The sequence below is a fragment of the Pseudonocardia sp. 73-21 genome, assembly GCF_001899645.1.
In the GTDB taxonomy this organism is placed as follows: Bacteria; Actinomycetota; Actinomycetes; order Mycobacteriales; family Pseudonocardiaceae; genus Pseudonocardia.
In genome coordinates, this window is record NZ_MKVV01000091.1 from 112,088 (window position 1) to 166,640 (window position 54,553).

Genomic DNA, 54,553 nt, shown 5'->3' on the forward strand with positions numbered 1-54,553 from the left:
CTCGTGGCCCGGGTGCTGCGCACCGACTCCCGCGCCGGCGGTGGCGGGCTGGTGGCGGTGCCCGTGCACGCGCGGCTGGAGCTGGCCGGGGTGCTGGTCGTCGCCGGTGAGATCACGACGTCGGCCGCCCGCGAGGCCGCGTTCTGGGTGGGGGAGGCGCTGGAGCGGGCGCGGCTGGAGTCGTCGTCCGACGTCGCCGAGCAGGCCGAGCTGCGGGCGCTGCGCGCCGAGATCTCCCCGCACTTCGTCTACAACAGCCTCACGGTGATCGCGTCGTTCGTGCGGTCCGACCCGGAGCGCGCCCGGGAGCTGATGCTCGACTTCGCCCAGTACACCCGCCACAGCCTGGCGCGGCACGGCGACTACACGACGGTGGCGGGGGAGTTCGCGGCCATCGAGGCCTACCTGGCGCTGGCGCGCGCGGTGCTGGGCGACCGGTTGCGCGTGCAGGTCCGCATCGCGCCGGAGATACTGCCCGTCGCCCTGCCGTACCTGGCGTTGCAGCCGCTGGTGGAGAACGCCGTGCGCCACGGCGTGGAGCTGGCGGGCACCACCGGCACCGTCATGGTGGCCGGCCAGGCCGAGGGGAGCGAGTGCGTGATCACCGTCGAGGACGACGGGCCCGGGATGGACCCCACCTACGCCGCCGCCGTGCTGGCCGGCAGGGGGAACCCGGGCAGCCTCGGGCTGGTCAACGTCGACCGCCGGCTGCGCACGGTCTTCGGCCCGGCGTACGGGCTCGTCGTCGAGACGGCGGTGGGCGCGGGCACCAGGGTCGTGCTGCGCGTGCCGCGGTTCCAGCCCGGGGTGGTGGTGGGGTGAAGGTCCTGGCCGTCGACGACGTCGCCCCCGCCCTGGACGAGCTGCACCGGCTGCTGCAGGAGTCGCCCGGGGTCGACGAGGTGTCCACCGCGGGCGACGCGCTCACCGCGCTCAAGCTGCTGCAGGCCCACACGTTCGACGTCGTGTTCCTCGACGTCTCGATGCCCGCCATGGACGGCATGGAGCTCGCCGCGCTCGTGGCCCGGATGACCGACCCGCCGGTGATCGTGTTCGTCACGGCCTTCGAGGAGCACGCCGCATCCGCGTACGACGTGGGGGCGCTCGACTACCTGCTCAAACCGGTCAGCGCCGATCGCCTCGCCGCGGCGCTGGACCGGGTCCGCCGTTTCGCCGGCCACAGCGCCCCCACCGTCGACGCGCTGGCGGCGGTGCCCGTGGAGCTCGGCGGCCGCACGCGGTTCGTCCGCCGCGACGAGGTGCGCTACGTCGAGGCCCAGGGCGACTACGTGCGGCTGCACACCCCGTCGGGGGCACACCTGGTCCGCATCCCGATCTCGCGGCTGGAGGAGCACTGGCGACCCGCGGGGTTCGTCCGCGTGCACCGCAGCTACCTGCTCGCCGTGGCGGGCGTGCGCGAGCTGCGCAGCGACATCGCGGGCGGCCTGCTCGCCCACACCGACGTCGGCGACGTCCCGGTCAGCCGCCGCCACGGCCGGGAGCTGCGGGAACTGCTGCTGGAGGCCGCCACCCGCGGCGCGTTCGACGGGGGCAGGCGGTGACGCGGAACCGCCGGGTGGCCGTGGCCAGCCCGCAGACGCGGCTGGACATGAGCAGACGCCGCAGCGGTGTCCGCGTCGCGATGCCGCACCTCGCGCCCGCCGACCTGGAACGCGCCCGCCGCACCCACCGCCTGCAGTTGCGCCGGGCCGTCGCCACGCTGGCCCTGCTCGCGCTGCTGATCATCGGACTGCCCGCCGTGCTGGCCGCGTTCCCGGTGCTCGACGACGTGAGGGTGGCCGGGATCCCCGTGGGGTGGATCGCCGTCGCCGTCGTGCCGTACGCGTTCCTCGTCGTGCTCGCCGGGTGGCAGCTGCGCCGGGCGGAACGGGCGGAGGACAGTTGATCGCCGGCGCGATCCTGCTGGTCGTCGTCGTCACGATGGTCATCGGTGCGCGTGGCGTGGCCGCCATGCGCACCACGTCGGACTTCCTGGTCGCCTCCCGCCGCATCTCCCCGACGCTGAACGCGGCGGCCGTGTCGGGGGAGTACCTGTCGGCGGCGTCGTTCCTCGGCGTGGCCGGGCTGATGGTCAAGGACGGGGTCGGTGCGCTCTGGTACCCGGTGGGGTTCGCGGCCGGCTACATCGCGATGCTGACGCTCGTGGCCGCGCCGATGCGGCGCACCGGCGCCCTCACGGTGCCGGACTTCGCCGAGGCGCGGCTCGGGTCGCCCGCGCTGCGCAAGCTCTCGGCGCTGGTGGTGCTGGTGATCGCCACGCTCTACGTCGTGCCGCAGTTCAAGGCGGCCGGCATGGTGCTGACGGCGGTGGCCGGCACGCCGTACTGGGTGGGCGTGGTGGTGGCGGGCGCGGCGGTCAGCGTCACGCTCGCGCTCGGCGGGATGCGCGCCGCCACCTACGTGCAGGCGTTCCAGTTCGGGCTGAAGATGCTGCTGTTCGTCGCGCCCGCGATCTGGCTGCTGCTCCAGGTCGGTGCCGACACCCGCCGCGGCGCGCTGTCGCCCGTCGAGTTCACGCGCTTCAGCCACGTCACGCCGGTGGAGTTCCAGCTCGACACCCAGCTGACGATCACCGAGCCCACCCCGGTGGCGATCGGGGGTGGCCCGGAGCAGGTGCTCGCGCCCGGCACCTACCCCGTCGAGGCCGGGGCCACGTGGACGTTCCCGACCGGCAGCTCCGTGCCCGAGGTCGCCGGTGCCCAGCGACCCGGCGGCGAGACGTGGGCCCGCCCGCTGCTCGACCCCGGCGGCGCCGGACACCCGGTGCTCGCCACGTGGTCGGTGCTGATCGCCACCGTGCTCGGCACCATGGGCCTGCCGCACATCATCGTGCGCTTCCACACCAGCTCCGACGGCCGCGGCGCGCGGCGCACCGCCGCGATCACGGTGGGTCTGCTCAGCGTGTTCTACCTGTTCCCGGCGGTGTACGGGCTGCTCGGGGCGGTGCTGCTGCCCGAGCTCTACCTCTCCGGCGCCACCGACACGGTCGTGGTGGCCCTGCCCGCGCGCGTCGACGGCGGGTGGGCCGGGTTCCTCGTCACCGCGCTGCTGTCCGCGGGCGCCTTCGCCGCGTTCCTCGCCACCTCGCTGGGGCTGCTGCTCGCCCTGTCGGGCGCGGTGTCGCACGACCTGCTGCCCGGCACCACGCTGCGGCGGCTTCGGCTCACCACGCTGGGCACCGCGGCGATCGTCGTGGCGCTGGCGCTGCCCGCCGTGCACCTCGACGTCGGCGTGCTGGTCACCTCGGGGTTCGCCGTCGCCGCGTCGACGTTCTGCCCGCTGCTGGTGCTCGGGATCTGGTGGGCCCGGCTCACCGCCCGCGGCGCCGTCGTCGGCATGGTGGTGGGGCTCGTGGCGTCGGCGGGGTCGATCGCCATCGACCTCTTCGCCGGCACCCCGCCCGGCCTGGTGTCGATCCTGTTCGGCCAGCCGGCCCTGTGGTCGGTGCCGTTGGCCTTCGCCACGATGGTGCTGGTCTCGCTGCGCGGCAGGCCGCCCGCGTGGGCCCCCGCGGCCATGTTGCGGTTGCATCTCGACGAACGCCGGCCCTGACCGTTCGACCGGTTTTCCGACCGTTCGTCGACCGCCGGTCGTCCACCCCGACGGTGTGTCGTGCGCCGCTTCCGCCGCCTCCGCGGACCGCCTTTCCTGGGCTCCCGCTCTGTGCAAGGAGGCACCCGTGAGCACCACCGAATCCCCACCGCCGGAGTCGACCGAAGCCCGGACGGAGCTGCACGACTGGGACGCCGTCCAGTCGTCGCCGGAGTTCCAGCGGCTGCGCAGCAGGCTGCGCAACTTCGTGTTCCCCGTGACGGGGCTGTTCCTGGTCTGGTACCTGCTCTACGTCCTGCTCGCCAGCTACGCGCCCGGGTTCATGTCGGTCAAGGTCCTCGGCAACATCAACATCGGGTTGATCTTCGGCTTGCTGCAGATCGTGTCGACATTCGCGATCACCACCTGGTACGTCCGGTGGGCCGACCGCACGATCGACCCGCTGTCGCAGGAGCTGCGTGACGAGATGGGAGACGGCAAGTGACGCTGGCCGCGGGCATCGAGGGAAGCAACCCCATCCTCAACATCGTGATCTTCGGCGTCTTCGTCGCCATCACGCTGGGCATCGTGATCTACGTCAGCCGGCGCCGGACGGCGGGTGCGGCCGACTTCTACACCGCGGGCGGCGGGTTCTCCGGCCCCCAGAACGGCATCGCGATCTCCGGCGACTACCTGTCGGCGGCCTCGTTCCTCGGCATCGCCGGGGCCATCGCGCTCAACGGCTACGACGGCTTCCTCTACTCCATCGGCTTCCTGGTGGCGTGGCTCGTGGCCCTGCTGCTCGTGGCGGAGCTGCTGCGCAACACCGGCAAGTTCACGATGGGTGACGTCCTCGCGTTCCGCATGCGCCAGCGGCCCGTCCGCGCGGCCGCGGCGACGTCGACGCTCGCCGTCTCGTTCTTCTACCTGCTCGCCCAGATGGCGGGAGCGGGCGGGCTCGTGGCCCTGCTCCTCGACATCTCCGACAAGACCCAGCAGGGCATCGTCATCGCGGTCGTCGGCGTCGTGATGATCGCCTACGTGCTCATCGGCGGCATGCGCGGCACCACCTGGGTACAGATCATCAAGGCGGTGCTGCTCATCGCGGGCGCCGCGGTCATGACGGTCTGGGTGATGGCGCTCTACGGGTTCAACTTCTCGGCCCTGCTCGGGGACGCGGTCGCCAAGGGCGGCGCCGCGGGTGAGGCCCTGCTCAACCCGGGCAAGCAGTACGGCAAGACCGGCGTCAGCAAGCTGGACTTCGTCTCCCTGGGCCTGGCCCTGGTGCTCGGCACCGCCGGCCTGCCGCACATCCTGATGCGCTTCTACACCGTGCCCACGGCCAAGGAGGCCCGCCGCTCGGTGGTCTGGGCGATCTGGCTGATCGGCCTGTTCTACCTGTTCACGCTGGTGCTCGGCTACGGAGCCGGCGCGCTGGTCGGCCCGGACGCGATCAAGAAGGCGCCCGGTGGGGCGAACTCCGCGGCTCCGCTGCTGGCCTACCAGCTCGGCGGCACGCTGCTGCTGGGCATCATCGCGGCGGTGGCGTTCGCGACGATCCTGGCGGTGGTCGCCGGCCTGACGATCACGGCGTCGGCGTCGTTCGCGCACGACATCTACCTCAACGTGATCAAGAAGGGCGAGCCGGGCGCGGCGAACGAGGAGGTCAAGGTCGCCCGCATCACGGCCGTCGTGATCGGCATCGTCGCCATCGTGGGCGGGATCCTGGCCAACGGCCAGAACATCGCGTTCCTCGTGGCGCTCGCGTTCGCCGTGGCCGCGTCGGCCAACCTGCCGACGATCCTCTACTCGCTGTTCTGGAAGCGGTTCAACACCCAGGGCGCGCTGTGGAGCATCTACGGCGGTCTCGCCATCACGATCGTGCTGATCGTGTTCTCGCCGGTGGTGTCGGGCAAGCCCGTCGACGCCGCGACGGGCAAGAGCGCGTCGATGCTGCAGGGCGTGGACTTCCACTGGTTCCCGCTCGACAACCCGGGCCTCGTGTCGATCCCGCTGTCGTTCCTGCTCGGCTACCTCGGCACCGTCCTGAGCAAGGAGAAGCCTCCGGCCGGGAAGTTCGCCGAGATGGAGGTCCGCTCGCTCACGGGTGTCGGGGTGGAGAAGGCGGTCAGCCACTGAGTGCGTGGGGGTCCGGCCGGTCGGCGGGGGCCGGCCGGCCCCCCATCTCTCACATGTCCAGCCCGCCGTTGACGGAGATGACGGAACCGGTGATGTAGCCGGCCTCGTCGTCCACCAGGAACTGCACGGTGCGGGCGATCTCGCTGGCCTGGCCCAGGCGGCCGACCGGCACGCCCTTGAGGAGCTTCTCCAGCACCTCCGGCGGGATCGCCGCCACCATCTCGGTCTCGATGTAGCCGGGGGCCACGCAGTTGACGGTGACGCCCTTGCGGGCCACCTCCTGCGCGAGGCTCTTGCTGAACCCGATCAGACCCGCCTTCGACGAGGCGTAGTTGGCCTGGCCCACCGAGCCGGTCTGCCCGATCACCGAGGAGATGTTGACGATCCGGCCGAAGCCGTTGCCGGTCATGTGGTCGAGCACGGCCTTGGTCATGTAGAACGCGCCGGAGAGGTTGATCCGCAGCACCGCGTGCCAGTCCTCGACCGTCATCTTGCGGACGGTCTTGTCGACGGTGATGCCGGCGTTGTTCACCAGGTAGTCGACGCGGCCGCGCTGCTCGAGCACCTCGGTGACGACACGCTGGCAGTCGGCGGGCTCGCCCACGTTGCCCTGGTGGATCGAGACCGACGCGCCCTCGGCGCCCAGCTTGCCGGCCAGCTCCTCGGCGGCCTTGGAGTTCGAGCTGTAGCCGGCGGCGACGTGCACGCCCGCCCTCGCGAGGGTGGTGGTGATGGCGGCACCGATGCCGCGGGCCCCGCCGGTGACGATGGCGACGCGCTGCTCGGGGTGGGTGTCGGTGATCGCGGTCAAGAGTCCTCCTATTCGCCGAACGCGACGCGGACGTCGTCGCTCGTGGTGGTGGGCCGGACGGTGGTGCGGTGGCTGGTGGGCGTCGGGAGCACGACCTCGGGCGCCACGATCGACGGGTCCACGGTCAGCACGGCGTAGCCGCCGACCGCACCCGCACCGAAGCCCGGTGCGAACACCTTCGTGGGGCCGGTGATGGCCTTGTCGCGCACCGCGTCGAAGATCGCGATGGGGATGGACGCCGCTGAGACGTTGCCCATCGTCTCGATGTTGAAGTAGAGCTGGTCGTGCGACAGCCCGGCCTTGTCGGCGAGCTGCAGGATCATCGTCTTGTTGGCCTGGTGCGGGACGATGAGGTCGATGGACCCGAGCAGGTCGAGGTCGGTGAGCTCGGCGAGCATCTGGTCGAGGTAACGCGAGACCAGGGCCTTGACCTCGGGCCCGTAGACGGTGATGTCGTTGTCGAACTCGGGGTTGGGCCAGATGATCGAGTTGACCTGGCTCGCGGGCCCGCTGGCGTAGGTCTGCAGGATCTCGACGTCGCCGGCCTCGCCCGCGGGTGCCGGTGCCACCACCATCGCGGCCGCACCGTCCCCGAAGATCATCCGCGAGGTGCGGACGGCGCCGATCTTGTCGGAGAACTTCTCGACGCAGACCAGCAGCACCGGCCGGTCCACCTCCTGCAGCTGCCGCACGGCCTCGGCCAGGCCGTAGGGCAGCCCCGCGCAGGCGGCGACGATGTCGGCCGAGCAGTGCGTCTGCAGCATGCCGAGCTCGCCCGACAGCCAGGTGGACAGCGACGGGATGAGCCGCTCGCTCGTGCAGGTGGCCACGAGCACCGCGCCGATCTCGTCGGCCGTGCGCCCGGCGTGCTCCAGCGCGGCGACGGCGGCCTCCAGCGCCAGGTCACCGATCTCGTGCTCGGTGTAGCGGCGCTGGTCGATGCCGGTCTTGGTGCGGATTTCCTCGGCGCTCATCGGCGACCAGGAGAAGCTCGCGTTGCGCACGACGTCGTCGTTGGAGCACACGTGCTCGCCGCGCACCACCGCCAGCGACTCGATCCTCGGCTGCACGCGGAACGCCTCGTGCACCTTCACCGGGGGATAGGGCCGCACCGGCGGCCGGGCCGGCGCGGGCGACCGGGACGACCGCACCGGTGTGGCCCCCGACTTCACGCGGTCGATGAATGCCGCCACGTCACGGGTGCGCGGATGAAGGGCGATCACGAAATCGTCGTCGCCGATCGCCTGGGCCGGCCGCAGTTCGGTGCGGGACCGGTCCCAGGGGTACTGGTTGTGCAGCACCATCGCCCACCGGGTCAGTGCTTCGAGCTCGGGCACCGATTCGTCGACGTCCAGGATCTCCTGGTGGCTGAATACCGGATAGTCCGGGTCGTGGTCGGGCACGACGAAGGTGAGCAATTCACCCTGGGCGACGAATTCGGCCACCGTCGGCTTGATCGCCGGCAGTTCGGAGGCGTGGTGGAGCTTGTTGCGGAACAGGTCGAAGAGCAGCGCGAAGACCCGGTCCTCCGCCCCACCCTCCCAGGTGGGGGCGAGCTCGCGGTAGGCGCGCTCCACGGCGGCCACCTTCTTCTCACCGTCCACCCAGGGCGTGAGCACGGGCAGGAAGACGTCCTCGCGGTGGCGGGGCAGATCCCGCCAGCGCGTGGGGCGCTTGTCGAACATCGTCATGGGGTACCGGTTGACCCAGAACAGGTTCTGCCCGAGGTCGCGCAGCAGCGCGAACCTGCTCGGATAGGCGCCCGCCTCCACCCGGGTCAGAAGGTCCGTACCGGTAGGGGCTTTCGCCTCGAAATCGCGGCCGATCACCGCGGTGAACTGATCGAGGGTGTCGAGGACGGAGAAATCGAGCTCGCCGAGGAAATTTGCCGGGAAGACCAGGTGGCCGTGTGCGTTGAGGACGAACGGCTTCATGCCAGTGAACATAGTGGCTGGACGCCGTGATCGTAATGTGAGCGTGGTTTCCCGCTACCGGCGAGTTCTACTACGGAGTTCTACTACGGAGTTCTACTGCGGAGTTCTACTGATGAGTTCTACTCGTCGGTTCTATTTCTGGTGGAACCGGTCCGCGATCTCGGGGACGTCCTGCCACCACAGCCGCGGGGGCTCGTCGGGCTCGGCGGCGGCGACCGCGTCGAGCTCGACGTCGATCTCGGCCGCGCGGACCTCGTCCTCCTTCGTCATGCGCGACAGCACGATGCCGATGAACGGCAGACCCGCGACGTCGCCGCCGATCCACAGCACGCCGGCACCGAGCGTCTGGTCGGTGCGCAGGCTCGGTCCCCAGTCGCGCGTCAGGGCGCCGTAGAAGCCGGCGGCGACGAGCGGTCCGAGCCACAGGACCACGCCGAGCGCCGCGTCGCCGATCATCTCGACCACCGTGATCCAGATCGTGACGCCGTACGGATCGGTGCGGGGGGTGGGATCGAGCCGGAAACGAGTCCAGAAATAGCCGAAACCGACGAGAGCCAGTACGAATCCGCTCACGGCCGAGGCCACGGAACTGCGCAGGGTGAGCTCGTAGAGCGGGCTGAGATAGAGCACCATCATCGGGACGACGAGCAGGACGGTGATGACGAGCGGGAAGGTCACGAAACGGGCGAAGGGGCTGCGCAGCACCCGGCCCAGCGGGGCCCGGACGCGGGCCGGCAGCAGGTCGCGCAGCAGCAGGATCGGGGCCCCGAGGGCCAGCAGCAGCGGCACGACCATGAGCAGGACGATGTTCTGCACCGCGCGCACCCAGAACAGGGTGTCGTCGTAGACACCGAGGAATGAGCAGCCGACCAGCAGGATCGTGGCGATCCCGGCGGTCCAGCACGCGATGCGCACCCGGGGCCACGGACGTCCGGCCCGCCGGGTGCGCGCGACGGCCGCGGCGTAGGCGCCACCCAGGACGACCGCGGTCGCCAGTACGCCGGGCTCGGCCCGCCACGCGGTGAACACGCGGAGCGTGGTGAGCGGAGTGGTCATGGCGAGCGTGAGCACAGGACGAACGGTACGCGTGCCCATTCCCCCGCTGAAATGGGCGATGTGCCGCTTCATTGCCCGTACAGGCGATTCCGGGATTCAACCCGGGTCGCATTACTGTCGGTGCATGGCCATTCTGGATCACCACGACGAGCCGACCGAGGTGCCGACGATCCGGCGCCGTCGTCGCGGACCGTGGATCGCGCTGGCCCTCGTCGTGGCGGTCGTGCTCGCCGGAACGGGTGGCGTCGTCCTCGACGCGCTGCGCGTCCCGGGGTCGGACGGCCTCGCGGCGAAGCTGGCGGAGTGGGGACGCGACCACGGGTTCGGGCCCGTCGTCACCTGGCTCGAGCAGATCCAGTACGAGAGCGACAAGCCCGCGGTGGGCGGCGTCCCGCAGGGCGGCATCCCGACGGCCGGCGGCGTGGCGCCGGGGGTCGGCGGGTCGGAGCGGCTGCCCTCGGTGGCCATGCCCCCGCTCGCCGGCGGCGCCCAGCTGCCCGGGGAGGGCGTGTGGCAGACCGTCGTCACCGTGAAGGGGCGCCCGGCGGTGCAGGTGGCGTCGGTGCGCCCGGACGCCCAGCACACGTCGTTCGTGGTGGGCGTCATGCGGATGGACCCGACGCTGGTGCGCGGCCAGCTGCACCCGGGCACGCTCGATCCCGGCGGGTCCTGGAGGACGTCCACGTCGCTGGTCGGCGCCCAGCAGGCCGACGTCGTGGCGGCTTTCAACGGCGGCTTCCGCCTCACCGACCCCAGCCATCCCGGCTACTACGCCGAGGGACGCCCGGTGAAACCGCTGGTGGACGGCGTGGCGAGCCTGGTCCTGCGGGCGGACGGCACCGCCGACGTCGGCGCCTGGAACCGGGAGGTGCGCATGGCGCCGGGAGTGGTGAGCGTGCGACAGAACCTGCTCCCGCTCGTCGACGGCGGGCAGGTCAACCCCACGTGCGCCACCGGCGGCACGAAGGAGTGGGGTTCCACCATCGGGCAGGCCGCCTACGTCCACCGCTCCGGGTTCGGGGTGACGGCCACGGGCGTCGAGGTCTACGTCGGCGGACCGGCGCTGTCGGTGTGCACGCTGGGCCGGATCCTGCAGGACGCGGGCGTGGTGCGCGGCATGGAACTCGACATCAACCCGAACTGGGTCAGCGGCACCTACTTCCACGACCGGCCCGGCGCCGCGCCGCAGGGGTTCCGGCTGTTCCCGGCCGAGAAGGTGGACCCGGCGCACTACCTCACGCCGACGAGCCGCGACTGGTTCGCCTGGTACGCCCGCTAGGAGCGCCCTGAAGAACTCGGGCCTACTGCGCTACGGCCGGATTCTTCAGCACCCTCCTTGGCCCGGTCAGGCCGGCCCTGGGCCCTAGGGCACGGGTACGGGCGCCGGCAGGGGCTTGTGGGCGTGGCGGGACAGCACGGTGAGGCCCGCCGCGGTGAGGGCGAGCCCGACGACACCGAGCACCGCCTCCAGCGGCGTGGCGCGCACGACCTCGCCCAGCAGGACCACGCCGAGCACCGACGCCGAGAGCGGGTCCACCAGCGTGCAGGTGGCGAGGGGGGCGCCCAGGCCGCCGTCGCGGTAGGCCATCTGGATCAGCACCATGCCCGCGACGGCGGCGGCCGCGCACGTCAGGGCGGCGAGCACCCACGGACCCGACCCGGCGACGAGCAGCCGGGCCATGGCCGAGGCCAGCCCGAACAGGATGGCCGACGCCGCCGCCCGCAGCACGGAGCCCGCGCGGTGGCCGAAGAACGAGCTGACCAGGACCATCAGGCCGACGACCAGCGCGCAGCCGCCGACGGCCATGCCCAGCGCGGCGTCGGACACCTCCGGTGGCCGGGCGTGGTGCGGGGCCAGCGACAGGATGGCCAGCAGCCCGAGCGCGACGGCGCCCGCCGCGGCCCACTCCCCGCGCGTGACGGTGCGCCCGACGAGCCACGCGCCCAGCGGCAGCGCCAGCACGAGCGCGGACACCCCGAGCGGTTGCACGAGCGTCAACGGGCCGAAGCGCAGGGCGACGAGGTGCAGCAGCGCGCCGACGACGGTGGCCGACACCGCGACCCACCAGCGGGACCGCCGGACCAGCCGACCGAACAGTGCGAGCCCGCTGATCTCGGCGTCCGACGCGTGCCGCGACGCCTCGCGCTGCTGCAGGACGGCGGCCACGGCGTAGCAACCGGCCGAGGCGAGGGCGACGCCGATCGCCACAGCGGGATGTTGCACGGCTCCACGGTAGAGGGTCGCCGATCCGCGTTGTAGGCGACGTGGCCACAGGGGGCGCACAAGAACCGCACAGGGACACGACAGGACAGCCCCCATCGTGGACCCGGGCTGGTTCATCGCACTCGTCGAGCTGTGGCCCGCGGCGGACCGCCCCTACATCGGCGGTTCCACGACCAACTCCCTGCTGGAGCTGGCGCTGGGCTACAACGGCATCGGCCGGCTGTTCGGCGGTTCCGGCAACGGCGGCGGGGGCGGCGGCTTCGGCGGCGGGACCAACGGCGGCTTCGGGGGCGCCACCGGCATCCTCCGGCTGGTCACCTCCGAGATGGGGCTGGAGGTCTCCTGGCTGCTGCCGGCTGCACTGATCGCGCTGGTGGCGGGGCTGTGGATCGCGCGACGGTCCGCCCGCACCGACCGGCTGCGTGCGTCGATGCTGCTGTGGGGCGGCTGGACGCTGGTCACCGGGCTCGTGTTCAGCTTCATGAGCGGCACGATCCACCCGTACTACACGGTGGCGCTGGCGCCCGGGATCGCGGCGCTGGTGGCGATCGGCGGGGCCGAGCTGTGGAGGCGTGGGGCGACGATCTGGCTCGCCCTGATGGTGGCGGCCACCGGGGCCTGGAGCTTCGTGCTGCTGGCGTCCTCGACGGAGACGTTCGCCTGGGTGCGCTGGGTGTTCGCACCCGTCACCGCCGTCGCGGTGGTCGGGATCCTGGTCGGGGCCCGGCGGCTGGCGCGGGCCACCGTCGTCACCGCGCTGGTGGCGGCCATCGCCGGCACGGCCGCCTACGGCGTGGCCACCGCGGCCGGCGCGCACACCGGCAGCATCCCGGGCGTCGGGACGGTGGCGAGCGGCATGGGCGGCGGAGGTGGGAGCGGCGGCACGGGGACCCCGCCCGGCGGAGGCGAGCGTCCCTCCCCGCCCGCCGGAGCGACCTTCGGCGGCGGCATGGGGGGCGGCGGCGCGACCACCAGCACCGAGCTGACCGCGCTGCTCAAGGCCACCGACAACACCTGGACGGCGGCGGTCGGCACGTCGCAGAGCGCGGCGTCGCTCGAGCTGGCCACCGGCACTTCGCTGATGTCGCTGGGCGGCTGGAGCGGCTCGGACCCGGCGGTGACGCTGGAGCAGTTCCAGGCCGACGTCGCCTCCGGTGCGATCCACTACTACATCGGCGGCGGCCAGGAGGGCGGCCCCGGTGGGAGCAGCGACAGCACGTCCTCGCAGATCGCGACGTGGGTGGCGGCGAACTACACGGCCACCACCGTGGGCGGCCAGACCGTCTACGACCTGACGAGCTGACCCCCGGAGACGACGGGCCGCGACCCGACCCGGTCGCGGCCCGCCGTCATGCCGGGAGGCCGTCGCCGGCGAAGCTGCGGCACGGGTGCACGTCGTAGACGAACACCCCGGCCACGACGCCCGGGTCGCCGTCCATGATCCGGGCCGTCTCGGCGGGGTCGGTGGTGAAGATCCCGATGCCGCAGACCTCGGTGTCGTCGGTGACCGGGCAGACCACGGCCAGGACGCCGTCGGCGCGCAGCTCGAAGTTCCGGCGACCGTGCTCCCAGACGATCGCGTCGGCACCGGGCTGGTCGCGGCGCGGCCCGGTGCGCAGGATGACGGTGGTGTAGGCGCGGGCGGTGGGCATGAGCGCCCGCATCTCGTCGTCGGTCACGGTGGTCATCGGGGTCCTCGATTCGATCCACACGCGTGGTGACGCGTGCACCCGGTGCGGCGGAGGCTGTGCATCGTGACACCTTTCCCGGCCGGCCACACCGGTGAGGCCGCTCGCCACCGCCGCAGCGGGGCCTGGGACGGTCGGCTGCTCGACGGCTACGTGGACGCCGCGCCGCCGGACCGGTTCGCGGTGGTGGACGGGTCGGTCCGGCTCACCTACCGCGAGCTGCTCGACCGGGTCGCCCGGGCGGTGGCGGGCCTGCGCCGGCTCGGTGTCGGGCGGGGTGACGTGGTGTCGTCGCAGCTGCCGAACTGGTGGGAGGCGCTGGTGCTGCATCGCGAGGCAGAAGTACCCCGTGCACCTGCTGCTGGTGGACGAGCTCCCGAGGACGCCGACGGGCAAGGTGCAGAAGTTCCGCCTCCGCGAGCTCGCCGCCGAGGGCGTCTAGAGGGTGGTCCAGATGCCGCCGTCCACCGGGAGGATCACGCCCGTGATCCACGCCCCGGCCCGGCTCGACAGGTAGACCGCGGCCCCGGCCATGTCCTCGGCCCGGCCGATGCGGCCGAGCGGCGAGCTGGCGGCCATCTCGTCACCCGCCTCCTCGAGCAGCGCGGCCATCATCTTCGTCGGGAACGGGCCCGGCGCGATGGCGTTGACGGTGATCCCCCGCGGGCCGAGCTTCTTCGCCAGCACGCGCGTCATCTGGTGCACGCCGGCCTTGCTGGCGGTGTAGCTGAAGTTGTCGAACTCCGGGACGCGCATGCCGTCGATGCTGCCGACGTTGATCACGCGGGCCGGGTCGTCGGTGGTGGCGGCGGCCTCCAGCAGCGGGAGGAACGCGCGGGTGAGGAAGAACGGGCTCTTGAGGTTGAGGTCCAGCACCTTGTCCCAGCCCGACGCCGGGAAGTCCTCGATCGGCGCACCCCAGGCGGCGCCCGCGTTGTTGACGAGGATGTGCACGCCGCCCGGCTCGCGCTCGCCCAGCTCGGCCGCCAGCCGCACGCACTCCTGCTCCTGGGACAGGTCGGCGGCGATCGCCTCCACCTTCCCGAACGTCCCGAGCTCGGCGACCGCGGCGTCGGCGGGCCGACGCGAGGTGACGTAGACGGTGGCGCCGGCCTGCAGCAGGCCGGCCGCGATCATCTGGCCGATGCCGCGGGCGCCGCCCGTGACGACGGCGACCTTGCCGCTGAGGTCGAACAGGTCCATGGGAAGAGCCTTTCGTGTGGGGTCAGCCGAACGGTCCGCCGGCGACGGAGAGCACCCGGCCGGAGACGAACCCGGAGCGCTCGTCGGCGGAGAAGAACACGGGGTGCGCGATGTGCTCGGTGGTACCCGCGCGGTCGACCGGGATCGCGGTGACGCGCACGGCCGCCATCGCGTCGAGGTCCACGCCGCGGCGCTCGGCGACCTGCGCGACGGCCGCCGAGCCCGCCTCCTCGACGGCGGCCCCGATACCGCGCGCCGCCCCGGCGACGATCGCGGTGCTCATCGCAGCTCCGCTGCCGCTCGTTGCGCCAACAGGAACTTCCGCGGTCGTCCGCTGGGGGTGACCGGGATGTCGGCGGCGTCGATGGTCAGCACGTGGCGGGGCACCTTGAACCGCGCCAGTCGCCCGGCGCACCAGCTGATCAGCTGGGCCGGGTCGACGTCGCCGCGACCGACGATCCACGCCACCCCGACCTCGCCCATCCGGTCGTCGCTCAGCGGCACCACGTGCGCCTGCGCGACCGAGGGGTGACCGGTGAGGACGTCCTCCACCTCCTTGGGCATCACCTGCTCGCCGCCGCAGCGGTAGCACTCCTTCACCCGGCCGACGAGCGTCAGGTACCCGTCGGTGTCGATCCGGCCGAGATCGCCGGTGCGGATCCAGCCGGGCCCGTCGGAGAACGCGAGGGCGGTCTCGTCCGGCTTGTCGTAGTACCCGGCCGTGACGCCGGGGCCGCTCGCGAGCAGCTCGCCGATCTCTCCGGGGGCGACGTCGGCCCGGGTCACGACGTCGACCACGCGGTAGTCGACGAGGTGCTTCCCACCCCCGGCGACGCCCACGTCGCGCAGCCGGCCGTTGGTGGTGAGGCGCTTCTCCGGCGGGTCGTCGGGGCGGGTCACCGTGCTCGACGCCGTCACCTCGCTCATGCCGTACCCGGTGGTCAGCTCGACGCCGGCCCACTCGGTGTGGATCCGGTCCCACAGGCCGGTGGGGGAGATGCCGCCCGAGGAGATCGCGCTGGTCAGCGTGGTGGGACCGGCCCCGATCTGCGCAGCGGCGTCGAGCACCGCCAGTGTCATCGTCGGGATGAACAGGGCGTCGTCGGCGCGGTGGCGCGCGATCGCCTCCAGCGTGGCGGTGGGGGAGAACGCCGGCTGCGGGATGATCGCGCCGCCCACGAACAGCGCCGCCAGCAGACCCTCGACGTAGCCGTAGACGTGGTACATCGGCAGCGAGAACGTGATCCGCCGCCCGTCCTGGAACGCCCGGCCGTACGCGCTGCCGTAGGCGGTGCGCAGCAGCATGTCGTGGGTGAGCAGCACGCCCTTGGGCTCGCCGGTGGTGCCGGAGGTGTAGAGGATGTCGGCGACGTCGTCCGGGCCCGTGGGCACGTCCGCCACGGGGCTGCCGGTCAGCGTCGCCAGGTCGTCCCGGACGATCACCGTACGCAGCTCCCCGAGCGAGGAGCGCAGCTCGTCGAGGAACGACAGGTAGTCGAGGTCGCGGAACCGGTCCATCGTGATCAGCGCGACCGCGTTCGACTGGCGCAGCACGTAACCCAGCTCGTCGCGCCGGTTGAGGACGTTCACCGGCACGCACACGCAGCCGGCCCGGGAGATCCCGAACCTGGCGGCCACGAACTCCACGTAGTTGGCCATCACCAGCGCGACGTGCTCGCGGGGCCGCACCCCGGCCGCCGCCAGCCCGCCGGCGATGCGCACCGACCACTCCCGGATCTCGCGGTAGGTCCAGGTGCGCTCGTCGGTGACCACCAGCGGCCGGTCCGGGAACTCGGCGGCGACGAGGTCGAGCACCTGGTCGAGCCGCCGGGGCACCCAGACGGGGAACCGGGCCTCGAGGGCGGCCTGCCGCTCCGCGACGGGTGCCAGGAAAGCCACTTTGCTGTCGTGTGGTGGCCGCAAAGTGGCTTTGCTGTCATCCGGTGCGGCCACCTCAGCCACCTTTCGACGCCTTGTAGGCCTCCCAGTACGTGCGGTGGTGCGAGAACGGCTCGTCGCGGTCCTCCACCGCCGCTCGTACGCCCTTCTCCTTCTGGATCCGCTCGAAGTCCTGCATGGCCGGCCCGGCGATGGCCATCGCGTCGGCGTCGTTGGCGGCGGCGATGGCCGAGGCGATGCCCATGGCGTCCCACCAGCGGTTGGTGGACTCCTTGTGCGCGTAGAGCATCTCCAGCGGCACGTGGGAGATGCGCTCGGCGTAGGCGCGGGCGACGGCCTCCACCTCGTCGGCGGGGACGGCCCGGTTGGCCAGGCCGAGCTCGGCGGCCTCGACGCCGGTCATCGAGTCGCCGCTGAACAGCCACTCCTTGGTCTTGCGCATGCCCAGGTGGATCGGCCACATGCCGAACACGTGGATCTCGCCCATGGTGCGGGCCTCGGGCTGGCCGAAGGTCGCGTCCTCGGCGGTGAACACGATGTCGAGCACGCCGGCGAGGTCGAGCCCGCCCGCCACGCACGCACCCTTGACGACGCCGATCGTGGCCTGGCGGATGCGCCACAGCCGCATCCAGCGCTCGCGCGACTCGTGGAACTCACGGCGGGAGAAGATCGGGTTGCGCCGGTGCGGGCGCGCGTCCTCGGGCCGCGACGGCTCGCCGGTGCCCCAGAGGTAGCCCCACTCGGTGAGGTCGTAGCCGGTGCAGAAGTTCTTGCCGTTGCTCTTGACGATCAGCACGCGCGTGTCGTCGTCGGAGTCGAGGTCGTCGAGCACCAGATCGAGCTCGTCGCGCAACTTGCGGCACAGCGCGTTGCCACGATCCGGCCGGTTCAGGGTGAGGGTCGCGATCCGACCCTCCTTCTCGTAGATGAGGTGCTCGAGGTCCACGTCGTCCTCTTCCGTCGGCTGCGCCTCACCCTAGACACGGACGGCGATGTCATCAACAGCTACGTTGATACGCGGCGGCGTGGGAAGCGGTCGGCGAGGAAGCCCAGCGGTACCGCGAGGAGCCAGGAGTACTTCGCCCAGGTCGGGTCGATGAACGCCAGCGGGATGGACGGCAGGAACGCGACGGCCGCGGAGAGGGAGCCGGTGATCGCCTCCCGGGCGTGGGCGTCGGAGTGGACCTCCGGGTCGACGAGCTTCCGGTGGAACGTCGCGTACCACCACAGGGCGGCCGCGGCGACGCTCGTCGCGATGATCGTGACGGCGTAGAGCACCGTCGCGGCCGTGCCGCCGTCGGTGCCGCCGAGGACGGACGTCGGGAACGGCATGAACGCGATGCAGAACAGGAACGCGAGGTTGAGCACGAGCAGGCCCCGGTCGGAGCGGACGAGGGCGCGGACGTTGTCGTGGTGCACCAGCCAGTAGCGCCCGATCACCGCGAAGCTCAACGCGAAGGTGAGCCCGCGCGGGGCCAGCGCGGCCAGGCTCTCCCCGACGTGCCCGGGGTCGATCTCGGCGTCGGCCAGCGGGAGGACGAGCAGCGTGATGGCGATGGCGAACACGCCGTCGCTGAACGCGGCCAGCCGGTCGAGGCCCTGTGCGGCGCGGTCGTCGGTCACCGGCGCACCCTAGCGATCATCGATATCAACGGATATGTTGACGGACATGAACGTGGACGTGCTGGTGATCGGGGCGGGCTTCGCCGGGCTGCGGACGCTGCACACGATGCGCGAGCTCGGCCTCTCGGTCGCGGCCCTGGAGGCCGGCGACGGGATCGGCGGCGTCTGGAACTGGAACCGCTACCCCGGCGCGCGCTGCGACGTCGAGAGCTACGACTACTCGTTCGGCTTCTCCGACGAGCTGCAGCAGGAGTGGCGCTGGAGCGAGCGCTACGCCACCCAGCCGGAGATCCTGCGCTACATCGACCACGTGGTCGAGCGGTTCGACCTGCGCCGCGACGTCCACCTCAACCGGCGCGTGACCCGGGCGGAGTTCGAGGGCGCCCGCTGGCGGGTCACCACCGAGAACGGCGAGCACTGGTCGGGGCAGTACCTCGTGATGGCCGTGGGCAACCTGTCCACCACGAAGGCGCCCGAGTTCCCCGGGCAGAGCAGTTTCACCGGCCGGATCCTGCACACCGCGCAGTGGCCGCACGAGGGCGTCGACCTCGACGGACAGCGCGTCGGCATCATCGGCACCGGCTCGTCGGGCATGCAGATGACGCCGGTGGTGGCGAAGCAGGCCGCGCACCTCACGGTCTTCCAGCGCACGCCCAACTTCAGCATCCCCGCGTCCAACGCGCCGATCGACGACGCCACCGACGCCGAGGTCAAGGCGCACTACGCGGAGCGGCGCGAGGCGGCCCGCAACTCCCCGAGCGGCCTGGGGTTCAAGCCCAGCAGGTTCTCGGCGCTGGAGGTGACGCCCGAGGAGCGGCGCGCCACCTACGAGGCCGCATGGGAGCGCATGGGCTTCGGCTTCATCCTCGCCTACTACGACCTCATCCTCGACGAGGCCGCGAACGACACGGCGTCGGAGTTCATCCGCGAGAAGATCGGCGCGCAGGTCGACGACCCGGAGATCCGCGAGAAGCTGATCCCGCGCGGCTTCCCGTTCGGCACCAAGCGCCCCTCGGTGGACAGCGACTACTACCCGACGTTCAACCGCGACAACGTGACGCTGGTGGACGTGCGCACCGACCCGATCGAACGTGTGACGCCCACGGGCATCGACACCGGGTCGGGTCACCACGACCTGGACGTGCTGGTGTTCGCCACCGGCTTCGACGCCATGACCGGCTCCCTGCTGCGGCCGGAGATCATCGGCCGCGACGGCCGGTCGCTGCGCGAGCACTGGGTCGCGGGCCCGCAGACCTACCTCGGGCTGTTCACCCGCGGCTTCCCGAACCTCTTCGTGATCGCCGGGCCGGGCAGCCCGTCGCTGCTGTCGAACGTGCTGCTGTCGATCGAGCAGCACGTCGACTGGCTGGCGGAGCTGCTCACGCACATGCGCGAGCAGGGCGCCGACCTGGTGGAGGCCACCGCCGAGGCCGAGGCGGGCTGGGTTGCGCACGTCAACGAGCGCGCCGACGCCACGCTCTACCCGAGGGCGAAGTCCTACTACATGGGCGACGAGATCGAGGGCAAGCCGCGCGTGTTCATGCCCTACGTCGGTGGGGTGCGCGGCTACCGCCGGATCCTGGAGAAGGTCGTGGCCGACGGCTACGACGGGCTGGACTTCAGCGCGGTCCGGGCGAGGGTCTGACCCACCGGCCAGGCGTTCGGCGCGGTCACCGTCGACCGTGCCGAACGCCGGTCACCAGGCGGTCGCGCCGCCGTCGACCATCAGGTTCGTGCCGGTCACGTAGGACGCCGCCTCGCCGAGGAGGAACACCGTCGGTCCCACCAGCTCGTCGGTCTCCGCGAGGCGCCCCAGCGGGATGTCGTCGGCGTAGGCCTTGACGTGCTCCCACACGTCGGGGTGCTTGGCCATCGGCGTCGCCGTGTAACCGGGGCTGACGGCGTTGACGCGGATCCCGCGGGCTGCCCACTCCAGCGCGAGGCTCGTGGTCAGGTGCAGCACGCCCGCCTTCGCGGAGTTGTAGTGCACCTGCGCGAGCCCGCGGTTGGCGATCACCGCGGAGATCGACCCGATGTTGACGATCGACCCGCCCCCGTTCGCCAGCATCGCGGCCCCTTCCGCCTGGCAGCACGTGAAGACGCCGGTGAGGTTGACGTCCAGCAGCCGCTGCCACTGGTCGCGCCCCATCGTCTCCGCGGGGGCGTTGGAGTGGATACCCGCGCAGTTCGCCGCGTAGCGAAGCGGCCCGAGAGCGTCCTGCGTGCGAGCGACGGCGTCGGCCACCTGTGCGGTGTCGGACACGTCCGCGGTGATCGCGACCGCCCGGCGTCCGATCTCCTGGATCGCGGCGGCGGTCTTCTCGCTGCTCACGACGTCGAGGCAGGCGACGTCGGCCCCGAACTCGGCCAGCCCGAGCGCCACGCGGGCCCCGATGCCGCCTGCGGCGCCGGTGACCAGGGCGACGCCGGCGAGCTGGAAGGAGGGCGGGGCCATCAGCTCATCGATCCCTGGGTCTTCGCCTCCTGCTCGGCCTGGTGCTTGGCGGTGAACGCGTTGATGGCGTCCCACTGCTTGGCGGCCAGCGGGTCGCGCACCGAGCGGGTCCAGGCCTCGTTGGCGAGCAGCCGCTTGGTGGTCTTCTTGAACACGGGCATCACGTGGTTGGCGAACAGGTGGTAGTGGTGCTGGGTCTCCTCCCACGGCGCCCAGTTGTGGGCGAACATGAGGTAGGCGCCGAACCCGCCCTGGCTCTGCTCCTCGAGCCGCTCGATCTGGGTGATCGCGTCGGCGGCCGTGCCGATGATGCCCATACCGGACTCGATGACGAAGTCGATGCGTTCCTTGGTGTTCTCGCCCATGACGCCCAGCTGGGGGGCGGCGGCGGTGTGCTGGAGGTAGTCGAACCAGGCGTCGATGCCGTAGGCGACGTCCTTGATCGCCTGGTCCTTGGTGTCGGCGATGTGCATGGGGCCGACGAGGCGCCAGCCCTCGCGGTTGACGTCCTGCCCGAACTCCTTGGCCCGCTCCTCGACGACCGACCAGTGCATGCCCAGGGCGTCGAAGCCCTCCTGGCTCATGGTGGCGCCGATGGAGATCATCCCGAGGCCGTGCTTGCCGACCAGGCGCGGCCCGGACGGCGAGACGATGGCGGCGGTGGCGATCTCGGGGTGCGGGTCGGAGTAGGCGTCCATCTGCAGGCGGGCCTCGACCAGCTTGTAGCGGCCGGTGTCGATGCTGATGGGCTCGTCGCTGCGCAGCAGGTGCATGAGGACGTCGACGTCGGTCTCCAGCGCGGCGCGGGCGTCGGCGGGGTCGAGGCCGAGCATCTGCGCGTCGGTGGCCAGCGCGCCGGGGCCGACGCCCATCATGGCGCGGCCGCGGGTGAGGTGGTCGAGCAGGATCAACCGGTCCGCCACCAGGAACGGGTTGTGGTACGGCAGCGAGAGCACGCCGGCCCCGAGCTTGATGTTCTTCGTGACCTGGGCGACGTGGGCGATGAACATGAGCGGGTCGCCGATCGGCTCGACGCCGCAGGAGTGGTGCTCGCCGAACCAGGCCTCGTCGAAGCCCATGCGGTCGAGCATCTGGACGAGCTCGACGTCGCGCTGCAGGGAGTAGGTCGGGTTCTGCCCGACCGGGACGTGGTGCGGGGGCAGGAAGATGCCGAAACGCATACGGGCCACGGGGGTCTCCTTTGACGGTGTCCTGTGATTGTGACCACGGTTCACACGAGCCTGTCAACGTTGGAGTTGACGATCAGCGCTAGGCTGGATCGATGGACCCACTCGTCGGACTGATGCGGCGCTTCGCCCTCGACTGGCTGGGACGCGCCGACGTCGACGCGTGCGCCGGGATCATGGCCGAGGACTACTCGATCCTCATCGGTGGCCACACGCTCGCCGGCCGCGAGGACGCCTACATCCCCGGCACGCTCGCCCAGCTGCACCGCTTCCCGGGTCTGCTGCTCTCGGTGCAGGACCTGTTCACCGACGGCGACCGCGTCGCCATGCGCTTCACCGAGCACGGCCCGTCGGAGGCCGACGACATGGCGCCGGCGGCCTGGGGCGGCATCGGGCTGTTCTTCTGGGACGGCGAGCGGCTCACGCGCAACGTCACCGAGGAGGACTACCACTCCCGGCGTCGTCAGCTCGCCGAGCGGGTCAGCGATCCGGTCGAGAGTCCGGCGCCGGCGCCGTGGGCGGCCCTCCCGCAGGCGGCCGACCCGGCCGCCGAGGCCACGGTGCGCACCTGGCTGGAGAGGGGCTCGCTGGACGGGCTCGTCGTCGACGACGGCTGGACCGGGCAGCCGACGCCCCCGCTGCTCGACGTCACGGGCGTCGCGGTCGGGGAGCTGTTCTCCGCGGGCGACCGCGTGGCGTTCCAGGTCGTGCAGACCGGGCGCTACCTCGGCGGCCTGCCCGGGACCGACGGCGCGGAGGGTCGGGAGGCGTCGATGTCGGTGGTCGGGATGGTCACCGCCGGTGCCGACGGGACGGTCACCGGACGGGCCGTACGGGACCGCGTCGGCCTGCGCCGGGCGGTCCGCGCATGAGCCTCGACCCGGATGCCGCCGACCTGCTCGCCCGCCTGGACGAGATGGGCATGAAGCCCTACGAGGAGCTCGGCGGCGTGCTGCGCGCCCGCAGCGCCATCGAGGGCGGGCGCTGGATGCAGGAGGAGAAGGCCGAGATCTCCACGAGGGACGTGCTCGTGGCGGGTGATACGGGGCGGCTCCCCGCTCGCGTCTACCACCCCGAGCCGGGTGCGGTCCTGCCGCTGGTCGCGCACTTCCACGGGGGTGGCTGGGTCGGCGGCAGCATCGCGGCGGCGGACCGGCCGTGCCGCACGCTCGCGCTCGCGTCGGGGTGCGTCGTCGTGTCGGTGGAGTACCGGCTCGCACCCGAGAACCCGTTCCCGGCGCCGCTGCGCGACTGCGTCGCCGCCACCCGCTGGCTGGCCTCGCATGCGGCCGAGATCGGCGCCGACGGTGGGCGGATCGCGCTGATGGGTGACAGCGCCGGCGGCAACCTGGCGGCGGCCACCGCGCTCGTGCTGCGCGACGAGGGCGGCCCGGACATCGCCCACCAGGTGCTGCTGTACCCGGTGCTCGACCAGGGCGGCTCCTACCCGTCGCGGGAGTCGAACGGCACGGGGTATCTGCTCACGGCGGGGTCGATGGCCTGGTTCGGGTCGCACTACGCGGCCGATGCCGCCGATCCGTACGCGTCACCACTGCGCGCGGACCATCTCCGCGACCTGCCGCCCGCGACCATCGCGGTGGCCGGTTTCGACCCCCTGCGGGACGAGGGCGTGGCCTACGCGGAGCGCCTGCGCGCCGACGGTGTACCCGTCGCGCTCCTGGAGTGGCCCGGCACGGTCCACGGCTTCTTCTGGATGGCCGGGGAACTGCAGGCGGGACGGGACCTGGCGGCGAACGTGGCGGAGGTCCTGCGCCGCGTACTCCACGGCGTTGGTCAAGGAGCAGATGTCGTGAGTGGATCATGAACAGCGACATCAACGCCTTGATCAACGGGGTGGGGGTGGTCGGGGGCGGCACCATGGGGGCCGGGATCGCCTACGTCTTCGCCACCGCCGGCGTTCCCACCACCGTCGTCGAGCCGGACGGTGGGCGGGCCGCCGGGCTGGTCGGATCGCTGCAGGTGCGGGCCCGCCGCGGGGTGGAGCGGGGCAAGCTCGACGCCGCCCGGGCCGACGCGCTGGACGGGCTGCTGAGCGTGACCGACACGGTGGACGGGCTCCCCGAGGGTCTCGACCTCGTGATCGAGACCGTGCCCGAGCGTCAGGCCCTCAAGCTCGACGTGCTGGCCGCCGCCGAGGCGCGGGTGCCGGCGCTGCTCGCGTCCAACACGAGCGCGCTGTCGATCGACGAGCTCGCCGGGGCGCTGGCGCGTCCGGAGGCGTTCCTGGGCATGCACTTCTTCAACCCGGTCTGGTCGCTGCCGCTGGTGGAGATCGTCCGCGGGGAGGCGACGTCGGAGGCGGCGATCGCCGCGGCGCGGGCCGCGGCCGTCGCGATCGGCAAGGAGTCGATCCTCGTCCGCAACGTGCCGGGCTTCGCCACGAGCCGCCTGGACAACATCGCCGCGTTCGAGGCCATGCGGATGCTGGAGCAGGGCGTGGCCAGCGCCGAGGACATCGACCGGGCCGCCGTGCTCGCCTACGGGCACCCCATCGGCCCGCTGCACCTCTCGGACATCGTCGGCCTCGACGTGCGGCTCGACATCGCCCGGAACCTGTCCGGGATCTACGGCGAGGCCTACGCCCCACCGGCCGTCCTGGAGCAGCTGGTGGAGCGCGGCGACCTTGGCCGCAAGACCGGGCGCGGGTTCTTCGACTGGACCGCTTGACGTCGGCCACGTCCGGTATCAACATTGGCGTTGACTAGTAGGAGGCGAAGTGGCCGACGGACAGGTGCGCGACGCGCTGCTCACCGAGACCGACGAGCGCCGTGCCCTGCGCGACGCGGTCGGCAAGCTCGTGGGCGGCTACGGGCGCGAGTACTTCCAGGACGTGACGCGCAAGGGCGAGAAGCCCGACGCGCTGTGGGCGGACATGGGCAAGAACGGGTTCCTCGGGGTGCACCTGCCCGAGGAGTACGGCGGCGGCGGGGGCGGGCTGGAGGATCTCGCGCTCGTCATCGAGGAGACCGCGGCCCAGGGCTGCCCGATGTTCATGCTGGTGATCTCCCCGGCCATCGCCGGATCGCTGCTGGTGGCGCACGGCACGCCTGCGCAGAAGCAGAAGTGGCTGCCCGGCATCGCCGACGGCACCAAGAAGGTCTGCTTCGCGATCACCGAGCCCGACGCGGGCACGAACACCCACAACATCACCACCACGGCCCATCGCGATGAATCAGGGGAGCACGCCGATAGGGGCTGGCGGCTGCGGGGCCAGAAGTACTGGACGTCGGGCATCGACGAGGCCGACGCGGTGCTCGTCGTCGCCAAGGACGTGGCGAGCGGCAAGCCCTCGCTGTTCCTGATCCCGACCGACGCCCCGGGCCTGTCCTGGCAGAAGATCGACTCGGCGTTGCAGATCCCGGAGAACCAGTTCACGACGTTCTACGACGACGTTCCGGTGCCCGCGGACGGCATCGTCGGCGCGGAGGGCGCGGGGCTCAAGGCGATGTTCGCCGGCCTCAACCCCGAGCGCGTCACCGCGGCGGCGCAGGCCAACGGCATCGGCCGCTACGCGATCAAGCGAGGCGCGCGGTACGCGAGCGAGCGCACGGTCTGGTCCACGCCCATCGGCGCCCACCAGGGCATCGCGCACCCGCTGGCCAAGGCCTACATCGAGGTGCAGCTCTCCCGGCTGATGACCCAGCACGCGGCGCAGCTCGCCGACGCCGGGGCCGAGGCGGGGGAGGCGGCCAACATCGCGAAATACTCCGCGGGTGAGGCGGCCGTCGCCGCACTCGACCACGCCATCCAGATCCACGGCGGCAACGGCCTGTCGAACGAGTACGGCCTGAGCGACCTGTGGTTCACCGCGCGGATGTTCCGCACCGCGCCGGTGAGCAAGGAGATGGTGCTCAACCACGTCGCCCAGCACAGCCTGGGCCTGCCCAAGAGTTACTGAAGTGGGCTCCCCGACCGGAAGTGCGCTGACCAACGAGGCCCGAGGCCTGGCCTGCGGAGAACTACCGAGGTGGGCTCCCGGCGCGGACGCCCGATGAACGAGGCCAGAATGCCGGCAGGGGAGGAGTCAGTCGTGCTCGAGGATCTGCTCGCGAAGCTGGTCGCGCTCGGCACCGAGCGGCCGGCCATCACCTGCGGCGAGACCACGCTGACGTTCGGCGCCCTCGACCGCCGCAGCTCGCAGGTGGCGCACGCGCTGGTCCGGGACGGGGTGCGCCCCGGTGAACGCGTCGCGGTGCTGACGAAGAACCGGTCCGAGTTCTTCGAGCTGCTCTTCGGGGCGGCCCGGGCGGGCGCGGTGCTGGTGGCGCTGAACTGGCGGCTCGCGCCGCCGGAGATCGCCGCGATCGTGGCGGACGCGGAGCCCGCGCTGGTGCTCGCCGGCACCGACCAGCGCCCCCTGCTGCCGGCGTCGCTCGTCGACGGGGCGGTGGACCTCGACACCGGCTACGAGGTCTGGATCGACGGCCTGCCGGGCACCCCGCCGGAGGTCGCCGTCGCGCCCGACGACGTGGTCCTGCAGCTCTACAGCTCCGGCACCACCGGGGTGCCCAAGGGCGCCCGGCTCACCCACGCCAACCTGATGTTCACCCCGCGCATGGGCCGCGAGTCCTACCGGATGAGCGCGGACTCGGTGAACCTGCTGGCCTCGCCGCTGTTCCACATCGGCGGCACCGGCTATGCCCTGACGGCGATGGGGCAGGGCGCGCACACCGTGCTGATGGCCGAGGTCGACCCGGTCGCGATGGTGCGCGCGATCGGGCGGCACCGCGTCACGCATGCGTTCTTCGTGCCGGCCGTCGTCAAGCTGCTGCTCGACGGCGCGGCGGGCGCCGACCTGTCGAGCCTCGAGGTGATCGCCTACGGCGGCGCCCCGATGACCGAGGCCCTGCTGCTGCGCGCGATCAGCACCCTGAGCTGCGCGTTCATGGGTGTCTACGGCATGACGGAGACGGCGGGCAGCGTCACCGCCCTGGCCCCCGAGGACCACGACCCGGGAGGTCCCCGTGCCGGGCTCCTCCGTTCGGTCGGCCGGCCGCTGCCGTGGCACGAGGTGGTGGTGCACGACCCGATCACCGGCTCGCCCCCGGGGGTGGGCGAGGTGGGGGAGATCTGGGTGCGCTCGGGCCAGAACACGCCCGGCTACTGGCACCGCCCCGAGGAGTCGGCCGCCACGCTCACCGCGGACGGCTGGCTGCGCACCGGCGACGCCGCCTACACCGACGCGGACGGCTACCTGTTCCTGCACGACCGGATCAAGGACATGATCATCTCGGGCGGCGAGAACATCTACCCCGCCGAGGTGGAGAACGCGCTGGCCGGCCACCCCGCCGTGGCCGACGTCGCGGTGATCGGCATCCCCAGCGAGCGCTGGGGAGAGACGGTGAAGGCGGTGGTGGTCGCGGCGGAGGGAACGCAGCCCACCCCGGAGGAGTTGATCGCCCACGCGAGGGAGCGCCTGGCGCGCTACAAGTGCCCCACGGTGGTGGAGTTCAGGGAGAGCCTGCCGCGCAACGCGAGCGGCAAACTGCTGAAGAAGATCCTCAGAGCCGGCTCCTGAACGTGGAGAAGTTGTCCACAGGGCGCGAACTCGGGCTGCCGCTGGGGTCGCGCCGGCCGTCAGGCTGGGGAGTCCCGTAGCCGGGCGGCGATGATGCGGATCTGGTCGGACCTGGGGAACTCCGCACTGGTGGCCGACCGTCTCCGCCGTAGCTGCCAGCGTCGTTCGCGCGCGTACGCACGTCCGCTCGCGAACGCGTCAGGCGTAGCAGCTCAGGGGGCGGCCGCCGTTGTACTCCACCATGTCCCTCAGCGCCGCCACCACGTCGATCTGTGCGCCGCGCTCCGCCCCGTCCAGCTCCGCGTAGGCGCGGTGGAGGTTGCCCACGATGCGCTCGGCGTCCAGCCAGCCCTCGTACTCGCCGAGGTCGGTCTCGCGGGCCGTCTCCAGGGGCGTGAGCCCGGCTGCGCGACCGCGTTCCGCCACGTCCGTGACGAAGCGCAGGTAGCCCAGCACGTCGTCGATCACCGACGGGCCGGCGGGCTCGCCGTGACCGGGCACGATCGTGGTGGCGCCCAGCGGCGCGAGCACCTCCTCGCAGACCTGGACGGCGCCGGCGATCGAGCCCATCAGCAGGAACGGGGTGCCGCCGTGGAAGAGTAGATCGCCCGAGAACAGCAGCGACCGCTCCGGGATCCAGACGATCGAGTCGTTCGTGGTGTGGGCGGGGGTGCCGACGTGACGGACCTCGCAGCGGAGATCGTCCACCCAGAGCGTCACGCCCTCGGTGTAGGTGAGGAACGGCGGTGCCAGCTCGATCTCGCCCCACTCCACGGGCGTCCAGATGCCAGGGAAGTTCGGCTTGCCGGCGGCCAGCACCTGCGCGCGCGTCTGCTCGTGCCCGACGATCGTCGCGCCGCCGAACAGGTGGTTGCCGTGGGTGTGGTCGCCGTGGTGGTGGGTGTTGACCAGCGTGCGGACGGGCCGTTCGGTGACGGCGCCGACCGCGCCCAGGAACGCGCGGGTGCGGCGCTCGGTGGAGCACGAGTCGATCGCGACGGCGCCGGTGCGGCCCATCAGCAGGCCGGTGTTGTTGATCCACCAGCTGCCGTCGGGCTGGACGTAGGCGAAGACGTTCTCGCTCACCTCCTGCAGGTCACCCGGCGGAAGGTCCCGATCGTCATGGGCAGGGTCGTGGGGGGAGGAGCTCACGATGCCCATCCTGCCGCAGGTAGGCTCCGCAACTCGACGAGTGGGCGGCTCCACGAACGGAACGGCGAGGGATGACGAGCGGAATCGGCCGGCGGCGGGCAGCGGCCCGCGACGAGGGCGGGGCCGCCTACCAGGAGCGGCGCACCGAGATCGTGCACGCGGCGGCGGAGATGTTCAAGAAGAACGGCTACCGCGGCACGAAGCTCATGGACATCGCGGAGGCCATGGGCCTCGACCGCGCGTCGCTGTACTACTACGTCGGCAGCAAGGAGGAGCTGTTCCACGAGGTCGTCGGCACGGCGGTGGAGACCAACGCCGACACCGCGGAGCAGATCCTGGCCGGCCCCGGTGCGGCGCCCGACAAGCTGCGCACGCTGGTGCGCAGCCTGATGGTGTCCTACGCCGAGACCTACCCGTTCCTCTACGTCTACATCCAGGAGAACCTCGGCACCGGCGCGCGGGACACCTCCGACTGGGCCCGCGAGATGCGCCACCACAACAAGCGCTACGAGAACGCCGTGGTGGCGATCGTGCAGGCCGGCATCGACGAGGGCACGCTGCGCACCGAGACCCAGGCGTGGGTGATCGGGTTCGGGATCATCGGCATGGTGGCCTGGTCCAACCGCTGGTTCGACCCCACCACGTCCACCGTGCCCGCCGAGGAGATCGGCGCGGCCTACGCCGAGACGCTGCTCAGGGGTCTGCAGGTCTAGAACCCGCCCGGGACGAGCCGCGTCAGCGCCGCGGGCCGGTCGGGGTGCACGACGATCCCGACGGCGTCTCTCACGTCCCCCATCATGCGGGAACAGCAACGCTGTGACGTCGATGCGTTCGACGTCGACGCGAGATAGGGTCGGCTCATGCCCTCCGGACCGCCCATCGCCCCTCCGATCGGCATGGAGCTGGCGGCCGTCGCGCGGGTGGTCGGGCGGGCCTTCGACGAGGCGCTGACCGCGGCCGGGGGATCGCGCCCGACCTGGCTCGTGCTGCTGTCGCTCAAGACCCGTCCCGTGGCCAACCAGCGCGAGCTGGCCGCCGCCGTCGGCATCCAGGGCGCCACGCTCACCCACCACCTCAACGGCATGGAGTCCGACGGGCTGCTCACCCGCCGCCGGGACCCGGAGAACCGGCGGGTGCACCTCGTGGAGCTGACCGAGGCGGGGGAGACGGCGTTCCACCGGCTGCGGCTCGCCGCGGCGGAGCACGACGAGCGGCTGCGCGCCGGATTCGACGCGACGGATCTCGACCGGCTGCGCGAGCTGCTGGACCGGCTGCGGAACAACGTGCTGTGAGGGTTCTCGTCGACGCCGTCCCCCTCGTCGGGCACCTACCTGTTCCCGCTGGAGGGGCTCCGCGCGTGAGCCCGGGACGCGTCCGACTGCGGCGCACCAAGGGCTGGCGGAAGCCCGACGGCGTGGTCGTCGTGGCCCGGCCGTCGGTGTTCGGCAACCCGTTCCGGCTGGGCCCGGACGGGTTGCGCGCGGAGATCGTCGCCCGCTACCGCACCCACCTGCTCGACGACCCGGAGCTGCTGGCCCGGGCGCGGGCCGAGCTGGCCGGCCGCGATCTGGCCTGCTGGTGCCCGCTCGACGGCCCCTGCCACGCCGACGTGCTGCTGGAGCTCGTGAACCACCCGTGACAGTGCCGGGTTCCCGGCGGGAGACCGGCCCGCCCGGAACGCCGGCGACGCGACCGCCTGCGGCGCCGATTTCACCGACGACGCCCGCCGCCGGCTGTTCGACCTCCCGGCGGCTGCGCAAGGTGGCCGCGTTCCGGAACACCCGCCGTCGGGCGTGATCAGGGCGTGAGCACGAGGCGGATCGGGTCGCCCTTCTTGTGCTCCAACGCCTCCACGGCCTCGGCCGCGTCGGCCAGCGGCACGTGCCCGCTGATCGACGGGCCGAGATCGAGCCGCCCGGCGGCCACCAGCCGGATGAGCTGCTCGACGTGGTCGGGGCTGGAGCCGTAGTGCCCGCGCACGGCGTTGCCGCGGATGCTGAACACGGTGCCGTCGGTGATCGCGACCGGCCCCGGCGTCAGACCGACCAGCACCAGCTGGGCGCCCGCGGCGAGCACCCCGGCGGCCTGGTCGCGCACCGGCCCGGCCCCGGCGAAGTCGAAGGCCACGTCGAGGCCCCGGCCCGCGGTGGCCGCGAGCACGGACCGGCGGAAGCCGGGATCGGCCGGGTCGAGGGCGACGTCGGCGCCGAACGTCAGCGCGCGCTCCCGGGCGGCGGGCAGCGGGTCGACCACGACGATCGGGGCGGCGCCCGCCAGCCGCGCGACCCGGACGGCGTGCACCCCGAGCCCACCCGCACCCCAGATCCCGACGGACTGCGCGGGCCGCACCCCGCCCGTGACGACCACGGCCGCGTACGGGGTGGACACGGCGTCCGGGATGATCGCGGCCTGGTCGAACGGCAGCGCGTCGGGAATGGCGGCGAGCGTGTCGTGGCGGGCGATCGTGAACTGCGCCCAGCCGCCGTCGTAGTCGACGCCGCGGGTGAGCACCTGCGGGCACGGCGTGCGGCGGCGCACGCAGTTCGCGCAGATCCCGCAGACCTGCCCGGCCTGCAGCGTCACGCGCGCGCCGGGTGCCCCGCCGCCGGGCACCTCCGCGCCGACCGTGGTCATGCCGCGAGCCTCCCGTGCGGGTCGCGGCCGAGTAACGCCAGGGCCTGCTCCCAGTCGTCACCGGCGGCGGGCAGGACGGGGGCGAACGCCGCGCCGGGACGGACGCGGGCCGCGCCGGCGGGCACCAGCCGGGCCTGCGCGAGCGTGGCGGCGACCAGCTCGTCGTCGGGGCGGAAGGGTTCGCCCAACGCCGTGGCCACGTCCCAGGTGTGGACGACGGTGTCGAGCAGGTGGAAGCCGGCGACCACCGGAACGGGGAAGCGCAGCTCCTCGCTGATCTCGACGAGCAGCACCACCCGGTCGGGAGGAGCGGTGGCGAACGCGCTGGTCAGGCGATCGGCCGACGCCGGCCATCCCGCTGGTCGGGGAGCGTAGGCGGACCGGGGCGCCGAGCCGGCCTCGACCGCCTCCGCGAACCCGTGGTTCTGGCCGACCATGTGCCCGAGCAGGGCGGCGAGGTCCCAGCCGGCGCAGGGCGTCGGTCGAGCGAGATCGGTGGACCGGACGCGGGCGACCACCGCGCCCGCGACGGTGAGCGCACGGTGGTGGAGGTCGATTATCGCCATGCCGAGACCATCTACTGCTGTAGACGATATGTCAACGGATATGGTTCGCCGGTGACCGACCGGGATCTGGGTACCCTCCTGCACGCGCTCACGCGCGCCGTCGTCGACGCCGAGGTGCCCGTGCTGCGCGCCCACGGCGTCGAGATGTGGGACTACGTCGTGCTCGGCGGGCTGGAGCAGGGGGCCGCGCCGACCCAGTCGCAGCTGGCCGCCGCGGTCGGACGCGACAAGACGCGGCTGATCCCGATCCTCGACCGGCTCGAGGCCCGTGACCTGCTGCGCCGCACCCCGGATCCGGACGACCGGCGCAACCGCGTGGTGGCGCTGACCGACACCGGCCGGTCCCTGCTCGCGGACTGCCGGGCGGCGATCCGTGCGCTGGAGGAGGACCTGTTCGGCGACGCGGCGACGCTGCGACGGTCATTGCAGGCGGAGGCCGACCGACTCGACATGTAAGTCTTGACATGTCGGACTGGGAAGGTGCATCGTGATGACACAGCACAGCGATGACAGCACAGCGCCGACCCGGAACGAGGCCATGATGACCACCACCGCCCCCACCGCCTCCGGCCGTCGCGGGATGGTCACCGGCCTCCTGTGGGACGTGGGCGGCTCCGTCGGTGCCTACTACGCCCTGCACGCCCTGGGCGCGAGCGACGGGGTGGCTCTGCTCGCCGCGGCCGTCGTCGCGGGCGGGCGGATCGCCTGGGTCGCCGTCCGCGACCGCACGCTCGACGCCTTCGCGTCGGTGATGCTTCTGGTCTGGGGCGTCGGGCTCGGCCTGTCGTTCCTCGCGGGCGACGCACGGTTCCTGCTGCTCAAGGACTCGGTCACCACCGCTGCGGTCGGCGCCGCGTTCCTGGTCTCGATCCTGGCGCGCCGCCCGCTCACCCTCGCCGCGGCGAAGAGCTGGAACCCCGCTGGCGCGGCCGAGCTCGAGGACCGGTTCGCCACCCGGCCCGCCGCGCGGCGCGCGTTCACGGTCTCGGCCCTCGTCTGGGGCGTCGGGCTGATCGTCGAGTCGCTGGTGCGGGTCCCGCTGATCTACGCGCTGCCGGTGGACGTCATGGTCGGCCTCTCGACCGTCATCATGATCACCGCGTTCTCGCTGCTGGGGATCTGGAACGGCTGGTACACCGCCCGCGTGCAGCGCCTGGCGCACGCGGCGTGACCGGTCACTCCAGCACCAGCTCGCTGCCGTCGTGGTGCGAGGTCATGGCGAGCATCGCCGCGAGCTGGTCGCACAGCCAGGCCACCAGCTCGTCGCGCGGCACCTTCTGCTCCTGCAGCCACGTGAGGCTCGCGCCCTCCACGAGCGCCACCCAGCCCCGCAGCGTCATCGCCATCAGCGGGGACGGGTCGGTGATCCCGCCGCGCTCGCGCAGCAGGGTGACGATGTGGTCGCGGACGCCGTCGACGATGGCGTCGGTCTGGTCGGTGGAGATCACCGAACCGCTGCGCAGCAGGGCCACGTACGCCTCCGCGTGCCGCTCCACCACCCCGAAGAAGGCCTCGACCGCGCTGCGCAGCTGGTCGGCCACGGACTCCCCGGCGGGCAACGAGATCCGGTCGACCATCTCGGCCACGATCGTGCTCAGCGCCGCCACGTGCAGCTCGTCCATGCCGCGGAAGTAGCGGTAGAACAGCGCGCGGGAGACGTCGGCGGCACCGGTGACGTCGTCGACGGTGACCTGCTCGGGCGGCACCCGCCCGTAGATCTCCAGCGCCACCTCGATGAGCTGCTCGCGGCGCCGCTCGGGGCTCATGCGTCTCACAGGCCGATCCTGACCGACTCGCCCGCCGCGCGCGCGACGCACAGCGCGATGCGCCCCGGCCCGGCCGTGTCGTGCTCGGTCTCCCCGGCCAGCAGGGGCACGTGGCACGTTCCGCAGAACCCCTGACGGCACGAGTAGGGCACCTCCGGCCGCACGGTCAGCACGGCGTCCAGGGCGGAGCGGTCGGCGGGCACCGGCACGGCCACCCCGTCGACGTCGAGCACGAACGGCCGGCCGCCCCGGATCGGGGGAGGGGAGAACCGCTCGGCGTGGAACGGGTGGCCGGCGGGCATCGCGCGGCGCACCACGTCGATCATCGGGGGCGGGCCGCAGCAGTAGACGGCCGTGCCGGGCGTCCAGCCCTCCAGCAGCTCCCCGGCCGACGCCGGCCCGCCGTGCTCGTCGTCGGGTCGCAGGGACACCCGCGCGGGATCGAGCCCGGACGACAGCGGCAGCGACGCCCGGTCGCGTCCGACGTGCACGAGACGCCAGTCGGTGGTCGCCGCCCGGGCCATCGCGGCCAGCGGGGTGATCCCGATGCCGCCCGCGAGGAACAGGTAGCGCTCGGCCGCCACGAACGGGAACGCGTTGCGGGGGCCGCGCACGGTGACGGGGTCACCCGCGCGCAGGCCGTGCACCTCGGTCGATCCGGCACCGACGCGGCGCACCGCGATGCGGTACTCGCTGCGCCGCAAGGGGTCTCCGCACAGCGAGTACTGGCGCACCAGGCCCGAGGGCAGGACGAGGTCGAGGTGGGCGCCGGGCCGCCAGGCGGGCAGCGGGCCCGGGCCGGCCAGCGTCAGCCCGACGACGTCCGGCGCCTCGGCCCGGACCTCGGCGACGGCCAGGCGCAGGTCGCGGTCGACCGCAGGGGCCGGGCGCCGCCGGCGCCCCGAGCGGACGGCCAACCGCGCGGTCAACCCGACCACGGCGTCGACCCGCCGCATGGTGCGCCCCGGGTCACCCATGCCGTGCACCCCGGGCCGGGCCGGTCATGCCGCCCGCTCGTCGGCGGCCCGGGCCGCCGACGACGTGGCGAGGTAGGCCACGGCCGCGTCCGTGGAACCGTAGTGCGACGGGTGGTAACCCGGCCGCAGGTAGGCCGCCATCGCGCGCAGCGTCGGCCGGAACGCGGGACACAGCCCCAACGTCGCGGCCCGGTGCAGGTCGCGCCAGCGCGCTCTCGTCGGCACCGGGTCGCGGCGCAGCAGGAAACCGACGCCCTGCGCCCACAGCCGCACCAGGATCGGCACCGCGGGGATCAGCGCCCGAACCCGCCGGCTGTAGCGGCTGTCGAGGTGCACGAGCAGGTCGTGGGCCACCGCCCGGTGTTCCACCTCCTCGGCGCCGTGCCAGCGCAGCAGGTCGAGCATCGTGGGGTCGGTGCCGGCGGCGTCCAGGGCGCGGGCGTCGAGCACCCACTGCCCGAGGAACGCGGTGACGTGCTCGATCGCCGCGATCAGCGCGACGCGCTCCACGAGCCACTCGCGGGCGGCGTCGCCGGTGAGGTCGCGCTCGCCCAGGGCCTGGGTGAACATCCACTCCACCTGGCGGACGTAGGGGGAGGTGTCGACGCCGCGGGCGGCGAAGTGGTCGAGCACCCCCTGGTGCGACGACGCGTGCATCGCCTCCTGCCCGATGAAGCCGCGCACGTCCTCGGCCAGTGCCGGGTCGCGGACCAGCGGCAACGCCGCGCCGAACACCCGCACGAACCACCGCTCGCCCTCGGGCAGCAGCAGGTGCAGCACGTCGAGGAGGTGGGTGGCGAAGGGCTCGCCCGGGATCCAGTGCACGGGCAGGGCCGACCAGTCGAACGCGACCGCGCGGGCGGTCAGCGCGATCCGGTCGTCCCCGCTCACTTCGGCCCCAGGTCACGACGCGCGACGGCCCGCAGCAGACCCGGCGTCAGCCGCGACAGGGCCAGCGTGACGTGCGCCTCCGGCGTGACGGGCGCCAGCGCGACGTCCTTCTCCACGGCCCGCACGACGGCCTGCGCGACGCGGTCCGGGGTGTAGTTGCGCTTCGCGTACGCGGCGGTGGTGGCGTTGCGACGGCGCTGCTCGGTGGCCGCGTCGGCGCCCACGAAGCGCGTGGTGGCGGTGATGTTGGTGTGCACGAAGCCCGGGCACAGGGCGCTGACGCCGATGCCGTCGTCGGCGAGCTCGGCGCGCAGGCACTCCGAGAGCGCGAGCACCGCGGACTTGGTGGTGGCGTAGGCCGAGAGGGTGCGTGCCCAGGTGTAGGCCGCCGCGGACGCGACGTTGACGATGTGGCCGCCCTCGCCGTGCTCCTGCAGCAGCGGCGCGAACTGCCGGCAGCCGTGGATGACGCCCCACAGGTTGACGTCGATGATCTTCTGCCAGTCGGCCACCGAGGTGTCGACGAACGAGCCGGCCATGCCGATCCCCGCGTTGTTGATCACCACGTCGGGCACGCCGTGGTCGGCGGCCACGCGCTTGGCGAACTCCTCCATGGCGGCGCCGTCGGACACGTCGACCTGCATCGCCGCGCCCCGGCCGCCGAGCAGCCCGACGGTCTCCTCCGCGGTGGCCAGGTCCCGGTCGGCCGCGATGACCCGGGCTCCCCGGGAGGCGAACGCCTTCGCGGTCTCCCGGCCGATGCCGCTCCCGGCCCCCGTGACGACGACGAGCCGGTCGGTCCAGCGTCCGGTGCCGGCGCGGGCCCGGCGCAGCGACGGCGCCTCCGGCCCGCCCTCGACGTGGGCGACGAGCTCACGCACGCAGCGGGCGATCACCGCGGGACGGCTGCGCGGCACCCAGTGGCCGCCGGGGATGCGGCGTACCCGCAGGTCGGGTGCATAGGGCTCGATCTCGGTCTGCAGCGGCGCGGTGACGTAGCGGTCGAGGGTGGGCGCGAGCACCTGCACCGGTACGTCGGTGCCGCGCGGCTGCGGGTTCCCCAGACGCTCGGCGATGTTGGCGCGGTAGAGCTCGAGGCCGTTGACGGCGTTGCGCGTGAGCGGCGCCGGCCCGCCCAGCACACGCGCGCCCAGGCCGGACCGCCAGATCAGCTCGGGCAGCACCGGCAGCCGGAACAGCACCGTGTACCAGGACGAGAGCGCCTGCCGCAGCGTGTCCCTGCGCGACCGCCGCTTCCGGAACCAGGCCCCGACGTGGTCGAGATCCGGCCCGGAGATCGACGTGAACGACGCGACCCGGCCGGCCAGGCGGGGGTCGGTGACCGAGTGCCAGGTCTGGATCGCGCCCCAGTCGTGCGCCAGCAGGTGCACCTGCTGCCCGGGTGCCACGTCGTCGAGCACGGCGACGAGGTCGTCGGTGAGCCGGTCGAGGCGGTAGCCGGCCCGGTCGCGCGGGGCGTCGGACCCGCCTGCGCCACGCACGTCGTAGGTGACGACGCGGTGGTCGACGGACAGGTCGGCGACGACGCCGTCCCACACCGTGTGGTCGTCGGGGTAGCCGTGCACGGCCACCACGGTCGGGGAGGTCGCGTCCCCGCTGGTCTGCACCGCGAGCCGCACGCCGTCGGGACTCGTCACCGTATGAGACATGGCGTCATCCTAGAAAATGTGTCAACAAATGGCGAGTCCGCCGATCGGGTCCGTCAACGGCAGCGTTGGTGGTACACACACGAGGGCGTCCGACACGAACCGAAGCTCGAGGAGGAGCGATGGGAAAGTTCGACGGCAGGGTCGTCCTGATCACCGGTGGTGCGCGCGGTCAGGGCCGCTCGCACGCCCTGGCGTTCGCCCGCGAGGGCGCCGACGTGGCGTTCTGCGACATCGCGGCGCAGCTCGACTCCGTGCCCTATCCGATGTCCCGGTCGGCCGATCTCGACGAGACGACCAAGCTGGTCGAGGAGCTGGACCGGCGCTGCGTGGGGGTCACCGCCGACGTCCGCGACGGTGCCCAGGTGCGGGCGTTCGTCGAGCGGGCGGTCACGGAGCTGGGCCGGGTCGACTTCCTCCTCGCCAACGCCGGGATCTTCTCGTCGCCCGCGATGGAGGTGGGCGGCAACGGGATCACCGTGAACGCGGTGTGCCCGACGGGCGTGGACACCACCATGATCCAGAACCCCGCCGCCTACGCGTTGTTCCTGCCCGACACCGAGAACCCCACGCGGGAGGACGCGGCGCCGGCGTTCCAGTCGCTCAACGCGATCCCGGTGCCGTGGATCGAGCCGATCGACATCTCCAACGCGATGGTGTTCCTGTGCTCCGACGAGGCCCGCTACATCACCGGGGAGACCCTCGCGGTCGCCGCCGGTGCCACCGCGGCCAACGCGGGCTGAGCGTGGTCGCCACCAGCCGGGCCCGCCGCGACGCGATCGCCGACGGCGTCGTCGGGCGCCGCCGCGAGCTCGACCTCACGCTCGCGGCCGTGTCCGCCGGCCGGGACATTCTTCTCGAGGGCCCGCCGGGCACGTCGAAGTCGACGATGCTGCGCGCGATCACCGCGAACTGGGGCGTGCCGTTCGTGCTGGTGGAGGGCAACGCCGAGCTCACCCCGGCCCGGCTGGTGGGCCACCACAACCCGGCGCGGGTGCTGCGCGAGGGCTACTCCCCGGAGAACTTCGTGCCGGGCCCGCTGGTGGAGGCGATGCAGGGCGGCGGGTTCCTCTACATCGAGGAGCTCAACCGCGCACCGGAGGACACGCTCAACGTGCTGCTGGGGGCGATGGCGGAGCGGGAGGTGACGGTGCCGCGGGTCGGGGTGATCACCGCGTTGCCGACGTTCCGCGTGCTGGCGTCGATGAACCCGTTCGACAACGTCGGCACCGCGCGGATCTCCGACTCGGTCTACGACCGCTGGTGTCGGCTCGCCGTCGGCTACCAGGACGCGGGGGAGGAGGCCGACATCGTGGCGGTGCGCACCGGCTTGCCCACCGGCTCGGCCGGATCCGGCAGCGCTGCCGCGCAGCTCGTCGCCGACGCCGTGGCCATCACCCGGGCCACGCGCTCGCATCCGGAGCTGCGGCGCGGGTCGTCGGTGCGCGGGGCGATCGACCTCGCCGCCATCGCCGCGGAGCTGGCGAAGCTGGGCACCTACCCGGAACGGGAACGGCTGGTGCTCGACGCCGCGCTGCTGGCGCTCTCGGGGCGCATCGGGGTGGACGAGGCCAGCGACGTCACCCCGGAGGCGGTGATCACCGAGATCTGGGAGAACCATTTTTTCTCGCTCCCCGGCGCGCGGCGCCGGGAGTCCACCGGCTAGACGTCGACAACGCCGTCTCCTCGGGGCAGCGGGGCCCGGCCCCGTTGCGCCGCAGGCCCAAACAGCTCGCCGAGGCGCCGGCGCTGTACCAGCAGGGCGGGGGCTCGCCGCTCGTCGTGGACGTCGATCTCGCCGGGCGCGGCACCGGGGAGCTGAGCCAGGCCGCTGGTGGCCAGGGCGTGCTCGTCACGCACCAGAAGGCGGCCCTGCGCGACATCGGTGACCTCGTCGAGGACCGCGCACCCGACCGGGAGGTGGCCGTCATGGCGCAGCGGATCGCCCGGCGGCTGTCGATCCGCCGCCGCCCCCGCGACCCGCGGGCCGAGCGCGGGGCGGGGAAGCTCGCGAGCGTTCCGTACCGGTACCGGTCCGACGACATCGACCTCGACCGCACCATCGAGATGCTCACCGGGCGGCCCTACCCCGAGGACACCGACGTCATCGTGCGGGAACGGATGCGGTCACGGCGGGCCGTGGTGCTGATCGTCGACGTGTCGGGGTCGATGCGCGGGGAGAAGGTGAGGATGGCCGCCGCCACCGTCGCGGCCCTGTCGGCCGATCTCACCGACGACCAGCTCGCCGTGGTGGCGTTCTGGTCCGACGCCGCCCTGCTCACACCGCTGGAGGCACACGTGCCCGCGGTGCGGCTGCTGGATCAGCTGCTGCGCATCCCCGCGCGCGGCCTGACGAACGTGCACTTCGCGCTGACGGTGGCGCACGCCGAGCTGGCGCGGTCCGCGGCGCGGCGGCGCAGCGCGGTGCTGCTCACCGACGCCGTGCACAACGCCGGCCCCGACCCGCGCACGGTCGCCCGGCGCTTCCCGGAGCTGCACGTGCTGCTGCAGACCGACGGCGAGCACGACCGGGCGTTGGGCGCGGACATGGCGCGGCTGGGCCACGGCCGGTTCGCGGCGGTGGCCACCCACCGCGACGTCGCCCCTGCGCTCAACCGGGTGTTGGCGGGAGGATGAGGGCGTGCTGCCTTCCGAACTGCTCATCGACGCCTTCGACCGGGTCAGGGAGACGGTGCACGCCGCCGTCGCCGACCTCACCGACGACCAGCTCGCCGTCCGCCTCGACGCCGACGCCAACTCCATCGCCTGGCTCGTGTGGCACCTGACCCGCGTGCAGGACGACCACCTCGCCGGCGTCTCCGACCTCGACGAGGTGTGGACCGCCGCCGGTTGGAGCGACCGCTTCGGCCTGCCCTTCCCCGACGCCGCCATCGGCTACGGCCAGGGCAGCGCCGACGTGGCGAAGGTGCGCGTTCCCGCCGACCTGCTGCTGGGCTACCACGACGCCGTGCACGCGCAGACCGTCGCGTATCTCCGTGATGACCTGACGGACGACGACCTCGAGCGTGTCGTCGACGAGCGCTGGGACCCGCCCGTCACGCTGGCCGTGCGGCTGGTGAGCGTCGTCAACGACACGCTGCAGCACGCCGGCCAGGCTGCCTTCGTCCGGGGGATCGTGCTCCGGGCGACCTAGGCGCCACCCGGTGATCGCGACGGGCCGCACCTTCGCGCCCTCGCCGGGGCGATGGCGTGCGGCCGGTGGCGATCATGAGGGCGTGTCCGGTCGGCGTCGGCCACGGTCCTGGTGGACCGCCTCGAGGCCGCCGGACACGTCGAGCGCATCCGCCGCGACACCGACCGGCGCCGGGTCACCGTCGCCCCGCGGCCCTCGGCCCAGCGCGCCAACCTGGCGGTCTGACTGCCGCCGATCCTGGCCATCGACGCGGTGGGGCGGTCGCTCTCCGAGCAGGACCGGCGCGTCGTCGACGGCTTCCTCGACGGGATCACCGCGGCGATCACCGCCCGGGCATGATCACCCCATGGCCCTCCTCCGCTGCGACTTCTTCGCCGAATCCCTCGGGCTGAGCACCTCGATGACCGTGCTCCTGCCGCAGACCACCTCCGGCCAGATCGGGATGGCCGGTGCGGCGGGTGACGACGCCCCGCCGGTGCTCTACCTGCTGCACGGCATGACCGACGACGACACGATCTGGCTGCGCCGCACGTCGATCGAGCGCTACGCCGCGCCGCTGGGACTGGCGGTGGTGATGCCGCAGGTGCACAAGTCGTTCTACGCCGACGAGGTGAACGGCAACCGGTACTGGACGTTCCTGTCCGAGGAGCTGCCCGCGATCGTCTCCTCGTTCTTCCGGGTCTCCACGCGCCGGGAGGACACGTTCGTCGCCGGACTGTCGATGGGCGGCTACGGGGCGCTGAAGTGGGCGCTGCGGCAGCCGGAACGCTTCGCCGCCGCCGCGAGCCTGTCGGGCGTCCTGGACGCGGCCGCGCTCTGCGAGCGGTTCCCGGACCCCCTGCTGACGCGGATCTTCGGCCCCGACGGCCCCCGCGACACCGACGGCGACCTGCTCGCGCTGGTGGGCGGGGCCGACCCGGCCACCACCCCGGCCCTGCACGTCACCTGCGGCACCGAGGACCCCCTGCTGCCCGGCAACCGCCGCTTCCTCGCCGCCGCCGAGGCCGCCGGCGTGGCCGTGACCAGCGACATCGGTCCCGGCAGCCACGAGTGGGGCCTCTGGGACGCCCGCATCCAGGAGGTGCTGGCCTGGCTGCCGCTGCACCGGTAGGACCCCGGCCGTCGCGTCGCGGTCACCGTCACCATCCTCGCGGCATCCTCGCGGCATTCTCGTGGCGCTGTTCACCTGTGCCGTCGCGACGCCGGGCGGGAGCGGGCGGCAGACCGCGGACTCCGGCGAGACGATCACGGTCGCCGGTCTCGCGCTCACCGCCGTGGCCGCGGCGCTCGTGGGCGGGGGCGTCGTGCGCGCGCCGAGTGGCGGTTGCGCTCGGGTAAGGGAAAGCTGCCTCCTTCGTGGCGTCGACTGGCCGTCGGAGGGATCGGCCCGGGCACCTGCGAACCGCCATCCTCACTCCACACGAAGAAGGGGTGAGGACATGGAGGCCACAGTGGACAGCACTCTTCTCACGGGCCGCGACCGCGCCATCCTGCGTGCGGTGGCGGCGGGACGGGCCGAGCTGGGCTGGGGTGCCGAGCCCGACCTCTTCCTCGACGGCCGCTGCTGCTGTGACCAGCCGGCCGCGCACCGGCTGGTGCGGGTCGGCCTGATCGCCCCGGGGGCGGTCGCGGCCGCCGGCGGGCGCGTGCCCGCGATGATCACCGACCAGGGCCGGTTCGAGCTCGCGGCCTGACGCCACCCGTCCCACTGGTCGGCCGGGCGGAGCGCACCGCGACCGTGAACACCGCGGAGGCCGGCGCGATACACCGGGAACGGACGGGGTGCGGCGCGGGGCCCGGCAACGCGGTGGACCGCGGGCCTGCGGCATCTCCCGCAGCTGACGAGCACCGGGCTGAAGATCGACGAGTCGTCCACGGTGGGGCGGTCCGACGACCCCACGTCGCTCACCACCGTGGCGATGATCGCGGGACCGGCGCGCGACCTCGGGCTGTCGTGCGTGGCCGAGGGGATCGAGACCGACGAGCACCTGCTCGCGCTGCCGTCGGGGCTGATCGGGCCGGGCCGGCTGCTGGGCCCGCTGGCCCTGGTGACCGGTCGTTCGGCCGACCGGCACCATGACAGGCATGACAGGCATGACAGGCATGACAGGCATGACCGGCATGACCGGCACCGACCTGCGGGAGAGGTGCGCGATCGACGACGTCGCGCTGACGATGCTGCACGCCGCCGCGTTCGACGAGACACCGCGGCTGCGCCCGTGGGGTGCGCAGCTGGAGCGGCACAGCCTGACCTGGCTCGGCGCGTTCGAGGGCGTGCGCATGATCGGCTTCGCCAACCTCGCCTGGGACGGCGGTGTGCACGCGTTCCTCGTCGACGTGCTGGTGGCGCCGGACCGTCGACGGCGGGGGACCGGCCGCGCCCTGGTGGCCGAGGCGCTCCGCCTGGCGACGGAGGCGGGCTGCGCGTGGCTGCACGCCGACCCCGCGCCGGCGGTGGCCGCGGCCTTCGCCGCGGTGACGCCGAGCCCGGTGCGCCTGCACCGGGCCACCCGTGACCGACGCGGTGACGGTGGCGCCGAGAGCTGATCACTCCACGGTGCGCAGCGCCCGCTGGGCCGCGGGCGGGTCGGGCACGAGCGAGCCGTCCCCGTCGCGCTGCTCCTCCGCCGACTCGTGGTCGAGGATCCGCTCCACCGCGTCGACGAACGCGGCCTCGGCCGCGGCGTCCCCGGTGCGGTAGCCGCGGCCGCGCGCGTCGAACAGCCGGCACTCGCGGTCGAGCGCGTCGGCCGCACGCCTGCACCGAGCCGCGCGGGCTCCGGGCCGCAGCACCCGCGACACGCCCTCCAGGACCACGACGAGGGCGCCCAGGACGACGGTGGCGGTGCCGAGGGGCGGATTGCCCGCGGTGACGCCGACCCCCGCTCCCGCGGCCACGAGGAGCAGGCTCAGCACGTTGGCGTACACGGTCTGGCGGCGGGCGACGCACCGCTGGACGCGGCGCTCGTGGTCGACCCGGCGGCGGTACCGGGCGGCGCGGCGCGAGACGTCCGGCTCGCCCCCGCCCTCGACGGTGCCGGTGCGGTCGGTCGTAGCGGCGGCGGTGGCGCTCATCGGAACCTCCTCGGGCGTGCGGTGCGGTCGCCCGAGGATGCGCCGCGGGGCCCGTGCGCCGGGATCCCCGCGCAGGTCAGGTCGGGGCGGGACGGCGGAAGGGTTCCGTCACCGTCCGGACAGGTCGCCGTCGCGGTAGAGCCACCGGCCGGCCACCCGCTCGAAGCGGCTGTTCTCGTGCAGCACCCCGCCGTCGTGGTGGGCCCGGAACTCCACCGTCGCCGCGTCCCCGTCGGTGGTCCCGCCGAGGATCTCCAGGCCCGTCCAGCGGGTGGCCGGGTCGATGCCGATACGGCGGGGCCGGGTGGCCGGGGCCCACGTCCGGCGCAGGTAGGCCTCGTCACCGACGACGAACGCCGCGTACCGCGAGCGCATCAGCAGCTCGGCGGTGGGGGCGGCGTCGCCGTGGTGGAACCGGCCGCAGCACGACTCGTAGGGGGCGGGCAGGCCGCACGGACAGGGTGAAGCGGGCACACGGGCATTGTCACCGGCCCTAGGCTGCCCCCATGGCCCGGTACTTCGACGTTCACCCGGTGGATCCCCAGAAGCGCGCGATCGGCCAGGTGGTCGACATCGTCCGCGGCGGCGGGCTGATCGCCTATCCCACCGACTCCTGCTTCGCGCTCGGCTGCAGGTTGGGCAACCGCGAGGGGCTGGCCCGCATCCGCGAGATCCGCCATCTCGACGAGGACCACCACTTCACGCTGGTCTGCCGCGACTTCGCGCAGCTCGGCCAGTTCGTGAAGGTCGACAACTCGGTGTTCCGGCTGGTCAAGGCCTCGACGCCGGGCAGGTACACGTTCATCCTGCCGGCCACCAAGGAGGTGCCCCGGCAGCTGCTGCACCCCAGGAAGAAGACGGTGGGCGTGCGGATCCCCGAGCACGTGGTGGCCCAGGCCCTGCTCACCGAGCTGGGGGAGCCGATCCTGTCCAGCACGCTGCTGCTGCCCGACCACGAGGAGCCCCTCACCCAGGGCTGGGAGATCAAGGAGGAGCTCGACAACGCCGTCGACGCGGTGATCGACTCCGGCGACTGCGGGGTGGAGCCCACCACGGTCGTCGACCTGTCGGGCGACGAGCCGGAGATCATCCGCTACGGCGCGGGCGACGCCTCCCGCTTCGAGTAGGCGGGGCGGGGGTTGCCGAAAGGTGACATCCACCTGCCCGTCGCGTAGGGGATGATGCTGCGCCGGGCAGTACTCCGGCGGGGCGGAGACGGCCAGGATCGTGCAGGTCCGGGCCGTGGGGCCCGACGCAGCGAGGAGTCAGCCATGAGCGCCCCCTACGGACCACCCCAGCCCGGCCCCTACGGCCGGCCGCCCCAGTACGGCCCGCCCCAGTACGGCCCGCCCCAGTACGGACAGCCCCAGTCCGGGCAGCCCCCGTACGGGCCACCGCCGCAGGGCGGGCCCGGCGCGCCTCCGCCGCGCAAGAGCTCCACCGGCAAGATCCTCGCCATCACCGCGATCGTGCTCGTCGTGCTGGTCGGGGGTGGGGTGTTCGCGGTGAGCCGGGTCGTCGGCACCGTCGCGGACAAGGTCGGCGGCCTCGCCGGCGGCACCAGCGCCACCTGTGACGCGGTCTCCACCGACGACGTGAACGCCGCGCTGGGCGGTACCTACGACGTGGTCCAGCTCGGCGGGGCCATCGGCGGGCTGACCGCGCCGGTGCTCGACTCCCGGGTGCTGGCCGACGCGCCCGTCAGCTGCTGGGCGGTGGAGAGTGGGAACTCCGCAGACGGGAACGGGGGCGGTCGCCTGGCCCGTATCGCCACCTACACCGGCCCCGACGCGACGGCCCGGTTCGCCAAGGAGAAGGCGGCGGCCAAGGGCACATCCCAGGACCAGGGCAACGGCATCACCGTCTCCACCGACGGCTACCTCGGCCCGGACGTCCAGGCGGGCGACGAGGCGTTCTGCACCACCGGCGACATGCTCGGCTCCGCCGGGGCGCTGGTGCGCCGCGGCGACACGCTGGTCTACGTGTCCACGACGGCCGCGGGCGGTGGTGCGGCGTCGATCCCGCAGATCGGGGTGGGCGACAACGGCGCCCCCTCGTTCTCCACGGACAAGGCCAACTGCGACAAGGCGGTCGCGCTGGCGGCGAAGGCCCACTGACCGGGCCGACGTAAGCTGGAGCCTCCCGATCGAAAGCGAGTGGTGTGCCGTGACCCGCGTGTCAACCGAGGCCTCCCGGCGCCGGACCTTCGCGGTGATCAGCCACCCCGACGCCGGCAAGTCGACGCTCACCGAGGCGCTGGCCCTGCACGCCGAGGTCATCGACTCCGCGGGCGCGGTGCACGGCAAGTCCGGGCGCAAGGGCGTCACGTCGGACTGGATGGAGATGGAGCGCAAGCGGGGCATCTCCATCACCTCCGCGGTGCTGCAGTTCGCCTACCGCGACCACGTGATCAACCTGCTCGACACCCCGGGCCACGGCGACTTCTCCGAGGACACCTACCGCGTGCTCGCCGCCGTCGACGCCGCGGTGATGCTGCTCGACGCCGCGAAGGGCCTCGAGCCCCAGACGCTCAAGCTGTTCGACGTCTGCCGCGCCCGGGGCATCCCGGTCCTCACGTTCGTCAACAAGTGGGACCGGCCCGGCCGGGAGGCCCTGGAGCTGCTCGACGAGGTGGAGCAGACCATCGGGCTGCGGCCCATGCCGATCACGTGGCCGCTGGGCATCGCGGGCGACCTGCGCGGCGTCGTCGAGGTCGGCACGGGGGAGCTGCGCCGCTACACGCGCACCGCGGGCGGGGCCACGCGCGGCCAGGTCACCATCGTCCCGGCCGAGCAGGCCGCCGTCGAGGAGCCCGACCACTGGCCCGCGGCGCAGGAGGAGATCTCCCTGCTGGAGGAGATCGGCGCGCAGTTCGACGAGAAGGACTTCCTCGCGGGCATCGCCACGCCGGTGCTGTTCGGCGCGGCCCTGGCGGGCGTCGGCGTCGGCCGGCTGCTCGACGCGCTGGTCGACCTGGCCCCGGCGCCGGAGGCCCGCGAGGACGCCGAGGGCAACCCCCGCGCGCTCGACACGCCGCTGTCGGGCCTGGTGTTCAAGGTGCAGGCCGGCATGGACCGCTCCCACCGCGACCGCATGGCGTTCGTGCGCATCTGCTCGGGGCGGTTCGAGCGCGGCATGGTGCTCACCCACGCCGCCACGGGCAAGCCGTTCGCCACCAAGTACGCGCAGTCGGTGTTCGGGCAGGAGCGCACCACCGTGGAGGAGGCGTTCCCCGGCGACATCGTCGGGCTGGTCAACGCCACCGCGCTGCGGCCGGGCGACACGCTCTACGCGTCCGAGCCGGTGCTGTTCCCGGCCATCCCGAGCTTCTCGCCCGAGTACTTCAACGTCGCGCGCGGCGCCGACGCGGGGCGGTTCAAGCAGTTCCGCCGGGGCATCGAGCAGCTCGACTCCGAGGGCGTCATCCAGGTGCTGCGCTCGGACCTGCGCGGTGACCAGAGCCCCGTGCTCGCCGCCGTCGGGCCGCTGCAGTTCGAGGTGGTCTCCAGCCGCATGGCCGACGAGTTCGGAGCGCCCGTGCTGCTGGAGACGCTCGGCTACTCGATCACCCGGCGCACGGACGCCGCCGGGGCGGAGCTGCTGGCCAAGCAGGCCGAGGTCGAGGTGCTGGAACGGCGCTCCGACGGCGCGCTGCTCGCGGTGTTCGTCAACAAGTGGCGGCTGGAGACGATCCAGCGCAAGTACCCCGACATGACGCTGGAGCCCCTGCCCGCCGGCTCGTCGGGGCGATGACGGGGCCGATGAGGGGCTGATGACGCTCGAGCACTTCAACGCCCGGCCCGACGCCGAAGCGGCGCTGCTGGGGTGCTGTGCCGCACCGCGCTGGGCCGCGCAGGTGGCGGGCGGGCGGCCCTACTCCTCGGTCGAGGATCTGCAGGACGCCGCCGCGGCCGCGCTGACCGACGCCGATCTCGACGCCGCCATGGCCGGGCACCCCCGCATCGGCGACCGCGCGGCCGGGGGCACGTCCGGTCGGGAGCAGGCCGCGGTGACGCGGGCGGGCGAGGACGTGCGGGCCGCGCTGGCCGCGGGCAACCGCGTCTACGAGGAACGGTTCGGGCACGTCTACCTGGTCTGCGCCAGCGGCCGCGGCGCCGAGGACCTCCTCGCCACCCTGCACGCCCGGCTGGGCAACGATCTTGCGACCGAGCGGGCCGTCGCGCTCGGGGAGCTGGCCGCGATCAACCGCATCCGGCTCGGCGGGCTCGTCGCCGGAGCGACCCACGACGGTCACCGGCCCGCGACATCGGCACGGCAGGATGACCGGCCGTGAGCCTGTCCACGCACGTGCTCGACGCGGCCTGCGGCCGCCCGGCCGCCGGGGTCCCGGTGCGCCTGGAGCACGGGGGCGCGGTGGTGGCCGAGGCCGTCACCGACGACGACGGGCGCGTCCGCGAGCTGGGCGAGCTCGAGGCGGGCACCTACCGGCTCGTCTTCGACACCGCCGCCTACTTCGCGGGCGCGCCGGCGTTCTACCCCGAGGTCGTGGTCACGTTCGCCGTCACCGACACCGCCGCGCACCACCACGTGCCGCTGCTGCTGTCGCCGTTCGCCTACTCCACCTACCGCGGGAGCTGAGCCATGGGGATCGTTCTCGGAGCGAACCAGTACGGGAAGGCCGAGAGCCGCCTCGTGCGGATCTACCGCGACACCGCCCGCCACGAGATCCGCGACGTCACCGTCTCGACGGCGCTGCGCGGCGACTTCTCCGCCGCCCACCTGCACGGCGACCAGTCGAGGGTGCTGCCCACCGACACCCAGAAGAACACCGCGTACGCGTTCGCGAAGTCCACAGGGCTGCACGCGATCGAGGACTACGCGCTGACGCTCGCCCGGCACTTCGTCGCCGACGTCGAGCCCGTCACCGGGGCTCGGATCGCGGTGGACGAGTACGGCTGGGAGCGCGTGCCCGTCGACGGCGTCGGCCACGACCACACCTGGACCCGCCGGGGCACCGAGGTGCGCACGGCCGTCGTCGAGGTGGACACCGAGGGCGAGCGGGTGGTGTCGGGCCTGCGCGACCTGATCCTGCTCAAGTCCACCGGGTCGGAGTTCGCCGGGTTCCTCACCGACGAGTACACGACGCTGGCCGAGACCCACGACCGGATCATGTCGACCTCGCTCGTGGCCACCTGGAGGCACAGCCCCGGCTCCTTCGGAGCGGTGGACGTCGAGTGGGACAAGTCCTTCGCCGACGTGCGGCGGATCCTGCTGGAGCAGTTCGCCACCGTGCACTCGCTGGCCCTGCAGCAGACGCTGTGGGAGATGGGCCGCGCCGTGCTGGAGGCCGATCCCGGCATCGCGGAGATCAGCCTGTCGGCGCCCAACCGCCACCACTTCGTCGTCGACCTCGCCCCGTTCGGCCTGGAGAACCCCAACGAGGTGTTCTACGCCGCCGACCGGCCGTACGGCCTGATCGAGGCGACGGTCACGCGGGACTGATCCGCCACCGCTCGACGGCGTCCGGGTCGAGCACCGCACCGATGCCCGGACGGGTGGGCACGGCCACCGTGCCGTCGGGCCCGATCCGCACGGGCTCGGCGAGCATGAAGTCGCGGCGCTGCGGGGTCCAGCCCGGCGGGTCGTACGGGAACTCCAGGTAGGGCCCACCCCCGATCCCGGCGACGACGGCGAGGTTGGCGAGCAGGCCGATGCCGTTCGTCCACGTGTGCGGGGTGAAGCTCCGGTTCCGCAGCAGCGCCAGCTCGCCCAGCGTGCGGGCGCGCGACATGCCCAGGGCCAGGACCACGTCGGTCTGGTAGACGTCGAGCAGGTCGCCGTCCAGGTGGGCGAGCACGGCGTCGGCGGAGTCGAGCATCTCGCCGCCGGCGATCCGCGCGCCGGTGCGGGAGCGCAGCGCCGCGAGCCCGGCGCGGTCGGGGTAGGGCAGCGGCTCCTCGATCCAGAACACGTCGAGGTCTCCCAGCCGTTCCACGAGCCGCTGCGTCGCGGCGACGTCGGGGGCCGGCTCGATGTCACCGGCCATCCGCCACGACCGGTTGAGGTCCACCATGATCTCCATGTCGGACCCGACGGCCTCCCGCACCGCGGCCACAGTGGCGACGCCCTCGTCGGCCCGGTGCCGGTCGATGCGCACCTTGAGCGCCCGGAAGCCCTCCGCCCGCAGCGCGAGCGCCGAGTCGACGCGGGCCCGCGGCGGCAGCAGGGAGCCGCAGGAGGCGTAGGCGGGGATCCGGTCCAGCGCGCCGCCGAACAGCGTGGCGACCGGCAGCCCGGTGACCTGACCGAGGATGTCCCACAGCGCGACCTCCAGGGGCCAGCAGCGGCCGCCGTGGACGTGGATCGACTCGATGGTCCGGACGTGGCGCTGGATCTGCAGCGGGTCGCGGCCCAGGAACAGGTGCTCGTGTCCGGCGAGGCCGAGCATGGTGTCGCCGGAGCCGACCCCGACGACGCCGTCGTCGGTCTCGACCCGCACGACCGTCGCGTCCGCGTGGCGCCGCGGCTCGGGGTCCCACGCCGCGGCGAACGGTGGGTCCAGGGGGAGCCGCAGCCGGTCGAGGTGGATCGCGGTGATCTTCACCGTCCCGACCCTAGGGCCCCCTCGGCCACGAGGCGGGTGAGCTGCGCGCGGTTGCCCACGCCGAGCTTCACGAACGCGCGTCCCAGGTGGTACTCGACGGTCCTGGGGCTCAGGAACAGCGCCGCGGCCACCTCCCGGTTGGTGGCCCCGTCGGCGACCGCCAGATCTCGAGCACCCCGGCGTGGCCGCGCCGGGCGTCCGCCAGCACGGTGTCGACGGCGGCGATCTCCGCCGAGCGTCCGCGCACGGCTCCCCCTCCTGGCGCCCCGGGCACCAAGGAGCACACCGGTCCGGCACCGGGTACACGGCTGGGGATTTCCCTGACGCCCGGGCGTCGCCCAGTTCGTAGGTTCGGTGTCCGGCACCGGGGGACGGCATGATCATCGACGAGGTGTCGCCGCCGGCCATCGCCACCGCGAGCCCGTCGCGGAGGCCGACGGCGGCGGTGCGCCGCGTCGGCTACCGGTTCGTCACCGTGGCGACTTCACCCCGCCGCCGGGGAGCGCTGTACTTTCCCTCATGGACTTCGTCATCGAGGGTGCCCACGTCGTCACCGTCACCGGCGGGGAGTTCGCGGGTGGCCACGTGGTGGTCGAGGGCAACCGGATCACCGCCGTCGGCGCGGGCCCGGCGCCCCGCACCGGTGACCCCGCGGTGATCGACGGGCGTGGCTGCCTGCTCACCCCCGGGTTCGTCAACACCCACAACCACCTCTACCAGTGGGTCACGCGCGGGCTGGCCGTCGACTCCACGCTCTTCGAATGGCTCACCACCCTCTACCCGGTGTGGGCGGGCATCGACGAGCACGCCGTGCACACCGCCGCGAGCGGGGCACTGGCCCAGCTGGCGCTCACCGGTTGCACCACCGCGTCCGACCACCACTACGTCTTCCCCCGCGAGGGCGGCGACGTGTTCGCCGCCGAGATCCGCGCGGCGCAGGACGTGGGCCTGCGGTTCCACCCCTGCCGCGGCTCCATGGATCTCGGGCGGCGTGACGGCGGCCTGCCGCCCGACAACGTCGTCGAGGACCGGGACGCGATCCTCACCGCGTCGGCCGACGCCGTGGCGCGCTGGCACGACCCGTCGCCGGGCTCGATGCTGCAGGTGGCGCTGGCGCCGTGCTCGCCGTTCTCGGTCACCGGCGAGCTCATGCGACTCTCGGCCGAGCTGGCCCGGGAGCTGGGCGTCCACCTGCACACCCACCTCGCCGAGACCCTCGACGAGGGCCAGTTCTGCCACGAGCGCTTCGGCTGCTCCCCGCTGGAGTACGTGGAGGGCCTCGGCTGGACCGGCGACGACGTCTGGTTCGCCCACGCCGTCCACCTCGACGACGCCGCGGTGAAGAAGATCGGCGACACCCGCACCGGTGTGGCGCACTGCCCGTCGTCCAACGCGCGGCTCGGGGCCGGCATCGCCCGCACCCGGTCCCTGCGTGACGCCGGCGCGCGCGTCGGGCTCGGCGTCGACGGCGCGGCCAGCAACGAGGCGGGCAGCCTGCTGGAGGAGGTGCGCCACGCGCTGCTGTTCGCCCGCGCCACCGGCGGGCCGACGGCCCTGACCGTCCGGGACGCGCTGGAGCTGGCCACCATGGGCGGCGCCGCGGTGCTCGGCCGCACGGGAGAGATCGGGTCGATCGAGGTGGGGAAGCTGGCCGACCTGGCGCTGTGGCGCCTCGACGGCCCGGCCCACGCCGACGTCGCCGACCCGGTGGCCGCGCTGGTGCTGGGCGCGCCCCCGCCCCTGGAGCTGCTGCTGGTGAACGGCGCTCCGGTGGTGGAGCGCGACCGGGTGCTCACCGCCGACACCGACGCCCTGGCCCGCGAGTGCGCCGCAGTCCACCACGCGCTGCTGCAGAAGGCATGATCCGTCCATGCCTCTGATGTTCCTCAACGGCACCGCCATGGCCGGTGGCGCCGACCACCACCTCGTGGGCGACTCGCCGCTCGTCGCCGCCACCACCACGGCGCCGCGCTACCGGTTCCACGCCGTGGGTGGCCGGTACCCGGCGCTGCAGGACGTCGGCGAGGGCGGGGCCGCCGTGGCCGGCGAGGTCTACGACATGACCTACGACCAGCTCCGGGAGATCCTCCTGCCCGGCGAGCCCGACGGCCTGGAGCTGGGCGTGATCGAGCTGGCCGACGGCTCGGGGTCGCTGGCCATGATCCTGCGCAGGGAGTACCCCACTGTGTCGTCTGGCGCCTCCGCGGGAACGAGCACGTCGGCGCGGCCCGAGCTCAGCGACATCTCGGCGCTGGCGAGCTGGCGCACCTACCTGGACCGGACGTGATCCTCGTCCGGGCCGACCGGGCGATCGTCGACGGGGCGCAGCGCCCGGCCGCGGTGCTGGTCGACGGTGAGACGATCACCGCCGTCCTCGACCGCGACGTCGTGGTGGACGGCGCGCAGGAGGTGGTACTCGCGGCCGATGAGGTGCTGCTGCCGGGCCTCGTCGACACCCACGTGCACGTCAACGAGCCCGGCCGCACCGAGTGGGAGGGCTTCGCCACGGCCACCCGGGCCGCCGCCGCGGGCGGGGTCACCACGATCATCGACATGCCGCTGAACTCCCTGCCGCCCACCATCGACGTGCCGTCGCTGGAGATCAAGCGCAGGGCGGCCGACGGGCAGTGCCACGTCGACGTCGGTTTCTGGGGCGGGGCCGTGCCCGGCAACGAGGACCGGATGCGGAGCCTGCACGACGCCGGCGTGTTCGGCGTCAAGTGCTTCCTCATCGACTCCGGGGTGCCGGAGTTCCCGCCACTGCTCGACCCCCGCGCGGCACTGGCGGAGATCGCCAGGTTCGGCGGGCTGATGATCGCCCACGCCGAGAACGGCGCGCTCGTCACCGACGCGAAGGGGCCCCGCTACGCCGACTTCGTCGCCTCCCGCCCGACGGCCGCGGAGGACTCCGCGATCGCGCTGCTGCTCGCGGCGGCCCGCGAGACCGGGGCGCGCGTGCACGTCGTGCACCTGTCCTCGGCCGCCGCGCTGCCGATGCTCGCGGCGGCCCGGGCCGAGGGCGTGGCGGTCAGCGTCGAGACGTGCCCGCACTACCTGACGCTCACGGCCGAGGAGGTCCCCGACGGCGACACGCGGTTCAAGTGCTGCCCGCCCGTGCGCGGGGCCGGTAACCAGGACGCGCTGTGGCAGGGCCTCGCCGACGGCACCATCGACATGGTGGTCAGCGACCACTCGCCGTGCACCCCGGAGCTCAAGCGCCTCGACCCTGCTGATCCCTTGTGCGGCGACTTCGGTGAGGCCTGGGGCGGCATCGCGTCGCTCCAGCTGGGTCTGCCCGTGATCTGGACGGCGGCGCGGCGGCGCGGCCACTCCCTCGTCGAGGTGGTGCGCTGGATGGCGCAGGCCCCGGCCGACCTGGTGGGACTGCGCCGCAAAGGGCGCATCGCCGCAGGTCACGACGCCGATCTCACCGTGCTCGCACCCGAGCAGACGTTCACGGTGGGCGCGCTGCACCACCGCAACCCCCTCACCCCGTACTCCGGCCGTGAGCTGCACGGCGTGGTCCGGAGCACCTGGCTGCGCGGCCGGGAGGTGAGGGAGGAACCCCGGGGTGCGCTGCTGGCGAGGGAGGATGAGGTATGACCGACTTCCGGCAGCTTCCCGATCTCGCCGTCCGCTCGCTGGGCGGCAGTGTCGTGTGGGCCAACGACGAGTCGTTCGCCGCGCGGGAGAACCTGATCTCCCCCGGCCCGTCGGTGTTCGACACGAGCGCGTTCGGGCCCAAGGGCAAGGTCTACGACGGCTGGGAGACCCGGCGCCGGCGCGAGCCCGGGGACGACGCCGCCATCGTGCGGCTGGGGGCACCGGGGATCGTGCGCGGCGTCGTCGTCGACACGTCGTGGTTCACCGGCAACTACCCGCCCGAGGTGTCGGTCGAGGGGCTGCACGCGGCCGACACGGACGCCGTGCAGGACCGCACCGGCTGGGTGCCGCTGGTGGCGCGCACCGCGGTGACGGGCGACACGGAGAACGCGTTCGCCGTCCACTCGGACCGGCGCGTCACCCACGTCCGGCTGCGGATCTTCCCCGACGGCGGCGTGGCCCGGTTGCGCGTGCACGGTGAGGCGCTGCCCGACCCCGCCCTGATCGACGCGCTCGGCACGGTGGACCTGGCCGCCATCGAGAACGGCGGGCTGGTCACCGCCTGCTCCAACCTGTTCTACAGCTCGCCCCACAACCTCCTGCTGCCCGGTCCCGCCCGCTCGATGGGGGAGGGCTGGGAGACCGCGCGACGCCGCGGCGACGGCAACGACTGGGTGGAGGTGGGCCTGGCCGCCCAGTCCACCGTCGCGGTGGCCGAGGTCGACACCAGCTGGTTCCTGCACAACGCCCCGGGCTGGGCGACGCTGCGCGGTCGCGACGGCGCCGGGGAGTGGAGCGACCTGCTGCCCCGCACGCCGCTGCAGCCCGACACCCGCCACCGCTTCCGGTTGCCGGCCACCCCGGTCACGGCCGTGCGCCTGGACATCCTCCCCGACGGCGGCATGTCCCGGCTGCGCCTGCACGGCACCCCCACCGTCGCGGGCCGCGAGCACCTCGCGGCCCGCTGGTCAGCCGCACGGCGCTGATCAGCCCGGCTGCCGCAGCAGGTGCGCGGCGATCATCGGACCGTCGGTCAGCACCGCCGGGGTCAGCTCCTCGGCGGACGCGGGCCGCGCGATGAGGTGGCCCTGCACGAGGTCGCAGCCCAGCCGGGCGAGCTCGCGCAGCTACCCCGGTCGCTCCACCCCCTCCGCGACGGTGCGCAGGCCCAGGTGGCGGGTGAGCCGGAACAG

The 54,553-nt window shown here is 73.0% G+C and carries 59 protein-coding genes and 2 pseudogenes (1 of these 61 only partly in view); 38 read left to right on the plus strand and 23 right to left on the minus strand.

The features are described from left to right. The 6 genes from BGP03_RS28380 to BGP03_RS28405 form a co-directional block, all read left to right on the plus strand. On the plus strand, positions 1-822 hold the 3' portion of the coding sequence (locus BGP03_RS28380) for a histidine kinase (protein WP_296368191.1). It extends 231 nt beyond the left edge of the window; the window shows 822 of its 1,053 coding nt (coding positions 232-1,053); its start codon lies off the left edge, out of view; it ends in the stop codon at positions 820-822. Beyond that, complete coding sequence (locus BGP03_RS28385) at positions 819-1,562, plus strand: LytTR family DNA-binding domain-containing protein (protein ID WP_296368193.1); 744 nt, start codon at positions 819-821, stop codon at positions 1,560-1,562. The genes BGP03_RS28380 and BGP03_RS28385 overlap by 4 nt, the downstream gene beginning before the upstream one ends. Beyond that, positions 1,559-1,906 carry a hypothetical protein gene (locus BGP03_RS28390; protein WP_296368195.1) on the plus strand — a complete coding sequence of 116 codons (348 nt, stop codon included), beginning with the start codon at positions 1,559-1,561 and terminating at the stop codon, positions 1,904-1,906. The genes BGP03_RS28385 and BGP03_RS28390 overlap by 4 nt, the downstream gene beginning before the upstream one ends. A 35-nt stretch (positions 1,907-1,941) precedes the next feature. After that, a complete protein-coding gene (locus tag BGP03_RS28395) occupies positions 1,942-3,573 on the plus strand; it encodes a cation acetate symporter (RefSeq protein ID WP_296368546.1) in 1,632 nt (543 codons plus the stop codon). A gap of 127 nt (positions 3,574-3,700) precedes the next feature. Then, positions 3,701-4,057, plus strand: coding sequence for a DUF485 domain-containing protein (locus tag BGP03_RS28400; protein WP_296368196.1), 357 nt, complete (start codon positions 3,701-3,703; stop codon positions 4,055-4,057). Continuing rightward, positions 4,054-5,691, plus strand: coding sequence for a cation acetate symporter (locus BGP03_RS28405; protein WP_296368198.1), 1,638 nt, complete (start codon positions 4,054-4,056; stop codon positions 5,689-5,691). Before BGP03_RS28400 ends, BGP03_RS28405 begins: the two co-directional genes overlap by 4 nt. A 49-nt stretch (positions 5,692-5,740) precedes the next feature. On the opposite strand, the gene BGP03_RS28410 is transcribed toward BGP03_RS28405, so the two are convergent. The 3 genes from BGP03_RS28410 to BGP03_RS28420 form a co-directional block, all read right to left on the minus strand. Next, positions 5,741-6,502 (minus strand): 3-oxoacyl-ACP reductase family protein, encoded by a 762-nt coding sequence (locus BGP03_RS28410; RefSeq protein WP_298799049.1) that lies wholly within the window; start codon positions 6,500-6,502, stop codon positions 5,741-5,743. A gap of 8 nt (positions 6,503-6,510) precedes the next feature. Next, the gene (locus tag BGP03_RS28415) at positions 6,511-8,436 is read right to left on the minus strand and encodes a 3-oxoacyl-[acyl-carrier-protein] synthase III C-terminal domain-containing protein (RefSeq protein WP_298799050.1); all 1,926 of its coding nucleotides are present in this window, start codon (positions 8,434-8,436) and stop codon (positions 6,511-6,513) included. A 132-nt stretch (positions 8,437-8,568) separates the two neighbouring features. Further along, positions 8,569-9,507 (minus strand): cytochrome c oxidase assembly protein, encoded by a 939-nt coding sequence (locus tag BGP03_RS28420; RefSeq protein ID WP_296368203.1) that lies wholly within the window; start codon positions 9,505-9,507, stop codon positions 8,569-8,571. Between the two features lie 109 nt (positions 9,508-9,616). On the opposite strand from BGP03_RS28420, the gene BGP03_RS28425 reads away from it, so the two are divergent. Next, positions 9,617-10,771: a hypothetical protein gene (locus tag BGP03_RS28425; RefSeq protein WP_296368204.1), complete on the plus strand. Its 1,155-nt coding sequence runs from the start codon at positions 9,617-9,619 to the stop codon at positions 10,769-10,771. A gap of 84 nt (positions 10,772-10,855) precedes the next feature. On the opposite strand, the gene BGP03_RS28430 is transcribed toward BGP03_RS28425, so the two are convergent. Continuing rightward, the gene (locus tag BGP03_RS28430; RefSeq protein WP_298799051.1) at positions 10,856-11,716 is read right to left on the minus strand and encodes a DMT family transporter; all 861 of its coding nucleotides are present in this window, start codon (positions 11,714-11,716) and stop codon (positions 10,856-10,858) included. A 97-nt stretch (positions 11,717-11,813) separates the two neighbouring features. Between BGP03_RS28430 and BGP03_RS28435 the strand changes: the two genes are divergently transcribed. Beyond that, entirely contained in the window at positions 11,814-13,019 is a 1,206-nt protein-coding gene (locus BGP03_RS28435) for a hypothetical protein (RefSeq protein WP_298799052.1), read from the plus strand. A 46-nt stretch (positions 13,020-13,065) separates the two neighbouring features. On the opposite strand, the gene BGP03_RS28440 is transcribed toward BGP03_RS28435, so the two are convergent. Next, a complete protein-coding gene (locus BGP03_RS28440) occupies positions 13,066-13,404 on the minus strand; it encodes a hypothetical protein (protein ID WP_296368209.1) in 339 nt (112 codons plus the stop codon). A 153-nt stretch (positions 13,405-13,557) separates the two neighbouring features. Here BGP03_RS28440 and BGP03_RS28445 point away from each other — a divergent pair. Further along, positions 13,558-13,719, plus strand: a pseudogene (locus BGP03_RS28445) (AMP-binding protein); the annotation flags it as partial. A 123-nt stretch (positions 13,720-13,842) separates the two neighbouring features. Here the strand turns inward: BGP03_RS28445 and BGP03_RS28450 are convergent. The 5 genes from BGP03_RS28450 to BGP03_RS28470 are packed head-to-tail and all read right to left on the minus strand — an operon-like array spanning position 13,843 to position 18,129. Next, positions 13,843-14,607 (minus strand): SDR family oxidoreductase, encoded by a 765-nt coding sequence (locus tag BGP03_RS28450; protein ID WP_296368210.1) that lies wholly within the window; start codon positions 14,605-14,607, stop codon positions 13,843-13,845. A 22-nt stretch (positions 14,608-14,629) separates the two neighbouring features. Next, entirely contained in the window at positions 14,630-14,890 is a 261-nt protein-coding gene (locus BGP03_RS36090; protein WP_363094648.1) for a hypothetical protein, read from the minus strand. After that, the gene (locus BGP03_RS28460) at positions 14,887-16,506 is read right to left on the minus strand and encodes a class I adenylate-forming enzyme family protein (protein ID WP_298799053.1); all 1,620 of its coding nucleotides are present in this window, start codon (positions 16,504-16,506) and stop codon (positions 14,887-14,889) included. The genes BGP03_RS36090 and BGP03_RS28460 overlap by 4 nt, the downstream gene beginning before the upstream one ends. A gap of 55 nt (positions 16,507-16,561) precedes the next feature. Beyond that, a complete protein-coding gene (locus tag BGP03_RS28465) occupies positions 16,562-17,452 on the minus strand; it encodes an enoyl-CoA hydratase-related protein (RefSeq protein WP_298799054.1) in 891 nt (296 codons plus the stop codon). Between the two features lie 59 nt (positions 17,453-17,511). After that, a complete protein-coding gene (locus BGP03_RS28470; RefSeq protein ID WP_298799055.1) occupies positions 17,512-18,129 on the minus strand; it encodes a TMEM175 family protein in 618 nt (205 codons plus the stop codon). A gap of 46 nt (positions 18,130-18,175) precedes the next feature. Between BGP03_RS28470 and BGP03_RS28475 the strand changes: the two genes are divergently transcribed. Continuing rightward, complete coding sequence (locus BGP03_RS28475; protein WP_298799056.1) at positions 18,176-19,774, plus strand: NAD(P)/FAD-dependent oxidoreductase; 1,599 nt, start codon at positions 18,176-18,178, stop codon at positions 19,772-19,774. A 51-nt stretch (positions 19,775-19,825) separates the two neighbouring features. Here the strand turns inward: BGP03_RS28475 and BGP03_RS28480 are convergent, their stop codons facing one another. Together BGP03_RS28480 and BGP03_RS28485 are read right to left on the minus strand one after the other, a co-directional pair. Next, positions 19,826-20,584 (minus strand): SDR family oxidoreductase, encoded by a 759-nt coding sequence (locus BGP03_RS28480; protein WP_298799057.1) that lies wholly within the window; start codon positions 20,582-20,584, stop codon positions 19,826-19,828. Beyond that, complete coding sequence (locus BGP03_RS28485; RefSeq protein ID WP_296368547.1) at positions 20,584-21,765, minus strand: LLM class flavin-dependent oxidoreductase; 1,182 nt, start codon at positions 21,763-21,765, stop codon at positions 20,584-20,586. The genes BGP03_RS28480 and BGP03_RS28485 overlap by 1 nt, the downstream gene beginning before the upstream one ends. A gap of 101 nt (positions 21,766-21,866) precedes the next feature. On the opposite strand from BGP03_RS28485, the gene BGP03_RS28490 reads away from it, so the two are divergent. The 5 genes from BGP03_RS28490 (at position 21,867) to BGP03_RS28510 (ending at position 27,310) form a co-directional block, all read left to right on the plus strand. Beyond that, complete coding sequence (locus BGP03_RS28490; protein ID WP_296368223.1) at positions 21,867-22,643, plus strand: nuclear transport factor 2 family protein; 777 nt, start codon at positions 21,867-21,869, stop codon at positions 22,641-22,643. Further along, complete coding sequence (locus BGP03_RS28495) at positions 22,640-23,596, plus strand: alpha/beta hydrolase (protein ID WP_296368226.1); 957 nt, start codon at positions 22,640-22,642, stop codon at positions 23,594-23,596. The genes BGP03_RS28490 and BGP03_RS28495 overlap by 4 nt, the downstream gene beginning before the upstream one ends. Further along, complete coding sequence (locus tag BGP03_RS28500; RefSeq protein ID WP_298799058.1) at positions 23,593-24,459, plus strand: 3-hydroxyacyl-CoA dehydrogenase NAD-binding domain-containing protein; 867 nt, start codon at positions 23,593-23,595, stop codon at positions 24,457-24,459. The genes BGP03_RS28495 and BGP03_RS28500 overlap by 4 nt, the downstream gene beginning before the upstream one ends. A 49-nt stretch (positions 24,460-24,508) precedes the next feature. Then, a complete protein-coding gene (locus BGP03_RS28505; RefSeq protein ID WP_296368230.1) occupies positions 24,509-25,690 on the plus strand; it encodes an acyl-CoA dehydrogenase family protein in 1,182 nt (393 codons plus the stop codon). 132 nt (positions 25,691-25,822) lie between these two features. Further along, positions 25,823-27,310 carry a long-chain-fatty-acid--CoA ligase gene (locus BGP03_RS28510; protein WP_298799059.1) on the plus strand — a complete coding sequence of 496 codons (1,488 nt, stop codon included), beginning with the start codon at positions 25,823-25,825 and terminating at the stop codon, positions 27,308-27,310. Between the two features lie 198 nt (positions 27,311-27,508). On the opposite strand, the gene BGP03_RS28515 is transcribed toward BGP03_RS28510, so the two are convergent. Further along, a complete protein-coding gene (locus BGP03_RS28515; protein ID WP_299738173.1) occupies positions 27,509-28,396 on the minus strand; it encodes an MBL fold metallo-hydrolase in 888 nt (295 codons plus the stop codon). A gap of 137 nt (positions 28,397-28,533) precedes the next feature. Here BGP03_RS28515 and BGP03_RS28520 point away from each other — a divergent pair, with 137 nt between their 5' ends. The 3 genes from BGP03_RS28520 to BGP03_RS28530 all read left to right on the plus strand — a co-directional run bounded on the left by BGP03_RS28520 (position 28,534) and on the right by BGP03_RS28530 (position 30,101). Beyond that, positions 28,534-29,175 carry a TetR/AcrR family transcriptional regulator gene (locus BGP03_RS28520; protein WP_296368236.1) on the plus strand — a complete coding sequence of 214 codons (642 nt, stop codon included), beginning with the start codon at positions 28,534-28,536 and terminating at the stop codon, positions 29,173-29,175. 147 nt (positions 29,176-29,322) lie between these two features. Then, positions 29,323-29,754 carry a MarR family transcriptional regulator gene (locus BGP03_RS28525; protein ID WP_296368238.1) on the plus strand — a complete coding sequence of 144 codons (432 nt, stop codon included), beginning with the start codon at positions 29,323-29,325 and terminating at the stop codon, positions 29,752-29,754. 65 nt (positions 29,755-29,819) lie between these two features. Then, positions 29,820-30,101 (plus strand): DUF4326 domain-containing protein, encoded by a 282-nt coding sequence (locus BGP03_RS28530; RefSeq protein WP_298799061.1) that lies wholly within the window; start codon positions 29,820-29,822, stop codon positions 30,099-30,101. Between the two features lie 158 nt (positions 30,102-30,259). Here BGP03_RS28530 and BGP03_RS28535 read toward each other — a convergent pair whose 3' ends face one another. Then, positions 30,260-31,096: a zinc-binding dehydrogenase gene (locus BGP03_RS28535; RefSeq protein ID WP_298799062.1), complete on the minus strand. Its 837-nt coding sequence runs from the start codon at positions 31,094-31,096 to the stop codon at positions 30,260-30,262. Beyond that, positions 31,093-31,662 (minus strand): TIGR03086 family metal-binding protein, encoded by a 570-nt coding sequence (locus tag BGP03_RS28540; RefSeq protein ID WP_298799063.1) that lies wholly within the window; start codon positions 31,660-31,662, stop codon positions 31,093-31,095. Before BGP03_RS28540 ends, BGP03_RS28535 begins: the two co-directional genes overlap by 4 nt. A 51-nt stretch (positions 31,663-31,713) precedes the next feature. On the opposite strand from BGP03_RS28540, the gene BGP03_RS28545 reads away from it, so the two are divergent. Together BGP03_RS28545 and BGP03_RS28550 are read left to right on the plus strand one after the other, a co-directional pair. Beyond that, positions 31,714-32,118, plus strand: coding sequence for a MarR family transcriptional regulator (locus BGP03_RS28545; protein ID WP_298799064.1), 405 nt, complete (start codon positions 31,714-31,716; stop codon positions 32,116-32,118). 85 nt (positions 32,119-32,203) lie between these two features. Beyond that, positions 32,204-32,833 carry a VC0807 family protein gene (locus BGP03_RS28550; protein WP_296368247.1) on the plus strand — a complete coding sequence of 210 codons (630 nt, stop codon included), beginning with the start codon at positions 32,204-32,206 and terminating at the stop codon, positions 32,831-32,833. 4 nt (positions 32,834-32,837) lie between these two features. On the opposite strand, the gene BGP03_RS28555 is transcribed toward BGP03_RS28550, so the two are convergent. The 4 genes from BGP03_RS28555 to BGP03_RS28570 are packed head-to-tail and all read right to left on the minus strand — an operon-like array spanning position 32,838 to position 36,966. Beyond that, on the minus strand, positions 32,838-33,428 hold the full coding sequence (locus tag BGP03_RS28555; protein WP_296368549.1) for a TetR/AcrR family transcriptional regulator: 591 nt from the start codon (positions 33,426-33,428) through the stop codon (positions 32,838-32,840). Between the two features lie 5 nt (positions 33,429-33,433). Further along, entirely contained in the window at positions 33,434-34,405 is a 972-nt protein-coding gene (locus BGP03_RS28560) for a PDR/VanB family oxidoreductase (protein WP_298799066.1), read from the minus strand. 24 nt (positions 34,406-34,429) lie between these two features. Continuing rightward, positions 34,430-35,296: a metal-dependent hydrolase gene (locus BGP03_RS28565; RefSeq protein WP_298799067.1), complete on the minus strand. Its 867-nt coding sequence runs from the start codon at positions 35,294-35,296 to the stop codon at positions 34,430-34,432. Then, the gene (locus BGP03_RS28570; protein WP_296368252.1) at positions 35,293-36,966 is read right to left on the minus strand and encodes an SDR family oxidoreductase; all 1,674 of its coding nucleotides are present in this window, start codon (positions 36,964-36,966) and stop codon (positions 35,293-35,295) included. The genes BGP03_RS28565 and BGP03_RS28570 overlap by 4 nt, the downstream gene beginning before the upstream one ends. 119 nt (positions 36,967-37,085) lie before the next feature. Here BGP03_RS28570 and BGP03_RS28575 point away from each other — a divergent pair, with 119 nt between their 5' ends. The 8 genes and pseudogenes from BGP03_RS28575 (at position 37,086) to BGP03_RS28610 (ending at position 42,664) form a co-directional block, all read left to right on the plus strand. Continuing rightward, positions 37,086-37,706, plus strand: coding sequence for an SDR family oxidoreductase (locus BGP03_RS28575; protein ID WP_298799068.1), 621 nt, complete (start codon positions 37,086-37,088; stop codon positions 37,704-37,706). A gap of 2 nt (positions 37,707-37,708) precedes the next feature. Further along, positions 37,709-38,629, plus strand: a complete 921-nt coding sequence (locus BGP03_RS28580) for a MoxR family ATPase (RefSeq protein WP_298799069.1) — start codon at positions 37,709-37,711, stop codon at positions 38,627-38,629. 44 nt (positions 38,630-38,673) lie between these two features. Further along, positions 38,674-39,600 carry a VWA domain-containing protein gene (locus BGP03_RS28585; RefSeq protein ID WP_298799070.1) on the plus strand — a complete coding sequence of 309 codons (927 nt, stop codon included), beginning with the start codon at positions 38,674-38,676 and terminating at the stop codon, positions 39,598-39,600. Between the two features lie 4 nt (positions 39,601-39,604). Beyond that, entirely contained in the window at positions 39,605-40,117 is a 513-nt protein-coding gene (locus BGP03_RS28590) for a DUF664 domain-containing protein (protein WP_296368259.1), read from the plus strand. A 96-nt stretch (positions 40,118-40,213) separates the two neighbouring features. Further along, positions 40,214-40,342, plus strand: a pseudogene (locus BGP03_RS28595) (MarR family transcriptional regulator); the annotation flags it as partial. Between the two features lie 121 nt (positions 40,343-40,463). Then, positions 40,464-41,228, plus strand: a complete 765-nt coding sequence (locus tag BGP03_RS28600; RefSeq protein ID WP_296368260.1) for an alpha/beta hydrolase family protein — start codon at positions 40,464-40,466, stop codon at positions 41,226-41,228. A 328-nt stretch (positions 41,229-41,556) separates the two neighbouring features. Further along, positions 41,557-41,811, plus strand: coding sequence for a hypothetical protein (locus tag BGP03_RS28605; RefSeq protein WP_296368262.1), 255 nt, complete (start codon positions 41,557-41,559; stop codon positions 41,809-41,811). A 391-nt stretch (positions 41,812-42,202) separates the two neighbouring features. Then, positions 42,203-42,664, plus strand: a complete 462-nt coding sequence (locus BGP03_RS28610; RefSeq protein ID WP_298799071.1) for a GNAT family N-acetyltransferase — start codon at positions 42,203-42,205, stop codon at positions 42,662-42,664. Here the strand turns inward: BGP03_RS28610 and BGP03_RS28615 are convergent, their stop codons facing one another. Together BGP03_RS28615 and BGP03_RS28620 are read right to left on the minus strand one after the other, a co-directional pair. Continuing rightward, positions 42,665-43,192 (minus strand): DUF4231 domain-containing protein, encoded by a 528-nt coding sequence (locus BGP03_RS28615; protein WP_296368265.1) that lies wholly within the window; start codon positions 43,190-43,192, stop codon positions 42,665-42,667. A 108-nt stretch (positions 43,193-43,300) separates the two neighbouring features. Continuing rightward, positions 43,301-43,666: a YchJ family metal-binding protein gene (locus BGP03_RS28620; protein WP_296368266.1), complete on the minus strand. Its 366-nt coding sequence runs from the start codon at positions 43,664-43,666 to the stop codon at positions 43,301-43,303. Between the two features lie 32 nt (positions 43,667-43,698). On the opposite strand from BGP03_RS28620, the gene BGP03_RS28625 reads away from it, so the two are divergent. From BGP03_RS28625 to pucL, 6 genes are all read left to right on the plus strand, one after another. Beyond that, complete coding sequence (locus tag BGP03_RS28625) at positions 43,699-44,319, plus strand: L-threonylcarbamoyladenylate synthase (protein ID WP_296368267.1); 621 nt, start codon at positions 43,699-43,701, stop codon at positions 44,317-44,319. 144 nt (positions 44,320-44,463) lie between these two features. Then, positions 44,464-45,309 (plus strand): hypothetical protein, encoded by an 846-nt coding sequence (locus BGP03_RS28630; protein WP_298799072.1) that lies wholly within the window; start codon positions 44,464-44,466, stop codon positions 45,307-45,309. A gap of 58 nt (positions 45,310-45,367) precedes the next feature. Next, positions 45,368-46,945: a peptide chain release factor 3 gene (locus BGP03_RS28635; RefSeq protein WP_296368269.1), complete on the plus strand. Its 1,578-nt coding sequence runs from the start codon at positions 45,368-45,370 to the stop codon at positions 46,943-46,945. A 19-nt stretch (positions 46,946-46,964) separates the two neighbouring features. Further along, positions 46,965-47,486, plus strand: a complete 522-nt coding sequence (gene uraD / locus BGP03_RS28640) for a 2-oxo-4-hydroxy-4-carboxy-5-ureidoimidazoline decarboxylase (RefSeq protein ID WP_296368271.1) — start codon at positions 46,965-46,967, stop codon at positions 47,484-47,486. Beyond that, positions 47,483-47,791: a hydroxyisourate hydrolase gene (gene uraH, locus BGP03_RS28645; RefSeq protein WP_296368274.1), complete on the plus strand. Its 309-nt coding sequence runs from the start codon at positions 47,483-47,485 to the stop codon at positions 47,789-47,791. Before uraD ends, uraH begins: the two co-directional genes overlap by 4 nt. 3 nt (positions 47,792-47,794) lie before the next feature. Next, the gene (gene pucL / locus BGP03_RS28650) at positions 47,795-48,655 is read left to right on the plus strand and encodes a factor-independent urate hydroxylase (RefSeq protein ID WP_298799073.1); all 861 of its coding nucleotides are present in this window, start codon (positions 47,795-47,797) and stop codon (positions 48,653-48,655) included. On the opposite strand, the gene BGP03_RS28655 is transcribed toward pucL, so the two are convergent. Next, positions 48,642-49,757: a mandelate racemase/muconate lactonizing enzyme family protein gene (locus BGP03_RS28655; protein ID WP_296368277.1), complete on the minus strand. Its 1,116-nt coding sequence runs from the start codon at positions 49,755-49,757 to the stop codon at positions 48,642-48,644. The two genes, pucL and BGP03_RS28655, sit on opposite strands and share 14 nt — an antisense overlap. Further along, entirely contained in the window at positions 49,754-50,122 is a 369-nt protein-coding gene (locus BGP03_RS36095) for a helix-turn-helix transcriptional regulator (RefSeq protein ID WP_363094661.1), read from the minus strand. The genes BGP03_RS28655 and BGP03_RS36095 overlap by 4 nt, the downstream gene beginning before the upstream one ends. A gap of 154 nt (positions 50,123-50,276) precedes the next feature. On the opposite strand from BGP03_RS36095, the gene BGP03_RS28665 reads away from it, so the two are divergent. Genes BGP03_RS28665 through alc form a run of 4 tightly spaced genes read left to right on the plus strand, consistent with a single transcriptional unit; the run spans position 50,277 to position 54,346 of the window. Next, entirely contained in the window at positions 50,277-51,620 is a 1,344-nt protein-coding gene (locus tag BGP03_RS28665; protein ID WP_298799074.1) for an 8-oxoguanine deaminase, read from the plus strand. Between the two features lie 7 nt (positions 51,621-51,627). Beyond that, positions 51,628-52,044, plus strand: coding sequence for a gamma-glutamylcyclotransferase (locus BGP03_RS28670; protein ID WP_296368282.1), 417 nt, complete (start codon positions 51,628-51,630; stop codon positions 52,042-52,044). Beyond that, positions 52,041-53,360: an allantoinase AllB gene (gene allB / locus BGP03_RS28675; RefSeq protein WP_298799075.1), complete on the plus strand. Its 1,320-nt coding sequence runs from the start codon at positions 52,041-52,043 to the stop codon at positions 53,358-53,360. Before BGP03_RS28670 ends, allB begins: the two co-directional genes overlap by 4 nt. Beyond that, entirely contained in the window at positions 53,357-54,346 is a 990-nt protein-coding gene (gene alc / locus BGP03_RS28680) for an allantoicase (protein ID WP_296368286.1), read from the plus strand. The genes allB and alc overlap by 4 nt, the downstream gene beginning before the upstream one ends. Positions 54,347-54,553 lie beyond the last annotated feature (207 nt).

Excerpts from the sequence above, each read along its gene's own strand:
- BGP03_RS28600 (WP_296368260.1), top strand. The coding sequence starts at position 40,464 with ATGGCCCTCCTCCGCTGCGACTTCTTCGCCGAATCCCTCGGGCTGAGC.
- BGP03_RS28610 (WP_298799071.1), top strand. The coding sequence starts at position 42,203 with ATGACAGGCATGACAGGCATGACAGGCATGACCGGCATGACCGGCACC.
- BGP03_RS36090 (WP_363094648.1), bottom strand. The coding sequence starts at position 14,890 with ATGAGCACCGCGATCGTCGCCGGGGCGGCGCGCGGTATCGGGGCCGCC.
- BGP03_RS28575 (WP_298799068.1), top strand. The coding sequence starts at position 37,086 with ATGGGAAAGTTCGACGGCAGGGTCGTCCTGATCACCGGTGGTGCGCGC.
- BGP03_RS28665 (WP_298799074.1), top strand. The coding sequence starts at position 50,277 with ATGGACTTCGTCATCGAGGGTGCCCACGTCGTCACCGTCACCGGCGGG.
- alc (WP_296368286.1), top strand. The coding sequence starts at position 53,357 with ATGACCGACTTCCGGCAGCTTCCCGATCTCGCCGTCCGCTCGCTGGGC.
- BGP03_RS28425 (WP_296368204.1), top strand. The coding sequence starts at position 9,617 with ATGGCCATTCTGGATCACCACGACGAGCCGACCGAGGTGCCGACGATC.
- BGP03_RS28440 (WP_296368209.1), bottom strand. The coding sequence starts at position 13,404 with ATGACCACCGTGACCGACGACGAGATGCGGGCGCTCATGCCCACCGCC.
- BGP03_RS28480 (WP_298799057.1), bottom strand. The coding sequence starts at position 20,584 with ATGGCCCCGCCCTCCTTCCAGCTCGCCGGCGTCGCCCTGGTCACCGGC.
- BGP03_RS28395 (WP_296368546.1), top strand. The coding sequence starts at position 1,942 with ATGGTCATCGGTGCGCGTGGCGTGGCCGCCATGCGCACCACGTCGGAC.
- BGP03_RS28500 (WP_298799058.1), top strand. The coding sequence starts at position 23,593 with ATGAACAGCGACATCAACGCCTTGATCAACGGGGTGGGGGTGGTCGGG.
- BGP03_RS28550 (WP_296368247.1), top strand. The coding sequence starts at position 32,204 with ATGACCACCACCGCCCCCACCGCCTCCGGCCGTCGCGGGATGGTCACC.
- uraD (WP_296368271.1), top strand. The coding sequence starts at position 46,965 with ATGACGCTCGAGCACTTCAACGCCCGGCCCGACGCCGAAGCGGCGCTG.
- BGP03_RS28615 (WP_296368265.1), bottom strand. The coding sequence starts at position 43,192 with ATGAGCGCCACCGCCGCCGCTACGACCGACCGCACCGGCACCGTCGAG.
- BGP03_RS28570 (WP_296368252.1), bottom strand. The coding sequence starts at position 36,966 with ATGTCTCATACGGTGACGAGTCCCGACGGCGTGCGGCTCGCGGTGCAG.
- BGP03_RS28450 (WP_296368210.1), bottom strand. The coding sequence starts at position 14,607 with ATGGACCTGTTCGACCTCAGCGGCAAGGTCGCCGTCGTCACGGGCGGC.
- BGP03_RS28535 (WP_298799062.1), bottom strand. The coding sequence starts at position 31,096 with ATGACCACGGTCGGCGCGGAGGTGCCCGGCGGCGGGGCACCCGGCGCG.
- BGP03_RS28560 (WP_298799066.1), bottom strand. The coding sequence starts at position 34,405 with ATGGGTGACCCGGGGCGCACCATGCGGCGGGTCGACGCCGTGGTCGGG.
- BGP03_RS28415 (WP_298799050.1), bottom strand. The coding sequence starts at position 8,436 with ATGAAGCCGTTCGTCCTCAACGCACACGGCCACCTGGTCTTCCCGGCA.
- BGP03_RS28525 (WP_296368238.1), top strand. The coding sequence starts at position 29,323 with ATGCCCTCCGGACCGCCCATCGCCCCTCCGATCGGCATGGAGCTGGCG.
- BGP03_RS28630 (WP_298799072.1), top strand. The coding sequence starts at position 44,464 with ATGAGCGCCCCCTACGGACCACCCCAGCCCGGCCCCTACGGCCGGCCG.
- BGP03_RS28520 (WP_296368236.1), top strand. The coding sequence starts at position 28,534 with ATGACGAGCGGAATCGGCCGGCGGCGGGCAGCGGCCCGCGACGAGGGC.
- BGP03_RS28495 (WP_296368226.1), top strand. The coding sequence starts at position 22,640 with ATGAGCCTCGACCCGGATGCCGCCGACCTGCTCGCCCGCCTGGACGAG.
- BGP03_RS28670 (WP_296368282.1), top strand. The coding sequence starts at position 51,628 with ATGCCTCTGATGTTCCTCAACGGCACCGCCATGGCCGGTGGCGCCGAC.
- BGP03_RS28540 (WP_298799063.1), bottom strand. The coding sequence starts at position 31,662 with ATGGCGATAATCGACCTCCACCACCGTGCGCTCACCGTCGCGGGCGCG.
- BGP03_RS28490 (WP_296368223.1), top strand. The coding sequence starts at position 21,867 with ATGGACCCACTCGTCGGACTGATGCGGCGCTTCGCCCTCGACTGGCTG.
- BGP03_RS28485 (WP_296368547.1), bottom strand. The coding sequence starts at position 21,765 with ATGCGTTTCGGCATCTTCCTGCCCCCGCACCACGTCCCGGTCGGGCAG.
- BGP03_RS28625 (WP_296368267.1), top strand. The coding sequence starts at position 43,699 with ATGGCCCGGTACTTCGACGTTCACCCGGTGGATCCCCAGAAGCGCGCG.
- BGP03_RS28605 (WP_296368262.1), top strand. The coding sequence starts at position 41,557 with ATGGAGGCCACAGTGGACAGCACTCTTCTCACGGGCCGCGACCGCGCC.
- pucL (WP_298799073.1), top strand. The coding sequence starts at position 47,795 with ATGGGGATCGTTCTCGGAGCGAACCAGTACGGGAAGGCCGAGAGCCGC.
- BGP03_RS28555 (WP_296368549.1), bottom strand. The coding sequence starts at position 33,428 with ATGAGCCCCGAGCGGCGCCGCGAGCAGCTCATCGAGGTGGCGCTGGAG.
- BGP03_RS28475 (WP_298799056.1), top strand. The coding sequence starts at position 18,176 with ATGAACGTGGACGTGCTGGTGATCGGGGCGGGCTTCGCCGGGCTGCGG.